A 55,673-nucleotide genomic window follows, 5' to 3' on the forward strand; every position below is an offset into this window, starting at 1 on the left:
GCCGTGAAGGTGACCTTGCCGGTCTTCTTCGGGGTGTACGTGCCGCTCAGGTCGTTGACCTTGATGGGGGTGTTCGGGGGGATCGCCGACTGGTTGGGCAGGCCGGTCACCGTCATGGTGCCGCCGTCGGCACCCCCCAGCGCGATGGTGGCGCTCGGGTTCATCGCGCCCTTGCCCAGTTCCACCGGGCTGGAGGAGACGCCCTTCTGCCAGGACATGGTGATCTTGTAGCCGGTGCCGCTCCTGACGCCCTTGATGTCGATGGGCGACACGGCGGTCTTGACGCCGATCGGCGTCTGGCACCGGTAGTTGACGTCGACGACGTCGGCGCGGGCCGTGGGCGCGGCCAGCAGCACCGCCGAGCCGGCCAGAGCCGCGGCGGACGCGAGGGCGGCGGTTCGCTTGTGGTACGACACGGTCCCCTCATTCCTGACGGCACATCAGATGGGCCGTCAAGGTACGCCCGGGGTCGTGCGGAGGGAAGACACAGCGCAGGCCGGATCTGTGGTGATTCGGCGCGCAGTCGGTGAGCGGTGAGTGGGGGTGTCCGCGCCGCGAACGAGAAGCCCGTACGGGGAGCGCGGCCTCGCGGGCGGCTCCGCCGTGCGGCCGGGCGGGATCAGGCGGGGGCGCCCAGCTCCGCCCACACGGTCTTGCCCGACACGCCGGGCACGCGCACGACTCCCCAGTCCAGACACAGCCGCTGCACGATGAACATCCCGTGTCCGCCGGGGCGCCCGGCGCGATGCGGGGTGCGCGGGGCGGGCTGGCCCGCGCCACGGTCGGCGACCTCGATGCGCAGCACCTTGTTGTCACAGGCGATCCGCAGCTCCTGCGGACCCTCCGCGTGCAGGCAGGCGTTGGTGACGAGTTCGGAGACGACGAGCAGTACGTCTTCGGCGGCGGCCCGGTGGTCGGCGGTGGCGGCGGGCAGCCAGCCCCATGCGTACAGCGCCTGGCGGGTGAAGTCGCGGGCGAGCGGGACGACACCGCTCTGGTCCTCGAAGCCCAGCCTGCGGAACTGCCGGCCGCGGGCGGGCGCAGCCCCCTCGCCGGAGCCGCCGGACGAGGCGCCCTCGGCGGGCGGCCCCGGCGCAGGCGTTCCGGAAGCGCCGCTGGGCTCGGGGCCGCGGTCGCCCGGCGAGTAGGGCCGGGTGGTGCTCATCAGCGCTTCACCTCACCGATTCACCAGTTCACGATTTAAGAGTCATTACGGGGATGGGCGGCATTTTCGCCGGCTGCTGCTTGGGCTTTTCGCGGGGGCTCTTCTCTCCTGCGGCTCCCGGCCGGGGGCCACCGACGTTCAGCATGTCTCCTGCCCGACCGGACCGATGGAACACCCACGGATTCGGCCGGAACCTGTGACACCCGTAACGCGCCGGTCACAGAGGGGCACCCCAGGGTGCGGGTCCGCCCACCGCACTACTGCTCCAGGGCGGCGTCCAGAGTGTCATGCACCGTGAAGACGGCGTCCGCCCCGGTGATCTCGAACACACGGGCCACCACCGGCTGCATCCCGGCAAGATGGATCCCGCCACCTGCGGCCTCGGCCTTGAGCCGGGCGGCGAGCAGCACATTCAGCCCGGTGGAGTCACAGAACTCCAACCGCGAGCAGTCCACGACCAGGCGCGCGAACCCCTTCTCGAGGCAGTCCTCGAGCGGTTCACGCAACAAATCGGCGGTGTGGTGATCAAGCTCACCCGCCGGGGTCACGACGGCACTCGTGCCCTCTTGCCGCACCTCGACCAGAAGTCGGCCCGACTGTGCGCTGCCGACCGTCCCGCGGTCCATGCCGTCTCTCTCCCGACGTCGTGTCTGTTGGTGGACGCCCTGGAACACTACGCCTTCCTCACGTTTCCCGACACCCGAACAACCCCACTAAAACGGACATTTCGCCACATGATGCACTTGCGGCGGCCCGACGAAAGCAGGTAGGGCTAGTAGGGACACCCGTACGACACGGCCGGCTTTGGAGGCGCCGCACACCGCAGTGCACGTATTGGCATCGGCTGCCATATGCCGAAAACGATGGAGGACATCATGTCACCCCGGCTCGACGCATCCCGGACCCAGAGGGCGACGTCGACACCCTCTCCGGTACGACCGGACGCATACCCCACAGCCGGCCCCGCACACCCGGGCGGCGTCCCCGCGCCGCGCGGTCCGGTCGATCTCCCGGAGATCCCTCCGTACGACGAGGTGGGCGCCGTCGACGCACGGGCCCTGTCCAAGACGCTCTTCGAACGGCTGGAGTCGCTCGAGGAGGGCACGCACGAATACGCGTACGTCCGCAACACCCTCGTCGAGCTCAACCTGGCGCTGGTCAAGTTCGCCGCCTCCCGCTTCCGCTCGCGCAGCGAGCCGATGGAGGACATCATCCAGGTCGGCACGATCGGCCTGATCAAGGCCATCGACCGCTTCGAGCTCAGCCGGGGCGTGGAGTTCCCCACCTTCGCCATGCCGACGATCGTCGGCGAGATCAAGCGTTTCTTCCGTGACACGTCATGGTCCGTGCGCGTCCCGCGACGGCTCCAGGAACTCCGCCTCGACCTGGCGAGGGCCGGCGACGAACTCGCCCAGAAGCTCGACCGCGCACCCACCCCGACGGAACTCGCGGAGCGCCTCGGCCTCTCGCGGGACGAGGTCGTCGAGGGCATGGCGGCGTCGAACGCCTATACGGCGAGCTCTCTCGACGCACAGCCGGAGGAGGACGACTCCGAGAGCGCGCTCGCGGACCGCATCGGATACGAGGACCACGGCCTCGAAGGCATCGAGTACATCGAGTCGTTGAAGCCGCTGATCGCCGAACTGCCGCCCCGGGACCGGAAGATCCTCTCGCTGCGGTTCGTGGCCAACATGACGCAGTCGGAGATCGGCGAGGAACTGGGCATCTCGCAGATGCACGTCTCTCGCCTGCTGTCCCGGACGCTGGTACGGCTGCGCAAGGCACTCACGGTCGAGGAGTGAGCCGGCACGCTGTGCGGCAACCCACCCCGTACGGCGGGGGGTTGCCGTAACGGCATCCGCCGGCACGCCATCGGTTACCCACGGAAACCTCTTTCCTCGGGAGTCCTCTTCCACCACTATGGTCACCCACCAAACCGGCTGGTCGTCAGGGGCCTGACGCATGGCCGCGGGGGCGCGAGGAGGCAGGTGGATGGCCCGGGCCGACGGGACCGACAACGACGTCGAGGCCACCGGCGGGGTGCACGCGGACGCGTCCGACGTGCGTCTCACCGAGTTGCTGCGGGCTGATACGCCCGACGTATATCCGGCGCTCCAGGAGCTGCGCGCGCGGCACCGGCCGTCCGTGCTCGAGTACGCCCGTGTGTGCACGACGGGCGAGTCGGCGGCACGGCAGCTCGCGGCGCAGGCGTTCACCCTCGCGGCCAGAGAGGCGGCACGCGGCAGCGACCCCGATGTCCCGCTGCGGCACCACCTTCTGCTGCTGACCGTGCAGCTGGCCTCCTCCTGGGCCCGCGACGAACGGGCGGGCGGCCTCGACCCCGGTCTGCTGCTGGTGCTGAGCCCGGCGGGAGCGGGCGGTCCCCTCCCGCCGATGCTCTCCGCGTTCCGGTCCCTGCCCTCCCGCACCCAGGGCCTCATCTGGTACGGGATCCTGGAGGGGGAACCCGAGGACCGCACGGCGGTCTTCCTCGGACTGAGCCCCGAAGACGTCAGGTACCGCACCCAGCGGGCGCTGGCGGCCCTCGGCCAGGCATCCCTCAGAGCCCGGCTCGCCGCCTCCGACGACCCGCGCTGCGGGGACTTCCGCCGGCTGATCGAGGAGTCCGTACGGCCGGACCATCCCCGCCACAGCGCCGATCTGCATGCCCACATGGCGCACTGTCCGCACTGCACGGCCGCGTCCGAGGAGCTGTCCGCGCTGCGCGACCAGCCGCGCACGGCGCTCGCGGAGGGGCTGCTGCCATGGCGCGGTACGGCCTATGTCACACGCCGCGCGGCCGAGCCCCTGGCCGGAAGCGGTGCCGCGACGGGCGCCTGGTCGCACTCCCGCCGGCTGGCCGTGGCCTCGGCGGCCCTCGGCGTGGCCCTCGTCCCCCTGCTGCTCTTCCTCGTGTCCTCGGGCGGCTCACCGGACCGGGACTCCGCTCCGGCCGCCGCGACACCCCTGATCCCGCCGCCGGTGACGGTGACGGCGACGCTCTCGGCACCCGCGCCGACGCCGACGCCCTCCCCGACCTCCGCGTCCCCCTCCCCCTCTCCGTCCCGGTCCTCGACCCCGAGTCTTACGCCGTCGCGGACGGCGCGCCCGAAGCCGACCCCGGAGCCCGCCCCGCCCCACGCACCGAACGGCACCTTCGCCCAGGTGGTGAACGCCGCTTCGGGCCTGTGCCTGGAGGTCGGCGGGGACTTCTACGACGGCACGGACGTGGTCATGGTGCCCTGCACGTCCTCCCCCAGCCAGCGCTGGCGCGTGGACTCCCGGCGCAACGTCCTCCAGTCGTCCGCGGACCCCGACTTCTGTCTGGACAGCCGCGGCTCGGTCGACCGAGGCGTCGGGATCTGGGAGTGCTCCTCGGTCTACGGCCGCAACGGCCGGAACCTCATGTTCAACGTGGACGACGACGGTGTCATCCGCCCGGTCATCGCCATCGAGACCGGGCTCACCGCGAACGACGACGACAGCCTGTCGCTGTCGCCGCTGACCGGGGGCGCGGAGCAGCGGTGGCGGGCGGGAGCGACCTGACGGTCAGACCACCCGCACGCCTCGCCGCCACTCTCAGACCACCCGCACGCCTCGCCGCCACACTCCGGTGACGAGCGGCACGCCAGGCCGGTAGGCCAGGTGGACATGGCTCGGGGCGTCGAGGAGGGCCAGGTCCGCGTACGCGCCCGGGGTGAGGCGGCCGATGTCCGTGCGGCGCAGGGCCTCGGCGCCGCCCGCCGTGGCCGACCAGACGGCCTCGTCCGGGGTCATCCCCATGTCCCGTACGGCCAGCGCGACGCAGAACGGGACCGAGGACGTGAAGGACGAACCCGGGTTGCAGTCGGTGGACAGGGCCACCGTGACGCCCGCGTCGAGCAGCCGGCGGGCGTCGGGCCACTGAGCGCGGGTGGAGAACTCGGCGCCCGGCAGAAGCGTGGCGACCGTACGGCTGTTGGCCAGCGCGTCGACGTCGGCGTCCGTCAGGTGGGTGCAGTGGTCCGCGCTGGCCGCGTCGAGTTCGACGGCGAGCTGCACACCGGGGCCGTACGACAGCTGGTTGGCGTGGATGCGCGGGTGCAGGCCCTTCGCCCTGCCCGCGGTGAGGATCGCGCGGGCCTGGTCGCCGTCGAAGGCGCCCTTCTCGCAGAAGACGTCGATCCACCGGGCGTACGGGGCACAGGCGTCGAGCATCTCACCGGTGACCAGGGCCACGTACGCGGCGGGGTCCCCGGCGAAGTCCGGGGAGACGATGTGGGCGCCGAGGTAGGTGACCTCGTCCGTGTGCTGGGACGCGATGCGCAGGGACCGTGCCTCGTCCTCGACGGTGAGGCCGTAGCCGGACTTCGTCTCGAAGGTGGTGGTGCCCTGGCGGAGGGCCTCGGTGAGGTAGCGCACCAGGCCGGCCTCCAGCTCCGCGTCCGATGCGGCCCGAGTCGCCGCCACCGTCGTGCGGATGCCGCCCGCCGAGTAGCCGCGGCCCGACATACGGGCGTTGAACTCCTCGGTGCGGTCGCCCGCGAAGACCAGGTGCGAGTGGGAGTCCACGAAGCCCGGGATCACCGCCCGGGCGCCGGCGTCGACCCGGTTGTCGGTGGCGGGTGCTTTGCTTGACTCACCGATCCACGCGACCCGGTCGCCGTCGATGACGACGGCCGCGTCCCGGATCAGTCCGAGTGGGGAGTGGTCGCCGAGGGAGGGGTCGTTGGTGACCAGGCTGGCGATGTTGGTGATGACCGTGCTGCTGCTCATGGGTTCCTCGTGGGTGGCCGGGCCGGTGGTGGGCGTCAGGCGCGCAGGGCTTCGACGGCGTCCGCCAGCGCCCGCGGCACATCCGGTACGCGTGTGTGCGCCCCGTCGCGCACGACGTGCCGTCCGCCCACGACCGTATGGCGCACATCCGCCGCCGTCGCGGCGAATACGGCCGTCTCGGCGCCCAGCCGCGGCAGCGGGCCCGCGGTCCTGACCGAGTCGAGCGCGATCGTCGTGAAGTCGGCGGGCGCGCCGGCCTCCAGGACCCCCGCTCCCTCCCAGCCGAGTGCGGCGTGCCCGTCGGCGGAGGCGGCCCGCAGCAGCGCCGCCGCCGTCCAGTGGCCGCGTGTACGGGTGCGCAGCCGCTCGTTCAGCTCCATGGCGCGTGCCTCCTCGAACAGGTCGATGACGGCATGGCTGTCGGAGCCCAGCGAGAGCGGGGAGCCGGCCGCCTGGAGGGACTTGGCCGGGCCGATGCCGTCCGCGAGGTCCCGCTCGGTGGTCGGGCACATACAGGTTCCGGTGGAGGTGGAGCCGATCAGCCGGATGTCCTCGTCCGTGAGGTGGGTGTTGTGGACGCCGGTGGTGCGCGGCCCGAGGACACCGTGGTCGGCGAGGAGCTGCGTCGGGGTGCGGCCGTGGGCCTCCAGGCAGGCGTTGTTCTCCGCCGTCTGCTCGGACAGGTGGACATGCAGCGGGGCCCGCCGCTCCTCGGCCCAGCGCGCCACCGTCGCCAACTGCGCGGCGGGCACGGCGCGTACGGAGTGGACGGCGGCACCGATCCGTGCGTGATCCCGTTCCTTGAGAAGTGAACAGCGTTCGGCCCAGGCCTCGGCGGTGCCGTCGGAGAAGCGGAGCTGATGGGCGTTGGGCGGCTGTCCGAAGCCGGAGGAGAGATAGGCGGTGTCGAGGAGGGTGATGCGGATGCCGGCCTCGGCGGCGGCGTCGACTAGGGCCTCGCCCATGGCGTTGGGGTCGGCGTACGGGGTGCCGTCCGGGGCGTGGTGGACGTAGTGGAACTCGCCGACCGCCGTGACACCGGCGAGCGCCATCTCCGCGTACACGGCGCGGGCGAGCGCGTGGTACGTCTGGGGAGTCAGCCGGTCGGCGAACGAGTACATGACCTCCCGCCAGGTCCAGAAGGTGCCGGAGCCGACCTGGACCGTGGAGCGCAGGGCGCGGTGGAAGGCGTGCGAGTGGGCGTTGGCGAGCCCGGGCAGGGTGAGCCCGCGCAGGATCTCGGCGCCGGGCGGCGGGGTGTCGGCGCCCCTGCGGAGCGAGGTGATGCGGCCGTCGGCGACCTCCAGGGCGACGCCCGGCTCGACGGCGGGGTCGAGCCAGGCGTGTTCCAGCCAGTACGTCTGCGTCACCTGCGGACCAGCCCTTCCAGTACGTCGGCGAGTGCGGTCACCCCGGCCAGGCAGTCGTCCTCGGCGGCGTACTCGGCCGGGGAGTGGGAGACGCCTGTGGGGTTGCGCACGAACAGCATGGCGCTCGGGATGCTCCCGGAGAGGATTCCGGCGTCGTGTCCGGCGCCGGTACCCAGGACGGGGACGGTCAGCCCCGGATCCCGGTCCTTGCCGAGGATGCGGGCGAGTTCGTCGCGCAGGGCGTGGTCGAACTCGACGACGGGCGTGAAGGACTCACGGACGACGTCGAGGTCGACGCCATGGGCCTCCGCGTACTCACGGGCGGCCTTCTCGACACCGCCGACCACGGCGTCCAGGCTCGTCTGGTCGGCGGCCCGGGAGTCGAGCCAGCCGCGCACGAGGGAGGGGATGGCGTTGACGCCGTTCGGCTCCACGGCGATCTTGCCGAAGGTGGCGACGGCACCGGCGAGTTCGGCTTCCCGGCGGGCGGCGAGGACGGTTTCGGCGTACGACAGCATGGGGTCGCGGCGGTCGGCGAGCCGGGTCGTCCCCGCGTGGTTGGCCTCGCCGCGGAAGTCGAACCGCCACCGCCCGTGCGGCCAGATCGCGCTGGCGATGCCCACGGGGTCACCGCTCAGGTCCAGGGCCCGCCCCTGCTCGACATGCAGTTCGACGAACGCTCCGATACGGCCGAGCCGTTCGGGGTCGGGCCCGATGGCGTCGGGGTCGTATCCGGCGGCCTCCATGGCCCGCGGCAGCGTGATCCCGTCGCCGTCGGTGAGCCGGTGGGCCTGCTCGACGGTGAGCTGCCCGGCGGTCAGCCGCGATCCGACACAGGCGAGACCGAACCGGGCGCCCTCCTCGTCCCCGAAGTTGACGATGGCGAAGGGCTTGCCGAACTCGACACCCCGTGCCCGCAGTTCGTCCAGGGCGGCGAAGGAGGACACGACCCCGAGGGGCCCGTCGAAGGCGCCGCCGTCGGGCACGGAGTCCAGATGCGACCCGGTCACCACGGCGTCCCCGGCGGTGGGGTCCCCGAGCCAGGCCCACTGGTTGCCGTTCCGGTCCACCTCGTGGACGAGCCCCCGGGTCCGGGCCTGCTCCTCGAACCAGGCACGGCACTCGGCGTCGGCACCGGTCCAGGCGAAGCGGCGGTAACCGCCGGAGCCGGGGTGCCGGCCGATGGGTGCCAGCTCCCGCCACATCTCGTGGAAGGAGCTGCCGGGCAGGGGCCGGGGGGCGCCGCCCCCGTCCCGTCCGCGTTCTGCGTGCGTCACGCGTCGTCACCTTCACGCATCGGAACCCGCACGCCCCGCTCGCCGGCCACCGACTCCGCGATGTCGTACCCGGCGTCGACATGCCGGATGACGCCCATGCCGGGGTCGTTCGTGAGCACACGGCGGATCTTCTCGCCGGCGAGCTGCGTGCCGTCGGCCACCGTCACCTGCCCGGCGTGGATGGACCGGCCCATGCCGACCCCGCCGCCGTGGTGGATGGACACCCACGACGCACCGGAGGCCACGTTGACCATGGCGTTGAGCAGCGGCCAGTCCGCGATCGCGTCGGAGCCGTCGAGCATCGCCTCGGTCTCGCGGTACGGCGAGGCGACGGAACCGCAGTCGAGGTGGTCGCGTCCGATGACGATCGGCGCGGCCAGCTCCCCGCTCGCCACCATGTCGTTGAACCGCTCACCGGCCTTGTCCCGCTCGCCGTAGCCGAGCCAGCAGATACGGGCGGGCAGGCCCTGGAAGTGGACGCGCTCGCCGGCCATCTTGATCCAGCGCGCGAGGGACTCGTTCTCGGGGAACAGATCGAGGATGGCCCGGTCGGTCTTCGCGATGTCGGCCGGGTCACCGGACAGCGCCGCCCAGCGGAAGGGGCCCTTGCCCTCGCAGAACAGCGGGCGGATATAGGCGGGCACAAAGCCGGGGAAGGCGAACGCGCGCTCGTATCCGGCCAGTTGCGCCTCGCCGCGGATGGAGTTGCCGTAGTCGAAGACCTCCGCGCCGGCGTCCATGAAACCGACCATCGCCTCGACGTGCTTGGCCATCGACTCACGGGCGCGGGTGGTGAAGCCGGCCGGGTCCTTGGCGGCGTAGGAGGCCATGTCCTCGATGGCGACGCCGACCGGCAGGTAGGACAGCGGGTCGTGGGCCGAGGTCTGGTCGGTGACGATGTCGATGGGAGCGCCCATGGCGAGCAGCTGGGGGACGAGTTCGGCGGCGTTGCCGAGGACGCCGATGGACAGCGGCTTGCGCTGGTCGCGCGCCTCGACGGCGAGCTGGAGGGCATGCTCCAGGGAGTCGGCCCGCACATCCAGGTACCGGTGCTCGATACGGCGCTCGATGGCACGCGGGTCGCAGTCGATGCAGAGGGCGACGCCGTCGTTCATCGTCACGGCGAGCGGCTGGGCGCCGCCCATGCCGCCGAGCCCGGCCGTGAGGGTGATGGTTCCGGCCAGCGAACCGCCGAACTTCTTGGCGGCGACGGCGGCGAAGGTCTCGTAGGTGCCCTGGAGGATGCCCTGGGTGCCGATGTAGATCCACGAGCCGGCGGTCATCTGCCCGTACATGGTCAGCCCGAGGGCCTCCAGGCGGCGGAACTCCTCCCAGTTGGCCCAGTCGCCGACGAGGTTGGAGTTGGCGATGAGGACGCGGGGCGCCCACTCGTGGGTCTGCATGACGCCGACCGGACGGCCGGACTGGACGAGCATCGTCTCGTCCTGCTTGAGGGTCTTCAGCGTGCGGACCATGGCGTCGAAGGAGCGCCAGTCGCGCGCGGCCTTGCCGGTGCCACCGTAGACGACCAGCTTGTCGGGGTGCTCGGCGACCTCGGGGTCGAGGTTGTTCTGCAGCATCCGCAGGGCGGCCTCCTGCTGCCATCCCAGGGCGCTCGGTTCCGTGCCGCGGGGCGCTCGGACGGGGCGGGGTCCTGACATGGTCTGCCTCCTGGTGGACGACCGCACGCGGCCGGGTGGGGGGCGCGCGGGGACTGTTGCAGTGGTTATTCATATCCTCGCGTCATGAATAGAGCTAGTCAATACGTTCGTGCGCCAGCGCGGCGGCCGCGGGGGTGTTTGGCTGGAGACAGGGCCGCGCAGAGCGGTACGGGGGAACGGGGGGCGCGGTGAACATGAGGCGCGCCGGGACGGGGGACGCGGTGGACATGAGGCACAGCGGGACGGAACACGAGAACCACCGGAACGGGGACGGGCGCCCCGACGACGTGAACCGGGTGGCCCGCCGGGACGAGGCCGTGCGCAGCGCCGTCGAGCAGGGGCTTCTGGGACCGGACGCGCCCCTCGTCGGCCTGCTGGACGTCGTCGGCATCCGGGAGTCGGCGGCCGCGCTGCGGGCGGCCTTCGACGCGGTGGTCGCGCCCGGCACCCCGGTGCTGCACGCCTTCGCGGTGAAGGCGACCCCGCTGGTCCCGGTGCTGCGGCTGCTGCGGGAGGCGGGCATCGGCGCGGAGGTGGCGAGCCCCGGAGAGCTGGCGCTGGCCCGCGCGGCCGGAGTGGAGCCGGGGCGGACGGTGCTGGACTCGCCCGCCAAGACGACGCCGGAGCTGCGCGAGGCGCTGGCGTTGGGCGTCGCCGTGAACGCGGACAACCCCCAGGAGCTGGACCGCATCGACGCCCTCATGCGGGAGACCAAGACGTCCTCCCCGCTCGGGATGCGGGTGAACCCGCAGGTCGGGGCCGGTGCGATCGACGCGCTGTCCACGGCGACCGCGACCTCCAAGTTCGGGGTTGCGCTGCGTGACGAGGGGGCGCGCGAGTGGCTGATCCGCGCCTATGCCGACCGGCCCTGGCTGACCCGGCTGCACGCGCACTCCGGCTCCCAGGGGGTGCCGCTGTCGCTGATGGCGCGGGGCATCGCGGAGTGCTACGCGCTCGCCGAGGAGATCAACCGGCGGATCGGCCGCCGCCGGATCGACACGATCGACATCGGCGGCGGGCTGCCGGTCAACTTCACGTCGGACACGACGACACCGACGTTCGCGCAGTACGCGCGGCTGCTGGCGGAGGCGGTTCCGGGGCTGTTCGGCGGGCGGTACGGACTGGTCACGGAGTTCGGGCGGTCGCTGCTGGCCAAGCACGGGACCGTGGTGGCGCGAGTGGAGTACACCAAGCGCGCGGGCGGCCGGGCCGTGGCGGTCACGCACGCGGGCGTGCAGGTCGCGACCCGCACGGTGTACGCGCCGGGGTCCTGGCCGCTGCGGATCGCGGCGTACGACGCCAAGGGGCACCCGAAGCAGGGGCCCGCCGTGGTGCAGGACGTGGCCGGGCCGGCGTGCTTCGCGGGCGACCTGCTGGCCCAGGCGCATGCGCTGCCGCTGCTGGAGCCGGGCGACCACGCGGCGGCCCTGGACACCGGGGCGTACTACTTCGCGCATCACTACGCGTACAACTCCCTGGCCCGCCCGGGGGTGTACGGCTACGCGCCGGACGAGGGCGGAGGCATCCGGTTCGCGGTCGTACGGGAGCCGCAGACCGTCGAGGAGATCGTGGCCGAGTCGGGCGGTGGGCGCGTAAGCGCGCTGACGGAACTCTGAGGGGCCCGGGCGCCGCCCGGGACCGGCGGCCCCCTCCAGGCGCATCGCCCGCATACCCGCAGGTCGGCACCGGGGCGCCTCGTCCGCCCCAACCGCCCCGTGAACAAGGTCAGTTGACCCACCTTAGTGTTTCCGCGCATGTTCCACTGGAAAATGCCAGAAGACTCACCCCTCGCGCATACGTTGCGTAGCCTCAGGGTCACTCATCCGTACCAGAGGCGGGAGGGAAGCCAGGGTGCCCGGAATCGACGAGTGCCTGTTGGAAGCCATGCGACTGCCCGGTGCCCGGGGCGCCGCGGTGGTCGACTGGACCAGCGGGCTCGCGCTGGGCACGGTCGGGGACGCGCCCGGCGGTGACCACGAGACGACCGCGGCGGAGGCCGCGGAGCTGGCCCGGCTGGCCGCCGAACACCGCGCGTTCTCCCCGGAGGGCGACGCCGACTGGTCCGACGACGCATGCCCGGTCGAGGACCTGATCATCGCCAACCGGGACAGCTACCACCTGCTGCGGTTCGTCCCGACGACGTTCGACAGCAGCGTCTTCCTGCACCTGTGGCTGGCCCGCACGGAAGGCAACCTCGCCCTCGCCCGCATCCGGCTCGGCGAGATGGCCGGGCGGCTGGTGCTGGGATGACGATGGTCGCGACTCCTCCGCTGCCCATGCGGCAGCGCACGCAGATCCCGAGCGGCGGCCTGTCCCCCATGCTCAGCAGGCTCGCCGCCGAACGGGCCACCGGGGTGCTGATGCGCGAGGGCGGTCTGCTCCATCTGGTCGACGGCCAGGTGGTGTACGCCGAGAGCCCCGCGACACCGGGCCTCGACGCCCTGCTCATCGCGCGCGGCGCGCTCGACGAGGACGGCTGGCGCGAGGCCGTCGCCGAGGCGGGGACACGCCACCGGGTGGGACGGTTCCTGGTCGACAACCGCCTCATCAGTGAAGGCGCCCTGGAACTGTGCCATCTGGGGGCGCTGTACGACGCGGCGTACTTCGTCCTGGGCCCGAGCAGCGCCCCCGCCCGCTTCCGGTACGGCGACGCACACTGGCTGGGCCCCGTGCGCCCGGTCCCGGTGGCCGGGGTGGAGCGCGAGACGCTGCGCCGCCGTGAGCTGCTGCACCGCATCTGGCCCGACCCGGCCACGGACGAGGCCCCTCTCCTGCGCACCGGCCACCCGGCGGGCACAGCGGTCCCGCACCGCCAGGGGGAGGTGCTCGACCGGATCGACGGAGTGCGCACTGCGGCGGACATCTCCCGGGCCCTGGGCCGCCCGGCGTTCCACACGCTGGTCGACGTACGGCGTCTGGCGGCGGCAGGCGCCGTCACGGCCCGCCCGGCGCCGGTCCCGAGCCCGTTCCCTCCCTTCAGCGCGGCCCCGAGCGCCGGCCCGGACGCGGACCCGGGCCCGGTGCCGGGGGTCCTGTCCCCCCCGCACGAGACCCCAAGGCCCGCACCCACCGATCTGTCACCGCCTTTCGCCGACCCCCACATCACGTTGCTGAAGAGGCTGAGGGATGCGCTGGAGGCCCTTTGACCGGCTCGAACGCCAACGCCCCGCCGAGAGGAGACCCCTGATGGACGCGGAGCCCGAGGTCCTCGACGAACTCCGCCGCCTGAGGACCCGCATCCCCCAGCTGACCGGCGCCCTCGCCGCCAGCGTCGACGGACTCGTCCTCGCCCAGGACACCGCCGGCGTCGAGCCGGAGGGTGTCGCCGCGCTCACCGCCGCCGCGCTGGGCGTCGCCATACGGCTGGCGGACGCGACGGGGCAGGGCGACTTCCGCGAACTGCTCGTCCGCGGCGTCCACGGTTACGTCGCCACGTACGCAGCAGGCCGCGGCGCCGTCCTCACCCTGCTCGCCGAGGACCGTGTCAACGTCGGCCGGCTGCATCTGGAGGGCCGCCGCTCCAGCAGCCGTATCGGCGAGCTGATCGACGAGGCCGCCCCGCGGGCCGCACCGCCGCGGGCCCGTACCGCCAGGACCCCAACCGATACCACCGCCAGGTCCGCCCCCTTGCGGACCCGTACCGCGCGCACCCCCGCGAGCCCACGTTCGGCCGCGAACGCGCACACCACCACGGAAAGTTGAAAGGACACACTCACACATGGCCAACACCGAAACCGCGCTGAAAGAGGCGCTCGCCTCCATCGAGGGCGCGACCGGAGTCGCTCTCGTCGACTACACCACCGGTATGGCGCTGGGCACGATGGGCGGCAGCAAGAGCTTCGACCTCACGGTCGCGGCCGCCGGCAACACCGATGTCGTACGGGCCAAGCTGCGCACCATGGAGCACCTCGGGCTCAAGGGCCAGATCGAGGACATCCTGATCACGCTGTCCGACCAGTACCACCTGATCCGGCTGATCACCGGCCGCGGCGGCAACGGTCTGTTCCTGTATCTGGTCCTCGACGCCAAGCGCGCCAACCTGGCGATGGCCCGCCACCAGCTGAGGAAGATCGAGGAGGACCTGGAGGTCTGACCTCCCGGCCCGACCGCTCCCGGCCCGGCTACACCAGCTCCGCGGTACGGCGGCGCGCCCCGCCCGGGGCCGCGTCGCCGGCCGCGATGCCGGTGCTGCGGTAGCCCTTGACCGGTTTGCCGGCGGGGGCGCCGCCGCGGCCGAGCCAGTCGACGCGCACCCACAGCAGTGCGTCGTCGGCGCGCTCGCGGCGGCCGAGCCAGGCGGCCTTCAGCCGCAGCCCGGCGCCCGTTCCGGCAAGCAGCATCCCGCCGGCGGCGGGCACCGCGAAGGAGCCGGCGAGCGCGGCGGCGAAGGCGGCGAGCAGCCACCAGCGGTGGCCGCGCCGCCAGGTCCGGACGGTGACCGCGCGGTCCTGGAGCACGTCGTACTTTCCGGCGCGGGCGGCGCCACGAGCCAGAGCGGTGTACCGCTTGCGGCGCGCGTACACGACCACGGCCGCGGCGATGACGAACAGCCCCGCCCCGGCCATGACGCCGATCCGGCGCCCCGTCACTCCGGGTACCAGAACCCCGATACCGGCCGCGAGCACCCCGAACCACCACAGCGGTGCGGCTCCGGCCCGTACGACGACGGCCACCCGTGCAAGTCCCTGACCTCCGCGCGCCACCTCAGCCTCCTGTCTCACCCGGTTCAGCGCCTTGGTGCGCGCAGGCTAACGGGCCAATGTGAGACGAGTCTGAAAAAGCCGGCCTACTCGACGAACAGCCCCCGGGACGCCGCCCGCACGTCGAATTCCTCGAGGCGCGCCTGGGCGTCCGGCAGGTCGTCGCACATCGCCTCGAGCAGGACCCGGCCGAGCAGCATCGGCGCGCAGGCCGTGTCGAAGGCGAGCCCCGTGCCCACGGCGGCCGGCAGCAGCAGGTCCGAGACCTTGGCCACCGGCGCGAAGGCCGAGTCGGCGACCGTGACCACCGTCAGACCCGCCTGCCGGGCGTACCCGAGGGCGTCCACGACCTCGCGCGGATGCCGGGGCAGCGCGAAGCACAGCAGGGCGCTCGCACCGGCCCGTACGGCCGCGTCGATGCGGTCGTTCAGCATCGTGCCGCCCTCGTGGAGCAGCCGTACGTCCGGGTGGACCTTGGCGGCGAAGTACGTGAAGCCGTACGCCTGGGAGGCCGCGGCCCGCAGGCCGAGCACGGGCAGCGGGCGGGACGCGGCGAGGATCCGTCCGGCCTTCTGCACGGGCTGGGGGTCGGCCAGCAGCTCGGCCAGGTGCTTCAGGTTCTCGATCTCGGCCTCGACGGCCTGCTGGTACGCGTTGTACACACGCGGGTCCGAAGTCTGTTCCGCGGGCGCGACCTCGCGCAGGTGCTTGCGCAGCGCCGGGTAGCCGTCGAAGCCGAGGGCGACCGCGAACCGGGTGACCGACGGCTGGCTGACCCCGGCGAGTTCGGCCAGCTCCACGCTGGACAGGAAGGGCACGTCGGCGGCGCGCCGCACCATGCTGTGCGCGATCCGCCGCTGGGTCGGCGTGAGCCGGTGTCCCTCGAAGAGCGCCTGCAACCGTGCCGCAGGACTGTCGGTCACGCTCATTACGTGCTCCCCCTCAAGATGTTCGCGTGCGGCGTTGCGCGTCCGGGGCCCCTGTTCCCGGGTCATGTCCACCTATTCAAACACCAAGAAATCTGCATGGCGATATGCAAGCGGGGGGCATCCGCCGTCGCACGGCGCGCACTCCGGGGCATGAGGACGGATGCTCCGGCTGATGATCAAGCCGCGGTATCGGAGCGGCGATGATCCGACGACGAATCAACCAAGCGCCATCAAACCGGCACTCACAGTGACCACGCGCATGCGTACGGTGCACCTGCGCCGCGTTCAACGCCCCCGGTGAGCGCGGCGCTCCTCCTCGTCCGAGGACCGTACGCCCCTGAGCAAGCGTCATGGTCTTGGAGCGCGGGGCCCTTCCGACGGCCGCGGCCGTGGGCGCACTGTCCGGCGCCCCCGCCGCGCCGCCCGCTCGCGACGCGGCTCCTCACCCGCCGGTCACCGCCCCGGACGCGCTCGCCGAACTGCTGACGGGCAACCGCAGATAAGCCTCCGGCCGGCCCCGCCACCCGCACGAGGAACATGCCCGGCGGCGCGCCCTGGCCGCCGGGCGGCGTCCCTTCGCGGCGGTTCTCGGCTGCATCGACTCCCGGGTGCCGCCCGAGCTGGTCTTCGACCAGGGGCTCGGGGACCTGCTGTGCGTCAGGACGGCCGGCCAGGTCCTCGAGGAGGCGGTGCTCGGCTCCCTCCAGTACGGGGTCGAGGAGCTGCGCATCCCGCTGGTACTCGTGCTCGGCCACGAGCGGTGCGGAGCGGTGGCGGCGACGCTCGACCTCCTCCGCTCGGGTGCGCCGGTGCCCGGCCATCTGCGGCTGCTGGTGACGAGATCGCTCCCGCCGCCCACCGGACCCGGGTGCTGCCAGGCGACTGGCTGGACCACACGGTCCGGGCGCACGCCTCCTGGGTACGCAACGCGATCCGCGCGGACCCGGCCTTCGGGCCGGCGCGGGTGGCGGCGGCACGTTCGATCCCGACACGGGAATGATCTCCCTGCTGCTTGGGGCGGCCCGGCGGCCCGGACGGGAGCCCCGCGGGGTGCTGCCGGCGGACCTCACCCCCAAGAGGGGGGCTTTCCCCAGTGCCGCGGGCGTTCCGGATCCCTAACGTGGTGCGCATGACGGGAATGGATGCGCGGGGCGCCGACCTCGAGAAGGAACTCGACGCCACCCTGCGGGCCCGCAGGGAACTGGGCGAGGAGTACGAGCCGGCGCTGGTCGAGTCGTTCCTCGAGAAGGTCGACCGGCGCATCGACGGCGCGGTCGACCGCCGCCTGCGCAGACACCTGGCCGAGCAGCAGATGGTGGCGGCGCGCGACGCGCGGTCCCCGCAGGCGACGGACTCCTGGGGCGAGCGCTTCGGCTTCGGCATCGTCTCGCTGGTGCTGGCGATACCTCTCTCGGCGATCGGCGGCAGCCTGGGCCATCTGCCGGGCCTGCTGGTCGCCTGGGTGGGCATCGTCGGGGTCAACGCCGTCCAGGCCGCCCGCACCACTCCCGGTCTGTTCCGCCGCCACCGGTCCCCGGGAGCCGACGGCTGGGACGACTGACGGCGGAGGGGACGACTGACGACGGGGGCGGCCGGAAAAGAGATGCGCGGGGACCGCCGCACCCCCGTTGCCGGGGGGCGGGACGACGGCGGTCCCCGCGAGGGACGCGGGCCGGGTCAGGCCGGGCTTGCGCGTCCTTGGCGTCCATGGAGGTCCGGGAGCCGCTCCGGAGGTCCTTGGCGCCGTTTCGGTTGCCGGTCCGGGCGGGGAGCCGCTCCCGCCCTGCCGACACCCACCAATGTGCCGGATGCGTGTTAAGCGGGTGCTGCGCGGACATGACGCGCTCGTACCACTTCCGGAAAGCCCCGCCCCCGGGCGTCACCGCACGTTCGCCGCCGACACGCCCGGTTCACCGGACGTTCTCTACTGCTTTCCGCCCTTGGCCAGGAACGCCAGCAGGTCCTGACGGCTGACCACACCGGTCGGCTTGCCCTCGACGAGGACGATCGCCGCGTCGGCCGTACCCAGCACGGACATCAGATCCTCGACCGGCTCGCCGGAGCCGACCTGCGGCAGCGGCGCCGACATGTGCTTCTCCAGCGGGTCGTCCAGGGAGGCCCGCTTGGTGAACAGCGCGTCCAGCAGCTCGCGCTCCACGACGGAGCCCACGACCTCCGCCGCCATGACGTCGGGGTGACCGGCGCCCGGCTTCACGATCGGCATCTGCGAGACGCCGTACTCGCGCAGCACCTCGATGGCCTGGCCGACCGTCTCGTCGGGGTGCATGTGGACGAGGGAGGGGATGCCGCCCTCCTTGTCGCTCAGCACATCCGCGACGCGGGCGCTCGGGCCGGCGTCCTCCAGGAAACCGTAGTCGGCCATCCACTCGTCGTTGAAGATCTTGCTGAGGTAGCCACGGCCACTGTCCGGCAGCAGCACGACCACGACATCGTCCGGCCCCAGCCGCTCGGCGACCTCCAGCGCGGCCACGACGGCCATGCCGCAGGAGCCGCCGACCAGCAGGCCCTCCTCCTTCGCCAGCCGCCGGGTCATCTGGAAGGAGTCCTTGTCGGACACGGCGACGATCTCGTCGGCGACGGTCCGGTCGTACGCGGACGGCCAGAAGTCCTCACCGACGCCCTCGACGAGATACGGCCGCCCGGAGCCGCCCGAGTACACCGAGCCCTCGGGGTCGGCGCCGATGACCTCCACCCGGCCGTCGCTGACGTCCTTCAGGTAGCGACCGGTACCGGAAATGGTGCCGCCCGTGCCGACGCCCGCGACGAAATGGGTGATCTTCCCCTCCGTCTGCTCCCACAGCTCGGGGCCGGTCGAGTGATAGTGCGAAAGGGGGTTGTTGGGGTTGGAGTACTGGTCCGGCTTCCACGCCCCGGGGATCTCCCGGACGAGCCGGTCGGAGACGTTGTAGTACGAGTCCGGGTGCTCCGGGGCCACCGCCGTCGGGCACACCACCACTTCGGCGCCGTACGCACGCAGAACGTTGATCTTGTCCGTGGAGACCTTGTCGGGGCACACGAAGATGCACTTGTAGCCCTTCTGCTGGGCCACGATCGCGAGTCCGACGCCCGTGTTGCCGCTGGTCGGCTCGACGATCGTGCCGCCGGGCTTGAGCTCGCCGCTCTGCTCGGCCGCCTCGATCATGCGCAGGGCGATGCGGTCCTTCACGGAACCGCCGGGGTTGAAGTACTCGACCTTCGCGAGGACGGTCGCCTGGATCCCGGCGGCCACCCGGTTGAGCCTGACCAGCGGGGTGTTGCCGACCAGGCTGATCATCGAGTCGTGGAATTGCACCGTTGTCTCCGGTTGCTTGCAAAAAAAGTGGTCGTGATGGTCCCGCCAGCGTAAGCGCTCCCGCGCCAGGACGGTCCGCCGTGGACGTCGTGCCAGTTCACGCGCCGTTGAGATTGGACGACGGTGTGTACGGGGCAAGCAGTGGATGTATGGCTTCGAGGAGGTGGCGGCGACGGATGTCGAGCATGTCGAGGGCGAGGGTGGCCCGGCGCATCGCGGCGGGCGCGGCGTACGGCGGCGGCGGAATCGGCCTGGTCGGGGCGGCCGCCGTCGGGCTGCTGCTCGCGGAGGTGCAGCTGGCCAAGCGCCAGGTGGGCAACGGGCACAGCCCCCGGCCGCCGAGCGCGGACGGACTGTACGGACGGGGCTACGCCGGTGTGGACGGACCGCCGCTGAGGCTGATGATGCTCGGTGACTCCACGGCCGCGGGACAGGGCGTGCGCCGCTTTCGCCAGACACCGGGAGCACTGCTGGCCTCGGGACTCGCGGCGGTGGCGGAACGCCCGGTGGAGCTGCGGGTGGTGGCTCTTCCCGGGGCGCAGTCGGACGACCTCGACCGTCAGGTGACGTCGGCGCTGGAGGGCCCGGACCCGGTCCCCGACATCTGCGTGATCATGGTCGGCGCGAACGATGTGACACACCGCATGCCGCCCACGCGCTCGGTGCGCCATCTGTCGGCCGCCGTGCGCCGGCTGCGCACGGCGGGCGCGGAGGTCGTGGTGGGCACCTGCCCCGACCTCGGGACCATCGAGCCCGTCCAGCAGCCGCTGCGCTGGCTGGCCCGCCGGGCCTGCCGTCAGCTGGCCGCGGCGCAGACGATCGGCGTCGTCGAGCAGGGCGGCCGCACGGTGTCGCTGGGCGACCTGCTGGGCCCGGAGTTCGAGGCGAACCCGCGTGAACTCTTCGGCCCCGACAACTACCACCCCTCGGCGGAGGGCTATGCCACGGCGGCGATGGCGGTCCTGCCGACGGTCTGCGCGGCCCTGGGCCTGTGGCCGGCGGAGGAGGAACGCCCCGACGCGTCCCGCCGGGAGGGCTTCCTGCCGGTGGCCCGTGCGGCGGCGGAGGCGGCCTCGGAGGCGGGCACCGAGGTCGCGGCCGCCCTGCCGACGGGCCCCCGGGGCCCCTGGGCCCTCCTCAAGCGGCGTCGCCGCCGGCGTCTGCCGACCCCGGACGCGACCCCGGCCCCGGAGCCGGAACCAACGGCCTGACGGGCCACCGCACCCTCCCGGGGCCCGGCTCGACTGTCCCGGCCCCGGAACGCAGGCTTCCGTGAGGGACCGTCTGCGCCCCCGGCCCCGCGCCCTCTCGAGCGCCCGCGGCCGGAGAAAAGCAAGCGCTTAGAAAAGTGCGGCCGGAGTCACACCCCAACGCCCGTGACCTCCACCCTACGTAGGGGTAACTTCCCCCACAGCCCTGCCTCCCCTCGTGCAATGGAGCCGTGATGCCCGAAGCCGTCATCGTCTCGACCGCCCGCTCTCCCATCGGCCGCGCCTTCAAGGGCTCTCTGAAGGACCTCCGCCCGGACGACCTGACCGCGACGATCATCCAGGCGGCCCTGGACAAGGTCCCCTCGCTGGACCCCAGGGACATCGACGACCTGATGCTCGGCTGCGGCCTCCCGGGCGGCGAGCAGGGGCACAACCTCGGCCGCATCGTCGCCGTGCAGATGGGCATGGACCACCTCCCGGGCTGCACCATCACCCGGTACTGCTCCTCCTCCCTCCAGACCTCCCGCATGGCCCTGCACGCCATCAAGGCCGGCGAGGGCGACGTCTTCATCTCCGCGGGCGTCGAGACGGTCAGCCGCAGCGCCAACGGCACCTCGGACATCCCGGGCACCCACAACCCCCTCTTCGCCGAGGCCGAGGCACGCACCGTCGCCGTCGCCGAGTCCGAGGGCACCGACTGGCACGACCCGCGCGAGGACGGCCTGCTGCCCGACCCGTACATCGCGATGGGCCAGACCGCCGAGAACCTCGCCCGGCTGAAGGGCGTCACCCGCGAGGAGATGGACGAGTTCGGCGTCCGCTCGCAGAACCTCGCCGAGCAGGCCATCGCCAAGGGCTTCTGGGAGCGCGAGATCACCCCGGTGACGCTCCCCGACGGGACGGTCGTCAGCAAGGACGACGGTCCGCGCCCCGGCGTGACCCTGGAGGGCGTGGCCGGCCTGAAGCCCGTCTTCCGCCCCGACGGCCGCGTCACCGCCGGCAACTGCTGCCCGCTGAACGACGGCGCCGCGGCCGTGATCATCATGAGCGACACCAAGGCCCGTGAGCTGGGGCTCACGCCGCTCGCCCGGATCGTCTCCACCGGTGTCTCCGGGCTCTCCCCCGAGATCATGGGCTACGGCCCCGTCGAGGCCAGCAACCAGGCACTGCGGCGGGCCGGCCTCACCATCGACGACATCGACCTCGTCGAGATCAACGAGGCCTTCGCCGCCCAGGTGATCCCTTCCTACCGCGACCTCGGCATCCCGCTGGACAAGCTGAACGTCAACGGCGGTGCCATCGCCATCGGACACCCCTTCGGCATGACCGGCGCCCGTATCACCGGCACGCTGATCAACTCGCTCCAGTGGCACGACAAGCAGTTCGGCCTGGAGACGATGTGCGTCGGCGGCGGCCAGGGCATGGCCATGGTCATCGAGCGCCTGAGCTGACCGCGCCGCACCCCAGCGCCACGGCCCGGAGCCCCTGTTCCCTCAGGGCTCCGGGCCGTTTTGTGATCCAATCTCCCCCAGGATGTGACCTATCTCCCTCCGGAAGAGGTCTATGCAGGTCAGAGCCGCTTCCGGGGGAGGTCTCGACACTCGGTTCTTGTCCGTTTCGTGACGTTACGCACTGACAGCTGGTTAGTCCACCCTTCAAGCTGATGTTAGGAAGTCGGGGGCCGACCTTGAACCGGGAGTACGTCAGTGAGCGCCATGCCGATTGCTCTGCTGCTCACCACGACCGCCACCGCGGGCGTGGGCGTCGCCGTCCTGTGCAGCGTGCGGGCGCTGCGCCGACAGGTCGTGGCCCTGCGCAGCGAGCTCACCGAGAGCCGCGCCGCGCAGGCGCACGGCCTGGTGCCGGCCGCCCGCTCCGCCGCGGACGCGGAGGAGATACGCGCCGCCGTGGCGGAGGCTCTCGCCGAGGAGCGGGAGCGCGAACTGGCCGAGGCGCGTGCCTTCTGGGCCGCCCAGGAGGCCCGGGACATCGCCGACGCCCCCTCCCTGTTCGGCCTGCCCGACAGCGAGCTGTTCCTGCCCCGTCAGTCGGACTTCGCGGGCCTGGAGCACGAAAGCCTGGAGCCGGTGGCAGAACCCTCCCTCGAGGAGAACGAGTTCGTCCGTGGCGCCTCCACGGACGACGGCTTCGCGGGCGACTCACCGGAACTGGCCGCCGCCCGTCGCCGGCACCCCTCGCACCCCGACTTCGTCCCGGCCTCCTCCCCCGTCGTGGGCGACCACGAGCGCACGGTCGCCCGGCTGGAGGAACTGGCCGCCGCCCGTACCGAACTCGCCGACGTGCGCCCGGGCCCGCTGGGGACCCTCGACGTCTACGTCTTCGCGGACGGCACGACGCTGTGCATGACCCCGGGGCACCGCGAGACCGCCGAGCGCCTGGCCGCGGCCGTGACGGCCGGCCATGCCCCGGTCCTGCTCGGCGGCTCGGGCATCTCGGGGGCGTACGCGCTGACGTTCGAGTGCGGCGACGAGAGCGTCTACATCCTGGCGGACCGCGTCATCGCGTCCCTGTGACCACCGCGCCGGGAGTCCACGCCTCAGACTCCGGCGCGTTGCTGGGCCTCCTGCACGAGCGCCACGGCCTGGGCCAGTTCCTCCTCGTCGCCAAGGACGACTGCGAGATCGTGTGCGGCGACCGTGATCTGGTCGGCGGCGGCGAACATGCCCGCGTCCGGCATCTCGCGGGGCTCGGCCGAGGGGTCCTCCAGGAGCTGGGCGCGGCGCGCCAACTCCCTTGCCAGGCCGAGCGCCTCGGCCGCGGCTCCCCGTTGAAGCCGGCTCTGGGGAGCGGCCCGCAGCCGGTCGGCGAAGTGATCCACTGCCCGGGTCAAAGGCGTCGTATCAAGCACGCCGCGAGACTACGCGTCGCCGCGGCACTGTTGCCAACAGGCGAACACTCAGGCACGGTGACCTGAAGGACCGGCTTCATCGAATGCGTCCGGAGGCGCCGATGTCCCAAGTCTTCTCCGAGGAGACCCATCGCAATCTGCTCGCCCGCATCCCCCACTGCACCGGTCGTGAAGTGTCCGACTGGCTTCGCACTGTCGCCGAAGGCCCTGCTCTCTGCTTCGAGGAGAAGGTCAGCTGGCTCCGGCACGAGCACAATCTCGCGTACGGCCACGCCAAAGCGATCATTCACGAGTACGACCTGAGGAGGGCCGCGCGCAAACTCGCCTGAGCGCGCACCACCGAACCGGACACCACACGGCGAAGGGCCCGCGAACCGTGGCTCGCGGGCCCTTCGGCACATCCGGGACGCTCGGGATCCGGCGCCCCGGGCGTGACTAGTCGTTACTGCTGAAGATCGCGACCAGCCGCAGCATCTCCACGTAGATCCACACGAGGGTCATGGTCAGGCCGAACGCGGCCAGCCAGGCCTCCTCGCGCGGCGCACCGTAGGCGATGCCGTCCTCGATCTGCTTGAAGTCGAGGGTCAGGAAGAACGCGCCGAGCAGGATGGCGATGATGCCGACGAGCGCGCCCAGCGGGCCCATGCTGCGCAGCCCGCCGTCGGGGGCGGCGCCGAAGGCGACCAGCAGCAGGTTGACCGCCATCACCAGGACGAACGCGATGGCGATGGCCATGCCGATGCGGGCGTACCGCGCGGTGACACGGATCCAGCCCGCCTTGTAGACGAGCAGGGTGGCGCCGGAGACCGCCATGGTGCCGAGCACCGCCTGGAAGGGCGCGCCGGACCACTGCGAGTTGTACATCTCGCTGATGACACCGAGGAAGACGCCCTCGAAGGCGGCGTATCCCAGGATGAGCGCGGGCGAGGGGGTGCGCTTGAAGGACTGCACCATCGCCAGCACGAACGCGATCAGGGCGGAGCCGATCGCGAGGCCGTAGCTGGTGGACGAGACCGGCAGCAGCACCCAGGCGAGGATCGCGCCGACGGCGACCGTGCCGAGCGTCATCGCCGAGCGCATGACGACGTCGTCCATCGTCATACGGCCGGTGGTGGCCGGGGCCTGCGGCGGGGCGCCGTACTGGGTCTGCTGGGCGTAAGGGTTCTGCGCGTAGGGGTTGCCGCCCGCATACGGGTTCTGCGCGTACGGGTTGCCCTGCGTGCCCACGGGGGCTCCCCCGGCCTGCGGCGCGGTGTTGAAGCCCGCGTAGCCGTTGTCGCGGCTGAACCCCCGTCGCGAGAAGACCGGGTTGCTGCTCCTCATTTCACTCCTCCATGGCCACCCTGCGTGGCCTTGGCTCAAGAGTAATAGGTAGGCAAAGGAATGACCCTAGTGCTTGAGGAGGATCTTTCCCTCGCCCTTGCGCGCAACACGCTACGCACCTCTGTGATTCCCCGCACGGAACCGTCCCATCCATGACCGAGCCGGAACAGAGTCGAGACCGGCCGCTGATCAACCCAGGGACCCTCCATCACCCCGACGGGCGACGCGGGAGTGGGGCGTCCGGGTGACGCCCGAACGGCCGCGACCGCCGTGTGATCGGGGGCACACCGAGACGGTGGCGGCGATGGCCGGCGAGCAGTGCGTACCTGCCATCGGCGGCTTTGGGCGCACTTCGGCGACACGCCCAACCTGTTCGATCACGAGTACGGCACAATCTCGCCGCATCTTGTCGGTCGCGCTCAGGCTTCGCGGGTGTCCCAGCGGCGGAGTCGTGGTACGACGGCGGTGGCTTCGCCACCTCTCGGACGCCAGGCGACGGCGGAATCGGTGCATCCCGGTCTTCCGCCATGGCGCCGTACAAGACACAGGGCCGAACCGGCGACCTGCAGTTCGCTCTCTCCTACGGCGACACGCTGACCTGGATGACGCGCGCTCAGCCGAACACAGCGATGCAGGACGCCAAACCGGCCAGTACCTGTGGAGCGCTTCGACCGGGTGGTGGCCGCGGGCCGTGCCCAGCACCTGGAGATCCTGGCGGCGCTCTCTTACATCCCGCAGTGGGCCGGCGACCCGTCCTGCGCCCGAAACCAGACCTCTCCGCCCGCCGACAGAGCATGATCGGCGGACCGATCGCCCCTGGTGCCGATCGGTCACGCTCCACAGGACCCAGCGAGACGGCGCAGAGTCATCGTCATGCCTGTGGATCCCGGCTGCGCTCATGTCACGGTGGGCTTGCGGGCCAGTATCTGGATCCCCGTGGATTCATGCCCGTTCATGGTGGCCACCGTGATGGTCCGGCTGTCGACGGTTTCGAACCCGGTCAGCAGGGTGGAGAGCCACTCTCGGGAGTGATGGCGGCAGACGGCGCCGTCGCCGGTTTCGAACACGCCATAGGTGCCGTAGTGGTGGGCATAGCGGCTGTAGCGGCTGCGGTTGCGTTCGTCGTCCTGCAACAGGAGGTCGCTCATGTAGAGGACCCCGCCCGGCTTGAGGATGCGGTTCAGCTCGGCGATCAACCGGCGCTGGGCTTCATCACCGGGGACGCAGGTCAGCACGGCGAAGAGCAGGGCCGCGTCGAAGCCGGCGGCCGGGTAGGGCGAGAGCGGTGGTGCATCCAGGACTGCAAAGCGCATGGTGGGATGCAGGTGGCGTGCCCGTTTGATCATTCCTGGCGAGATATCGGCGCCCGTGAGGTTGTCGAAGCCGTGCTGTTCGAGCTCCTCCATGACGCGGCCGTAGCCGCATCCGTAGTCGAGGATCGCGGCGTGCCTGCTGATGCCGTCGAGCCAGGACGGATGGAGCGGGTGGGTGAACGTCTTCGTGGCCACGGCGGCATCCCAGTAGCGAACCTGGCTGTCGAGGTCGGACATGGCGGACGCCTCCCCGGGGACGTGGCTGAAGCCGATCATGCTGCCACGGCGGTGGGACGCTCGACGAGCCGGTCGCGGACTTCGGCCGTTTTACGAACCCGGCACCGCCGCTCGCGGGTGGCGGGGAACACCTCGGCCAGGGCCGTCCAGAAGCCGAGGGCGCCGTCACCGACCGCCGGGACGGGGGCGCGCATGTCCCGGCGGGCGCGGTCCTGCATCAAGTCGCCCCACCGGTCGGCCGATTCGCGGTAGCCGTCGGCGAGGGCGACCAGTTCCCTGGAACCGTCGGCGCGGCCATGCCAGGCACAAGCCGATGCGGGAGGCCGTGAACCAGGTCGGCGGTGCCCTGCGGGAAGGGCAACAGCAACCAGAAGTGCGACCAGCGGGCCACTGTCGAATCGCTCCGACTGTGGCCCGCGCCTTACATCACAAGCGAAGAGGTGCCCGGAACCGGACTTGAACCGGTACGCCCGCGAGGGGCAGCGAGGTTTAAGCTCGCCGTGTCTGCATTCCACCATCCGGGCAGGCCATGGGCTCCGCATCAAGCGTTCCGAGCCTATCGGGGCGCATCCCCCGAACAGCGGGGCTGCGAAGCGAAGTTGTCTTATTTTATTGAGGTCTGAGGGTGCATCAGCGCCGGGTACAGGCCTCCCGCACTTGCCAATAGCCTTTCGGGCGGCCGTGGGCCGCGTATACGGAATGACGGAATTTCACCGCCCTGAAGGAGGGCGTCGCGAGCGGCCGCGTATGGGCTGACCAACCGCTTTTCGCTCGGGGCGGACTCAGGGGCGGGTGTCATCCCCAGGTATGACACCGGCAGTGACGGTCCGACTGGAGGCTGCCCCGGGAACCGGAACAGCGGCTGACGCCACGCCGCCGACGGGCCGCCAGGATGGGACACATCCCCTTGACCGTCGTCGTCCCGACAGGAGCACCCACCCGTGACCAGCACCCCTCTCGCCGACCGGACCACCGCGGTGGCCGCCCGCGCCACAGATCTGTCGAAGGTCTACGGACAGGGCGAAACCCAGGTGGTGGCCCTGGACCGGGTGACCGTCGACTTCCGGCAGGCCCAGTTCACGGCCATCATGGGGCCGTCGGGCTCCGGCAAGTCGACGCTCATGCACTGCGTCGCCGGCCTCGACTCCTTCTCGTCCGGTTCCGTCCGCATCGGCGACGTCGAACTGGGCTCGCTGAAGGACAAGCAGCTCACCAGGCTGCGCCGGGACAAGATCGGCTTCATCTTCCAGGCGTTCAACCTGCTGCCGACGCTGACCGCGCTGGAGAACATCACCCTGCCGATGGACATCGCGGGCCGCAAGCCGGACAAGGCGTGGCTGGACACCGTGATACAGATGGTCGGCCTCTCGGGGCGGCTGAGCCACCGGCCCGCGCAGCTGTCCGGCGGCCAGCAGCAGCGTGTCGCGGTGGCGCGGGCGCTCGCGTCCAAGCCGGACATCATCTTCGGCGACGAGCCCACCGGAAACCTGGACTCGCGGTCGGGCGCCGAGGTGCTGGGCTTCCTGCGCAACTCCGTGCGGGAGCTGGGGCAGACCGTGGTGATGGTCACGCACGACCCGGTGGCGGCGGCCTACGCGGACCGGGTGATCTTCCTCGCCGACGGCCGGATCGTGGACGAGCTGTACGAGCCGAGCGCGGACGCGGTGCTCGACCGCATGAAGCAGTTCGACGCGAAGGGCCGCACGAGCTGAGGGCCGTGCGGCCCACCTCTGTGCGCCCCGCCCCTGCGCACCTCGCCCCTCTGTACCCCGCCCCCGTGCGCCCCGCCCCCGGACCCTCATCGGCCTGACCGGCCTCGCCCGACTCCCGCCTCCCAGTACTGGAAGAGAAATGTTCCGTACCGCCCTGCGCAATGTGCTCGCGCACAAGGCCAGGCTGCTCATGACCGTCCTCGCCGTGATGCTCGGCGTGGCCTTCGTGTCGGGCACCCTGGTCTTCACCAACACCATCTCGGACGCCTACCAGAAGAGTTCCGCCAAGGGCTTCGACCAGGTCGACGTGGCCATCCGGCCCGAGGGCCGCCAGGACACCGGCGACACCATCGGCAAGGAGCCGAGGCTCACGGGGGCCCTTCTCGACAAGGCCGCCAAGGTGCAGGGCGCCAAGACGGCCATCGGCGTCGTCAGCGGCTTCACCGCCATCGCCGACAAGAACGGCAAGCTCGTCGGCGACGGCTTCCAGTCCCAGGGCGGGAACTACTGGCGGACCGAGGACCCCCGGTATCCGATCGTCAGCGGTCACGCCCCGCAGGGGGCGGCCCAGGTCCTCATCGACTCCAAGACCGCCGAGCGCGCCGGATACAAGGTGGGCGACACGGTGCGGCTGTCGATCGACGGCCCCGTGCTGACCCCGAAGATCACCGGCATCTTCACCACCGACGACGGCAACGTCGCGGCCGGCGGCAGCCTCGCCCTCTTCGACACGGCCACCGCCCAGCGCCTGTTCCACAAGGACGGCTCCTATGACGAGATCGACGTGAAGGCCGCCTCCGGCACCCGCCAGATCGCGCTGCGCAACGCCCTCGACGAGATCCTGCCCAAGGACGCCGCCTCCACCATCACCGGCAAGCAGCTCGCCGACGACCAGGCCCGGCAGATCGCCGACGCGACCAGCAGCATGCGCACCGCCCTGCTGGTCTTCGCGGGCATCGCGCTGTTCGTCGGCACGTTCATCATCGCCAACACCTTCACCATGCTGGTCGCCCAGCGCACCAGGGAGCTGGCGCTGCTGCGTGCGGTCGGCGCCTCCCGCCGGCAGGTCACCCGGTCCGTGCTCATCGAGGCGTTCGCGGTCGGCGCGGTCGCGGCCGTCACCGGTCTGGTGGCCGGCATCGGCGTCGGTGCCGGGCTGCGCTCGCTGATGGGCAGCCTGGGCGGGACGGTTCCGGACGGGCCTCTGGTCATCACCCCGGGCACCGTCGTCACCGCCCTCGCCGTCGGCGTCCTGATCACGATGCTGGCCGCCTGGCTGCCCGGCCGGCGCGCCGCGAAGATCCCGCCGGTCGCAGCGATGAGCAGCGTCCACGCGAAGGCCACCACCAAGTCCCTGGTGGTGCGGAACACGATCGGCGCCCTGTTCGCCGCGGCCGGCATCGCCACCGTGCTGTACGCCACCACGCTCAACAGCTCGGACGGCCAGGCCCCGATGGGTCTCGGCGCGGTCCTTCTCGTCATCGGTGTCTTCGTGCTCACCCCTCTGCTGTCCCGCCCGCTGATAGCGGCCGCCGCGCCCCTGATGAGGGTCTTCGGGATCGCCGGGAAGCTGGCCCGGCAGAACTCGGTGCGCAACCCGCGCCGCACCGCGGCCACCGCCTCGGCCCTGATGATCGGCCTGACCCTGATCACCGGTCTGACGGTGATGGCCGGCAGCCTCCAGAACGCGATCGACAAGATGGCGTCCTCCGCCATCAAGGCGGACTACGTGGTGTCCATGGCGAACCGCAGCGAGCTGTCGCCCGAAGTCGAGAAGACGCTCCGGACGACCGACGGCGTCACCGCGATCAGCCCGCTGCGCAACGCGCCCGCCCGCATCGAGGACGAGACCGAGTACGTGACCGGCGTCAACGGCGCCGCCATCGGCAAGCTGACGGACCTGACGGTCGACGACGGCACGTTCAAGGTCGGCGGCAGCCAGGTCGTCGTGGACGACGAGACCGCCAAGCACCACCACTGGAAGGCGGGTTCGCGGTTCACGGCGGCCTACGAGGACGGCCGGAAGCAGCAGCTGACGGTCACCGGTGTCTACCAGAGCACCGAGATGATGCGCGGCATCATGCTGGACAACGCCGCGCTCACCCCGCACCTGAGCGACCCGGGCGACATGCAGGTCATGGTGAAGATGTCGGACGGCGCCACCGCCTCGGCCAAGAACGCCCTGGAGAAGGCGCTCGGCGACAACCCCGCCATCCAGGTCCAGGACAAGCAGGACATCTCCAACAGCATCGCGCAGATCTTCACCCTGATGCTGAACATGCTCTACGGCCTGCTGGCCATGGCGGTGATCGTCGCCGTCCTCGGGGTCATCAACACCCTGGCCATGTCGGTCTTCGAACGCTCGCAGGAGATCGGAATGCTCCGGGCGATCGGCCTGGACCGCAAGGGCATCAAGCGGATGGTCCGGCTGGAGTCCCTGGTCATCTCGCTGTTCGGCGGGGTCCTCGGCATCGGCCTGGGAGTGTTCTTCGGCTGGGCGGCCGGTGAGCTGCTCGGCACCAAGATGGCGACGTACGAGCTGGTCCTGCCCTGGGGCCGGATGGCCGTCTTCCTCGCCCTGGCGGCGGTGGTCGGCGTCCTGGCCGCCCTGTGGCCGGCCCGGCGGGCGGCCCGCCTGAACATGCTGACGGCGATCAAGTCGGAGTAGCGGCAGGCAGCCACCCCTCACCCAAGGGGTCCCGTTCCTGGGCGGAACGGGACCCCTTCGTCGTACCCTCGGGCGTCTCGCAGGGTCGCGTCCGAACGCGGGTCGGGCGTCAGGCGTCCCAGGTGCGGGGGCGCAGCGGCAGCCCGGACGTGCCCGTGTCCGGCGTCCGTACGGCGATGACCTGGTTGACACCGATGCGGTTGCGTTCGAAGGCGAGGGCGCAGGCGGCCATGTAGAGGCGCCACACACGGGCCCGTCCGGGGCCGGCCAGGGCCTGCGCACGCCCCCACTGCGCCTCCAGGTTGGCGACCCAGCCGCGCAGGGTGAGGGCGTAGTGCTCGCGCAGGGACTCCACGTCGCGGACCTCGAATCCGGCGCGCTCCAGCTGGGTCACGGTGGTGCCGAGCGGGGCGAGTTCGCCGTCCGGGAAGACGTAGGCGTCGATGAACGCGTCGACGGCGTACGAGGACTCGTCCTGCCGGGGGCGCCGGGCGATCTGGTGGTTGAGCAGCCGTCCGCCGGGCTTCAGCAGGCCGTACAGATCCCGGGCGTACGCCAGATACCGTTCGGCGCCGACGTGCTCGGCCATGCCGATGGAGGAGATCGCGTCGTAGGGGCCGTCGGCGACGTCACGGTAGTCCTGCACCCTGATCTCGACGCGGTCGGTGAGGCCCTCGTCGGCGATCCGCTTGCGGGCGTACACGGCCTGCTCGTGGGAGAGGGTGACGCCGACGACGTTCACGCCGTGCTCGCGGGCCGCGTGGATCGCCATGGAGCCCCAGCCGCAGCCGACGTCGAGGAGCCGCTGACCGGGCTTCAGTCCGAGTTTGCGGCAGACGAGTTCGAGTTTGTCGCGCTGGGCGTTCTCCAGGGTCCCGTCCGGCGCCTCCCAGTAGGCGCACGAGTACACCATGGACGGGCCCAGCACGATCTCGTAGAAGTCGTTCCCGACGTCGTAGTGGTGGCTGATGGCGCGTTTGTCGCTGCGCCGGGTGTGGAGATGGCCCCGCCCTCTGCGCACCTCCTCGCGGGGCGGCGGGGGCGGCGGGAAAGGTCCGGCCAGCCGGGCGAGTCCGCGGACGGCGGCCCGGACATCCGGGTCGCGGAGCGCCTGGACGAGGGTGCGGGCGTCCTCCTCACGCTCCCAGATCAGGCCGGCCATCAGGTCGAGGGCGCTGTAGAGATCGCCGTCGATGCCCAGGTCCCCGGCGACCCAGGCACGGACGAGGCCCAACTCCCCGGGCTTCCACAGCAGACGGCGCAGGGCGCGGCGGTTGCGTACGACGAGCGCGGGGGCGCCGGGTGGTCCGGCCTCCGAACCGTCCCAGGCGCGGATGCGCACCGGGAGCGGTACCCCGAGCAACTGTTCGATGAGGCTTTTCAGCCGCGGTGCGGCGTCGGCCATGGCGCACACCTCCGATGGGGTTTCCCCTGCTCGAACCGGACGGAGAGCCGGGAAGAGCCTTCCCGGACCTCCCACACCACGTAAACACCTGCGGGGCCGGACCGCAGTCCCCCGTTGGCGTTACGGCTGGGCAAAATGCCTGTGTCCGGAAGAGGCCGTGCACGCGGCCTTGCGAGGTCAGGCGCCCGGAAGCGCCGCCGCATGCCGAAGGGCCCCCCGCACCACGGATGGCGGGAGGCCCTTCGGCTGGACCGGTGACCTCGAGGTCAGGAGGCCTTGGCGCGCTCCTCGGTCTTCGCCGCGGCGGCCACGGGGGCCGGCTTGGCGGCCTCGTAGAACTCCTCGCGCGGAGACTCGATCGCGCCGAGCGAGACGACCTCGCGCTTGAGGAACATACCGAGCGTCCAGTCCGCGAAGATCCGGATCTTGCGGTTCCAGGTCGGCATGGCCATACCGTGGTAGCCACGGTGCATGTACCAGGCGAGGCGGCCCTTGAGCTTGATCTTCATCTTGCCCATGACGATCATCGCGACGCCCTTGTGCAGGCCGAGACCCGCGACCGCGCCCTTGTTGGCGTGGCTGTACTCCTTCTGCGGGAAGCCCCGCATGCCGGAGAGGACGTTGTCGCCGAGGACCTTGGCCTGTCGCAGAGCGTGCTGCGCGTTCGGCGGGCACCAGGCGTTCTCGTTGCCCGCCTTGCGGCCGACCATGTCGGGCACCTGGGCGTTGTCACCCGCGGCCCAGATGTAGTCGGTGCCCTGGACCTGGAGGGTGGCGGCGGTGTCCACGTGACCTCGCGGGCCGAGCGGGAGACCGAAGCGGGCGAGCGCCGGGTTCGGCTTGACGCCCGCCGTCCACACGATCGTGTTGGAGTCGACCTCGAGGCCGTTCTTCAGCACCACGTGGCCGTCGACGCAGGACTCCATGGAGGTGGACAGGTAGACCTCGACACCGCGGCCCTCGAGGTGCTGCTTGCCGTACTGGCCGAGCTTGGGACCGACCTCGGGGAGGATCTTGTCGGCGGCGTCGACGAGGATGAAGCGCATGTCCTCGCGGGACACGTTCTTGTAGTACTTGGCCGCGTCCCGGGCCATGTCCTCGACCTCGCCGATGGTCTCCGCACCGGCGAAGCCACCGCCGATGAAGACGAAGGTGAGCGCCTTGCGGCGGATGTCCTCGTCGGTCGTGGAGTCGGCCTTGTCGAGCTGCTCGAGAACGTGGTTGCGCAGGCCGATGGACTCCTCGATGCCCTTCATGCCGATGCCCTGCTCGGCGAGGCCGGGGATCGGGAAGGTGCGGGAGACCGCGCCGAGCGCGATGACCAGGTAGTCGAAGGGCAGCTCGTACGCCTCGCCGACCAGCGGGGCGATCGTGGCGACCTTGCGGTCCTGGTCGATGGTGGTGACCCGGCCGGTGAGGACCTCCGCCTTCGGCAGCACGCGTCGCAGCGGGACGACGACATGCCGGGGGGAGATGCTGCCGGCGGCGGCTTCGGGGAGGAAGGGCTGATAGGTCATGTACGAGCGCGGGTCGACGACCGTGACGGTCGCCTCGCCGTAGCGCATCTTCTTCAGGATGCGTCGAGCTGCGTACAGGCCTACGTACCCACCGCCTACTACGAGGATCCTGGGACGCTCCGTGGTGCTCATGCCATCGAGTATCCACCCGCCCCTGGGGGGTCGCTCGTGCGCCCCTTCACAAGCTCGGGTATGGCATCTGCTACACTTCGCGGCCCGCGTGATGGAGATCATGACTCCACCGGGGAACCGCGGCGGCGGGCGAAGCGTCGTCAAGGCCGCGTGAGCTGCCCCTCCAGCCCTTCACCGGGTCCTTACCGGGCCTTGACCGGACACCCGCACCAGAGCCCGGAAACGCTCGCGTGAGCACCCCGGAAGGGCCGTTGAGCCCCCCGTACGGCCCAATGGGCCCATGGCACCGCTCAGCAGGGCCGATTTCCTTGTGAAGAACTTCACGAACTTTCTCGGCGGCACACCCCCGACGGGCCTCGGAGGCTCCCTCGGACGCGCTCATACGTTATCGAACAGGCTCAGGAGAGGCTACCGGTGAGTAGCAAAAGTCACGCCGAGCCTCTCCAGACGGTCCGCCAGAACACCGGGCGGCGGCGGTCGCCGGCGACCGCTGAGCGATGGACCACGCGATGCCGTCGAGCATCGCTCACATGCGCGACGGCCCAGAACCATGTACGTGTACACGGAACTGCGTACACAGGCTGCATGACCGCGAACACGGTGACCCTACGGGAAGCCCGCGCGCATCTCGCGGACCACATCAACCGGGCCGAGGAAGGCATTCCGAAGGTCATCACGCGCAACGGCGCTCCGGTGGCAGCCGTAGTTCCGATCGCGGACTTCGAAGCGCTGGTGGAAGCGGCCGACGTGATGCTGGCGCGCGAAGCGGAAGCGGTCCTGGCCGAGGGCGGCCCCACGGTGACGATGGCGGAACTGCTGGCAGACCTGTTCACCGATCAGGACGGCAATGCGGCGTGAAGTACGCCTTCCGGTTCACCACGGCGGCGCAACGGCAGCTCCGGGCCATCAGCCGCCCCGACGCCATGCGCATCCTGACCGCGCTGACCGCGCTCGGTGAAGACCCGTACCGCGAGGACGCCGACGTCAAGAAGCTCAGCGGCCCGTCCGGGCTCTACCGGCTCAGCGTCGGAAGCTACAGGGTCGCCTACCAGATCAACGATGGTGAGCTCGTCATTCTCGTCGTCAAGGTGGGCGACCGGCGGGACGTGCACCGCAACCCGTAGGCGGTCAGGCCAAAGACCATCCGATGCCGTCGAGGATGTCGTGCTCGCTCACCACGACCTCGACGGCCCCGATCCGCTCCATGATCGCGAGCAGTACGAGGGCGCCCGCGCCGATGACGTCCACACGTCCCGGATGCATGGAGGGGATGGCCGCCCGCTCGGCGTGGGTGGACCTGAGGAGCCACTCGGTGATCTCCCGGACGCGGTCCAGGGAGATCCGGGAGTGGTGGATCCGTGCGGAGTCGTACTCGGGGAGGTCCTGGGCGATCGCCGAGACGGTGGTGACCGAGCCGGCGAGGCCGACCAGGGTGTGCGCCTCGCGCAGCGGCACCGTCCGCTCCACCTCGTCCAGTGCGGCCTCGATGTCGGACCGTATGGCGGCGATCTGCTCCTCGGTGGGCGGGTCGCCGACCACCCCATTGCGCACAAGGTGACGTTCCGTCATGCGCACGCAGCCGATGTCGACGGACCGGGCGGCGCGCACGTGATCCTCGCCTACGACGAACTCCGTGGAACCGCCGCCGATGTCCACGACCAGATAGGGCCTGGCGAGATGCTCCCGGCCCATCAGTTCCCTGGTCGCGCCGGTGAAGGAGAACTCCGCCTCCTGGTCGCCCGAGATGACCTCGGGCTCGACGCCGAGGATGTCCAGCACCCCGCGGACGAACTCGTCCCTGTTCTCGGCGTCCCGGGAGGCGGACGTCGCCACGAAACGCAGCCGCTCTGCGCCGTAGCCCTTGACGATCTCCGCGTACTCACGGCAGGCGGCGAACGTGCGCTCGAGCGCCTCCGGGGCGAGGCGCCCGGTCCGGTCCACCCCCTGCCCGAGCCGGACGATCGTCATCCGCCGGTCCAGCTCGACGAGTTCGCCGGTGCGGGGGTCGGCGTCCGCCACCAGGAGCCGGATGGAGTTCGTACCGCAGTCGACGGCGGCGACGCGTGTCACTGGCCCTTCTCCTTCTCCTCGGCCCGCTTCTCCTCGGCCCGCTTCTCCTCGGCCTGCTTCTCCCCGGTCTGCTTCTCCCCGGAGCCGGCGAGGCGGACGGGATTGACCGCCAACCAGCCGCTGTCGGACGTCTCCACCACCTCCCACGCGTCGCCGGACGGCGGTCCCGCGGGCGTCACACACGAGCCCTTGCGCCACCACTCCGGCAGCATCGCGATCGCCTCGTCGCCGAGCGGGTTGACGCCCGGGCCGGCCGCCAGCGAGTGGGCCACGAGCACATGCAGGCACTTGACCCGGTCCGGCATGCCGCCCGCGCTCGGGAAGCCCTCCAGGACCTCGATGGCGTCGCGGCGGGCGATGTAGTCCTCGTGCGCCGCACGATAGGCGGCGGCCAGCTCCGGGTCGGTCCCCAGGCGCTCCGTCATCTCCTTCATGACGCCGTTGGCCTCCAGCGTGCCGATCGCGGAGGCGGCGCGCGGGCAGGTCAGGTAGTACGTCGTCGGGAACGGGGTGCCGTCGGGGAGCCTCGGAGCCGTCTCCACGACGTCCGGCTGCCCACACGGGCAGCGGTGCGCGATCGCGCACAGCCCGCGCGGGGTTCGGCCGAGCTGCTGCTGGATGGCCTCGACATCCGCGTCCGTGGGCTCGGTGCGCGGGGTGGGCGGCGGGGGCGTTTCCATGCGGTACGAAGTCTCTCTTGTGTCTCTGTCAGGCACTGTCGGGCACTGTCGGGCTCTGGGCCGGGCTCACCGGTCGGACGCGTCGGCCTTGTCCACCCCGTCCCAGACGCCCGCGTACCAGGGGCGCGCGAGGGCCGTCCGGTGCACACGGGACTGCCTGGCCGGGTCCGGGTCGACCACGGTGTACCCGGTCTCCCCCGGCATCACATAGTGCAGCCGCTTCCGGATCTGCTGCTGCGCGTACGCGTCGTCCTGCCAGCGCGCCTTGAGGTCGCGCAGTTGCTCGACCCGGTTGCGGGCCTCCTGCCGCTGCCGCTCCATGTCGGCGATCTCGGCGCGCTGGGAGACGTACTGCCGTATCGGGTACGCGAGCGCCACGACCAGCGAGCACAGGACGAGCGCGAGCAGGGCGGCCCGGCCCGTGAGCCGGGAGCGGCGGGCCTGGCGTCTGGTCTGGGAGCGGTACACCCGGGCCGCCGTCTGCTCTCCGAGCAGCCGCAGCCTGGTCGCGGTGGAGAACCGGTCACGGTCCTTCACGGCCATGTCTCCCGCCTCCCCTTCACACGTGCGTACGTCCCCGCACACGGTACGGGACCGCGTACGGGGACGTACGGACGACTGGCTCGGGCGCGGCCCTGGCCGCTCAGCCCTTGAAGCGCGGGAAGGCGCTGCGGCCGGCGTACACCGCGGCGTCGTCCAGGATCTCCTCGATGCGCAGCAGCTGGTTGTACTTGGCGACGCGCTCGGAGCGGGCCGGGGCTCCGGTCTTGATCTGGCCGCAGTTGGTGGCGACGGCCAGGTCGGCGATGGTGACGTCCTCGGTCTCGCCGGAGCGGTGGGACATCATGCACTTGAAGCCGTTGCGCTGGGCCAGCTCGACGGCGTCCAGGGTCTCGGTCAGCGAGCCGATCTGGTTGACCTTGACCAGCAGGGCGTTGGCGGCGCCCTCCTCGATGCCGCGGGCGAGGCGCTCGGGGTTGGTGACGAACAGGTCGTCGCCGACCAGCTGGACCTTGTCGCCGAGCTTGTCGGTGATGACCTTCCAGCCGGCCCAGTCGTCCTCGAACAGCGGGTCCTCGATGGAGACGAGCGGGTAGGCCGCGACGAGCTCCTCGTAGTACTCCGTCATCTCGGCGGCGGAGCGCTCCTTGCCCTCGAAGAGGTACTTGCCGTCCTTGTAGAACTCGGAGGCGGCGACGTCGAGCGCGAGGGCGATCTGCTCGCCGGGGACGTACCCGGCCTGCTTGATCGCCTCGAGGATGAGGTCGAGGGCCTCACGGTTGGAACCGAGGTTCGGGGCGAAGCCGCCCTCGTCGCCGAGGCCGGTGGACAGGCCCTTGCCCTTCAGCACCTTCTTCAGCGTGTGGTAGACCTCGGTGCCCCAGCGCAGGGCCTCGGAGAAGGACTCCGCGCCGATCGGGGCGATCATGAACTCCTGGATGTCCACATTGGAGTCGGCGTGCGAGCCGCCGTTCAGGATGTTCATCATCGGCACCGGCAGCAGGTGCGCGTTCGGGCCGCCCAGGTAGCGGAAGAGCGGGAGGTCGCTGGCCTCGGAGGCGGCGTGGGCGACGGCGAGGGAGACGCCCAGGATGGCGTTGGCGCCGAGGGAGCCCTTGTTGTCGGTCGCGTCCAGGTCGAACATGGCCTGGTCGATCAGGCGCTGCTCGGTGGCGTCGTAGCCGACCAGCTCCGGGCCGATCTGCTCGATGACCGCGAGGACGGCCTTCTCGACACCCTTGCCCTGGTAGCGGTTCGGGTCTCCGTCACGGAGCTCGATGGCCTCGAAGGCGCCGGTGGAGGCGCCGGAGGGAACGGCGGCACGACCCGTGCTGCCGTCGTCGAGGCCGACCTCGACCTCGACCGTGGGGTTGCCTCGGGAGTCCAGGATTTCCCGGGCTACGACGACGTCGATGGACGGCACGAGCATCTCCTTCGTGGATGTGACGCTGTTGGTGCGGGGCTGGTGTGCCTTGCGCCTAGAGCCTAACCGCCCCGGGGCGGCGGCCAGCCGACCGACCGTCCCGTGGACAGGGTGACGGTACCCATTGTTCCAGTACGGAACAAAGGCGGGGGGCCAAGAGGGGGCGCGGAAGCAAAAAGCCCCGCTCCGGCGCGTACGGGGGAACACGCACCGGAGCGGGGAGCCCGTGGGAACGGGGGCGGTCCTCACGCGGCCCCCGCTCCGGGGGCCGCGCTGGTGAAGGCACTGGGGGCCGGCCGACGGACAGCCGTCAGGGACCGGCCGGCTGTCACTTCAGGTGCAGCTGCTGGCCCGGGTAGATGATGTCGGCATCCTCGATGATGTCCTTGTTCAGCTGGAACAGCTTCTCCCAGCCGCCCTGGACGTGGTGCCGCTCGGCGATCGAGCTGAGGGTGTCGCCCTTGACGACCTTGTACTCGCCGTCGCCCTTCTCGACCTTCTTGCCGGTCGGGGTGGTGACGGTCTTACGAGGGGCCGGGCGCTGCGCGGAGCGGTTGGCTGTCTGGTGCTCGGTGGAGCGGGTGGTGGTGCTCTTCGCGGAGCTGCCGGCGCCGCTCGAGTTGCCGGTGGAGGCCGCGGCACCGCTGTAGGGGGTGCTGGACAGACCCGTGCCGCAGACCGGCCAGGCGCCCTTGCCCTGGCCCGCGAGGACCTTCTCGGCGACGGCGATCTGCTGTCCCTCGGAGGCCAGGTCTGCCCGCGGGGCGTAGGCGGTGCCGCCGTACGCGGCCCAGGTCGAGTTGGTGAACTGCAGACCGCCGTAGAAGCCGTTGCCGGTGTTGATGGACCAGTTGCCGCCGGACTCGCACCGGGCGACGGCGTCCCACTGGGAGGCGGTTGCGGCGGAGGCGTTGCCGGCCGCCATCAGCGGGGCGGCGACGGCGGCGCCGGTGACACCGGCGAGTGCAATGGCGCGGACGGCCTTGGACGGGCGGCGGTGCTTACCCTTACCGGAACACAGCATGGTTCGATCCCCTCACCGACGCCTGCGAGGTGAGCTGTCGGGTTCGGGCCGGTTGAGTTGCCCGGCCGCGCACCTCTCGGCGCGCGGCTCCACCCCTAGCCGCCCGGTCAACTCCCGGGTGCGGCACCTACCTTGGGTCCCCCGCTCCTGCCTACGGCGCTTGACGCGACGACTGTTCCCGTACGGCCGCTGGCAGGATTCGGCGTTGCGACCGTCGGGGCCCGCTGTGGCGAGCGATCACGACCGTAAGCATTCGATCGCCCCAATTTCAAAGACGATCAGGGCTTATGAGACTCATGTCTCACTCTCGCCAAACCGGACATTCAGCGCGAAGCAGGGCGCGAAGTGCCGCCGGTCAGAGGCGAGTTCAGGAATCGTCCCCGGACGACTCGTCCGCGAGCGCAAGGCTCTGACCGGGAACGATGAGGTCGGGATCGGCGCCGACCGTCTTCTTGTTCGCGTCATAGAGGGCGGCCCATCCACCTTTGACGTCAAGGGAGTCGGCGATCGCCGACAGATTGTCCCCGGGGCGCACGGTGTACGAGTCGTCGACGGTGTCCCGCGCGGCGGTGGCACCACGGGAGGCGTGACGGCCGGCCGTGTCGCCGGTACGGCCGTCCGCGGCGCTCTCGTCGGCACTGTCACCCCGGTGACGGCCGGCACCCGAGGCCTCGTCCGCATCCGAAGGCGCGCCGCTCTGCCCGGGCTTGTCCGCACCGTCGCGCTTCGTCGTGGCCGTGAGCGCGCCGAGCAGACTCCCCGATCCGCCATCGGTGCCGCTCTCGGTGGGGTCGGTGGCCGATGTCGAGGGCGAGGACGAGGAGGAGGACCAGGGAGAGGAGGGAGACGAGGAGGACGGTGTGGAGGACGGGGATGAGGGCGACGACGGGGACGCGGAGGAGGAAGACGGCGAAGAGGGCGACGACGGAGCCGAGGCGGACGGCCCGGAGGACTTCGATGAATGGGACTGCTGGGACCAGTTGGATGACTGGGACAGTCCGTCACCCATGCCGGAGTACGAGGACGAGAAGGAGCCGCCGCCGGAGGAGTCGCCGGCCAGGCCCGTGTCGACGTCCGCGGCAGCCGAGTCCTTGCTCAGGCCGGAGACCAGTCCGCAGGTGCTCCAGATGGAGACACCCCGGTCTTCGAGGATCTTCTCGGCGACGGCGATCTGCTGCGAGCGGCTGGCCTGGTCGGGGCGCTGGGCGTAGTCGAGACCGCCGTACCTGTCCCAGTCCTCCTGTGTCAACTGGAGTCCGCCGTAGCGGCCGTTGCCGGTGTCGGCGCTCCAGGTCCCGCCGCTCTCGCATTCCGCGACCCGGTCCCAGGTCGTGCCGCTGGCCGCACTCGCACCGGTGGCGCCGAGGAGCGGGATGGCGATCGCTGATCCGGTCACCCCCGCCGCGACGAGGAGTGCAGGAGCCTGGCGAGGGCGACGGTGACGACCGTTCCCGGAGAGCATGCGGTTGCCTTTCACACGACAGCAGTGACCAACGCGGCGGCCGTGGCGTACCGCCGTGCTGCTGCGTGAACGTATAACCAGACGATCACTTGTCACAAGTTAATGCAGCGCAGATCACGTGAAGATCACGGAGTTGAGAAAATGTCACCTTCCTGTGACCGTCGGCGTGTCCGCCACCTCACTTCGCCCCGCGGGCGCTATGTCGGTGATCTTTCTCCGGAACTGGTGTGAACTCCACAGGAAGCGTGCGCAATCCGCGCATGATGAGCCCTCCGCGCCAGCGCAGATCGGCAGAATCCACCGCGAGTCGCAGGTCGGGGAGACGGGTGAGGAGTGTGGCGAGGGCGGTCTGTCCCTCCAGCCGGGCGAGGGGGGCGCCGAGGCAGTAGTGGATGCCGTGGCCGTAACCGAGGTGCTGGTTGTCGCGGCGGGCGAGGTCGAGGACCCCGGGGTCGGCGAACCGCTCCGGATCCCGGTCCGCGGAGGCGAGCACCACGAGCACGGGGTCGCCGGGGGCGATGTCCTGCCCGCCGATGGTGAGCGGCCGGGTGGCGAACCGCCAGGTGGCCAGCTCCACCGGGCCGTCGTAGCGCAGGAGTTCCTCGACGCCGGTGGCGAGGAGATCCCTCTCGCCGCGGGCGAGCGAGGTCTGGAGGCGGGCCCGCTGCCCGGGGTGGGTGAGAAGGGCGTACGTACCGTTGCCGATGAGGTTGACGGTGGTCTCGAACCCGGCGAAGAGCAGGATGAAGGCCATGGCGGCGGCCTCGTTCTCGGTGAGGTGCTCACCGTGGTCGGAGGCGCGGATGAGGCCGGAGATGAGGTCCTCGCCGGGTCCGGGGGCGTCGGGCAGAGCCTCGCGCTTGCGGTGGATGAGGTCGGCGAGGTACCCGCGCATCTTCTTCACGGACCGTGCGACCCCGCCCCGGGGGCCTCCCTGGTGCCGGATCATCATGCCCGCCCAGTCCCGGAAGTCGTCCTGGTCCTCACGGGGGACTCCGAGCATGTCGCAGATCGCGTAGATGGGGAGCGGGAAGGCGAACTCGTGAATGAGATCGGCACAGCCGCGGTCCGCGAACCGGTCGATGAGCTGATCGGCCAGCTCCTGCACGCGAGGCGCGAACTCGGCGACGCGGCGCGGAGTGAACGCCTTGGAGACCAGCCGGCGCAGCCGGGTGTGGTCCGGCGGGTCGATGTTGAGCAGGTGCGTCATCAGCTCGGCCTTGCGCTCGCCGGGGATGCCGGTCTTCCCCTTGGCGTGCGCGGGCTCGTCGTGATGCGCCGGATTCTTGCTGAGCCGCTGGTCGGCGAGGGCCTCCTTGGCGTCGGCGTACCGGGTGACCAGCCAGGCCTCCACACCGCTCGGCAGCCGCGTCCGGTGCACGGGGGCGTGCTCGCGGAGCCAGGCGTAAGCGGGGTAGGGATCGGCGGCGAACTCCCAGGTGAAGAGTTCGGGAGCGGAGGTGGAAGAGGGGCAGGCGGGCTGGTGCTGGTCGGTCACTCCTCGACGGTATCCACGCCCGCCCCGTCCCGCCCCGCCAGGTCCCGGAGCAGCTGCCTCAGTCCGTCCCGAGCCCCTCGGCGTGGGTCCCGAGTCCCTCGGCGTCCGTCCCGGGCTCCCCGCTCACCGGGCCGAGCCCCTCGGCGGCCCGTACCGCGTCGCGGTAGGCGCGGGCGGCGGCTCTCAGGGCCGCCTCCGGGTCCACACCCTCCGCCTCCGCGTGCGCGGCCAGCGCCAGCAGTTCGTAGCCGATGCCCTCGCCCTGCGGCAGCGGCACCTCGAGGCCGGCCGAGCGCACACGGGACGACAGCTTCGCCGCCAGAGCCAGGCCCGGCTGCCCCAGGGGGACGCCCTCCGTCACCGACGTGCGCTGCTTCTCGATCGCCTTGGTGCGCAGCCAGTGCTCCTTGACCTCCTCCGGCGTCGTCGCGGTCTCGTCGCCGAAGACGTGCGGGTGGCGGTGGATCAGCTTGGCGACGATGCCGCCCGCCACGTCGTCGATGGAGAAGGGGGCCTCCGGGTCCTCCTCGGCGATCCGGGCGTGGAAGACGACCTGGAGCAGGACGTCGCCCAGCTCCTCGCGCAGTTCCTCCCGGTCGCCCGCCTCGATCGCCTCGACCAGCTCGTACGCCTCCTCGATGCCGTACTTGGCGAGGCCCTGGTGGGTCTGCCGCGAGGACCAGGGGCACTCGGCGCGGATACGGTCCATGACCTGCACCAGGTCGAGGAGGCGGGAGCCCGGAAGGTCGTACGACGCGGGGAGCAGCTCCAGCTCCGGCATCCGCACCCGCCCCGAGCCCGCCAGGCGGGCCAGGCCGTCGGTGAGGTGCGGCTCGCCCTCGCCGGTCGCGACGACCACCACCGTGCGGCCGCCGGCACACGCGTCGACCAGCTGCTGCGCGGTCGGGGCGCCCTCCTCGACGGTGATGCCCGCCTCGCGCAGATACGGCAGCTGCGGGTGCGCGCCGTCCGCGCACAGGACCCGGTCGGCGTCGCGCAGCGCCTGCCACGCGGGCCAGGACAGCAGGCCGGGCGCGACCCGGTGGCTGGTGGTGAGCAGGACGACCCGGCCGGGGCCGGCGGATGTCTCCGCGTCCCGGCCCTGGTCGGGGGCGCCTTCGAAGCTGGTTGCGTTCACCCTTCGAACGTAACCCACGGCGCCCACGCGCCCGGAAGTCTTCCACAGGCGGGTGGACGGCCCTCCCGAACGCCGGTGCCGCGCCCCTGCTACGCCGCCTGCCGCTCCCCGGCCGTCGTGACCTCCTTGACCCAGGGTGTCTTCGTGTCCGCCCGGCTGCTCTTCTGCACGTCCCAGGTGCCGTAGCGCGGGTTCAGGTCGATGTTCAGTTCCTCGGACGCCTGCGCCATCGCCTTCCAGAACGTGGCCTTGCCGTCGGCCGTGTTCATGTCGGCGCCGAGCGCGGCGGCCAGCTTCTGCGCCTCGACCTCCGTGCGGAGGTTGTCGTCGATGCGCCGGGGAGCCACCCCGTACTGGTCCAGCCACACCGCCTTCAGCGCCGTCGCGCCGCCCGCCTGCTGCTCGAGGCCGGCCCGCAGCCGGCCGACGTCCCGGCGGGTGACGGACACGCCCGCGTCCTCGGCCGCGCGGTCCAGGACCCGGTCGAGGACCATGCTGTGGAGCGTGTCGCGGGTGAGGCTGCTGGTCCGGGCGAGCGTCTGCTGGTACCGGGTGTCGTCCGGGGTGGCCGAGCGCTGGGCCGTGCGCACCTCCTTCACCCGGCCCTCCAGCTGGGCGACCGTTATCCGGTCCCCGCCGACGACGGCGGCGGTACCCGGGTGCTCGGTGCCACCGCACGCGGTGAGGACAGGGGCCGCGACAAGGGCGGCGCTGACGGCGATCGCGGTGCGACGGCGGTGCAAGGGGGCCTCCCGAGGAGATTGTGCGACGGTGCACAAGGTCTTGCGGTGATCGATGGTAGGCAGTGGCCCGGCTCCGGCCAACCCGTACGACCAACGATTCACGGAGACTTCGGGCACCGTCGCACGCCCGCGCCGCTCGTCAGCCGGTGATGGCGACCGGTGCGTCCCAGGCGTCGCGGTCCACGGTGAGCGTGTAACCGCCGCGGGTCTCCTTGCTGTTGACCATGTACTGATGGCCCCGGCTGTGGTTGGTGTACTGCGTGGAGCCCCACGGCCAGTCCGTGGTGGTGGTGTACTTCTTGTCCCACAGGGCGTACCAGAGGTTGCCCGGCAGGTCGGTCCTGTCCTTCGCGGTGGCGATGGCCTTGGCGCTGGAGCTGGTGAAGCCGTAGAAGCCGGCGCGGTACGTCTTGACGCGCAGCTGCTTGTCGAAGGCGCGCACATACGTCAACACGGCGTTGTTGCACGACGTGTTGGTGGTGTCGTACGGCTCCATGTCGAGGTAGATCGGGCTGCCGGCCTTGATGCCGAGCGCCGACGCCTTGGCCACCGCGTCCGAGGCGTCGCTCGTCCCGAGGGAGGCGGCGTTGGAGGCGGTGAGCTTCTCGGGGTTGGAGCTGGTCTGGCAGGGCGGCTGGGCGCCGACGTAGATCGGGATGAGCTTCCAGCCGACGGAGCTGACCGACTTCACCCAGGAGGCGGTCAGGTTCGGCTGGTTGCAGCCGCGGTTCTTGCCGCCGACGTACACGGCTGCGGCACCGTAGAAGCCGTCGTGCCAGGCCTTCATCGCGGACAGCGACGGCGCGGTGCAGGTGTCGAAGGCGTGTCCGGTGAACGTCTTCTGCGCGGGCCAGGTCGTCGCGGCCATCGAGGTCTGTGCCGCGATCCCGGCGCCCGCGACCACGGCGGCACCGCCCACCGCCCACGAGATGTACCTGAACTTCTTGGACTGCCGATGACCGGCCATCCCCACCCCTGATTCACTACAGGCGGCACGCGCGGGCGTCCGCCGGAAGAGAGTTCCGAAGCCTCGGTGGCGGCGCGTGTCCGGCGCAGCCCGGTCCGTGACGGCGTGGCGCACGGAACTCCGAGGATGGCTGAAACCTACACCTAAGCGCGGAGCTTCGGCACCCGGGGCGGGCCCTTCCCCACGAACCGCCGGACCCCCGCGCGCCGGCCTGCCGGAGTTCCGCGGCATATGCCGGGTGTGCGCCAGACCAGCCGAGGCGCGCGCCAGGACCGCCCGATGCGCGTCAGCCCCGCCGGGTGCGCCGCAGGATCCGTACGGCGGGCCAGGCCAGCAGGGCGGCGACGCCCCACAGGAAGGCCGTGATGGCCACCCACTCACCGGTGCTGGTCTCCGGATCGCCGGCGCCGAACACCGTGAACAGCAGGGCGAGGAACGCGAAGAAGCCGCCGAGGATGCCGAAGACGACGACCGCGGCCGTCTGCCGCCCGGTGCGCCGGGCGGGGGCGGGCCGGCCGGACGTCCCGGCGCCGGCCTCGGGATCTCCCCCGGGCGCCGCGGCCGCCCGCGGTGCCGGCCGCTGCTGCCGGGGCGGCAGCCACACCACAGCGTGGTGCGGTACGGCCGCGTCGACGGCCGCCATGGTGTGCGCGTCCACGCCGTACAGTCCCGGCTCCACCTCGATGACCAGACCGTCGGTGCCGACGAGCCGGCGGCCGCCGTCGGGCCAGCTCAGCATCGCGGCGCAGGCACGGTAGAGCACGGTCGCCGCACTCTCGGTCCCGTCCTTCTCCCGGGCCGTGACACTGATGCCGTCGTCACCCACGACGAGCGCCGTCCCGTCACCGCGCACCGAGGGGAACCGGCGCCCGGTCACCGTGTACGACGAGCTGGTGGGGGCCTCCGTGTACCCGGCCCAGTCCGCACTGTGTCCCGCGGGCACCTGCATCAGGGCCGTCCCGGCCGCCTCCAGGGCCACCGCGTGCAGATGTCCCGGCGTCACGGCCCACAACTCGGACCTGAGCTCGTCGAGGCCGCGCACCGGCCGGCCGGCGAGCAGGTCCTCCGCCGCCCCGGGCAGCCGTCGTACGGCCGCGTCGGGCGCGGTCAGCCCCCCGTCGGCCCGGGTGCGCACCGCCTCCAGGTCGGCCTGGCCGATCCGGCCCACCTGAAGTCCGGCGAGGACGTCGACGAAGCCGCCGAGCACCGCGTCCTGCTTGGCGGGCAGGGCGTCCGCGAAGGCGGTCACCAGGGCGAGGCCGTCGCGGCGGGAGGCGTAGTCGGTGGCCGCCGTGTAGGAGTAGCCGCCCTCCTGGCGCAGCGCGCGGGAGAGTTCGCGTTCCAGGACGCCCGCGTACAGCCGGGCGGCGGTGGTGTCCGTGACGACGGCGTCCAGCAGGACGCCGCCCGTGCCGTCGGAGAAGTAGGCGGGGCCGCCGGGCAGCGCCGAGGTGACGGCGGGCATGGGGCGGCGCGCACCGGCGGGCAGCTTGAGGGACAGCCCGGCCGGCAGGCGCTCCCCGGCGACCCACAGCACGGCGTTGCCCCGGGTGAACCAGGTCGCCGCCCACGCCCGTACGTCGTCCGGACCGAGGTTCCTGACGCCCCACTCCGGATAGCTGACCAGGCCGTATCCCTGGGCCCCGTAGCGCCAGAGCGGAAGCCGGCCGACGTCGCGCCGGGACTCCTCGGTGCGCAGGATCTCCTTCTCGGTCTCCAGGCGCTCCATGGGCAGGTCGGTCAGGGAGGCGCAGACCCCCTGGAGGTAGGCGACGACCTCGTGCTCGGCGCCCTCCACGTGGAAGTGGGTGAAGGCGGCCTTGGTCGCGCCGTTGAAGTGGTAGTCGGCCAGGCCCTGGCGGTGCAGGGCGAGGTGCTCGACGAGGTGGGTGATTCCGGCCCGGCCGAGCGTCTCGTCGGCGACCCCGGCGCGGAAGACGAGTCCGGCGCGCACGGGCCCCGTGGCGTACGCGAAGAGGGTGGGTATGCCGTCGACCTCGGTGGGGTGGATGGCGGCCTGAGGGTTCATCTTCGGCCTCTGTTCGGCGTGTTCGTCGTCATGGCGGTCATCCCCGGGCGAGGGCGGCATCGCGGTGTTTGACGTAGGCCGCGGCGGCGTCGCCGCCCAGGTCGGCCCACGGGTACTCGGAGGCGAGGTTGCCGAGCGCGCGGAAGCAGGCGGCGGCCCGTGCCAGGTCTCCCGTGAGGGAGAACAACGCGGCGAAATAGCCCTGGACGGTGACCCAGCCGTAGTCGCGGCGGAAGCCGGGGTGGAGCGCGGACCGCTCGGCGGCTTCGACGAGTTCGGCCCGCACATGGCCCTGGCGCAGGTACTCCTCGCGCTCGCGACCGCGCAGGGCGAGCCGGTGTTCCATGTGCACCTCGGCCACCAGTCCGCCGCTCAGGGCGCCTTCGGGGGAGCCCAGCAGACACTCCCGGGCGAAGGCGTGGGCCGCCTCCCAGCTGCCGCCCCACTTGGGGCACAGCTGCTGGAGCAGCCGGCCCTGCGCGCTGAAGTGGTGCGGGTGGTGCGCGGCCAGCCGGTCGTACCGGCGCCGCGCCTCGTTCTGCCCGAGTTGCAGCCCCATGGCCGTGGTGAGGCGCTCGGCCCAGGCCGCTTCGGACGACGGGTCGAGCGCGGTGGCCCGGATCAGCAGTTGCTCGGCCTGCCGCAGGTGCGCGTGCAGTCCCGCGAACTGCTCCCGGCTGACCTGCTTGGCGGGCGCCGCGGTCCGGATCTCCCAGCCGATGCGCACCTCGCGGCTGCCGAGGACGGTGAGGGCGAGCACGTCGTCGGGGGCGGCGGCGAGTATCTCGCGCATCCACCCCTCCACCCCGTCCACCTCGGCCAGCACACCGACGGCGAAGCTGCGATTCGTCTCCCTCGGCAGCCCGTCGAGGTACTGCCGTACGGACGCCCAGTCCCGCGCGGTGGCCGCCTGACGCAGCCAGGTGACCTCGGGAAAGGCCGAGGCGATCTCGAAATCGGGAGGCGGCGGGGAAGAGGCGGGAGCGAGCGACATGCGGCGGATCCTAGGCGAGGCCCCCGCCTGCACGACCCGCCGGGGGAAGCCCGGCCCCGGGCAGGGAGAATCACAACCTCACCTTGACCCCCAACCTACTATTCGTTCATCTTTCATTAACCATTCATCCATAACGTCCCGCCGTCTCGATCACCCGTCGTGATCCGCGCGCCGCTCAAGTCGGTCCCGCTCGCCGATGTCCCGCGGCACGCTCTCGAAGGCGCCCTGGCAGCCCGCGCGGCCCCACGGCTCCTCTCACCTCCAGGAGTCCTCATGGCCCTCAACGCCCGCCGCGCCAGGCAGCTTCGGGAAGCCGCCGCCCCCTTGCTGCTCCAAAACGAGCAGATACAGATGACGACCCTCGCGGGCGTCGGCTCGGTCTCCGTGCGCCAGCAGGCGCTCACCGCGGCCGTGGTCGGCGTGCTCAGCGCGGGCACGGTGATGGCCACGGTCACACCCCGCCCGCTGTATCTGGTCCTGACCGACCAGCGCGTGCTCTTCTTCGACGGCAACCGCGGCGGCAAGCCCGGCAAGCTCGTTCTCAACCTGCCGCGCCCGTACGTCTCCGCGGGGGGTTCGAAGAAGGCATTCCTGGGCCTTCAGTACGTCACCCACCTGTCGGTGGCCGGTCAGGAGAAGGGTCTCAAGGTCACCTTCCCGGTCCAGCACCGCGGCGACGGACCGCGGTTCGTGTCGGCGCTGCCGGTCACGCGCTGAGGGATCCGGACGCCTCAGCCGCGGACCTGTCCCAGCCACTGGAGGGTCCGCCGGATGTCCACGGCCAGCGGATGGCCCGGGCCGCGCATGCGGTCGACGTCGTGCAGCAGCCGTACGAGGGTGTCGTGGGCGGCGGCGCGATCGCCGAGGGCGAGCAGCAGGTGCCCGATGCGGCGGCGGACGTCATGGGCGAGTTCCGGGTCGCCCGCCACGTACTGGTTCTCGTAGTACGGCAGCAGCGCCCGGTACTCGGCGAGCGCGGCCGCCGGTTCGCCGAGTTGCTCCAGGCACTGCGCGACCTCGTAGCGGAAGCGCAGTGCCTGGGGGTCGGCCTGGCCGGCCTCTGCCGCGCGTTCGTCGGCGAGACGGCGCAGTTCGGGCAGCGCGCGCCGGTACTGGCCGTCGTCCATGAGGGTCGCCGCGTACTGCTTGCGCAGGGTGCGGACGACCGTCGAGTGCTCGCCGTGCCGGGCGGCCGCGGCCGGGAGGATCGCGCCGAGGATGTCCACCGCCTGGGTGATGCGGCCCTCGCCGAGCAGGCGTTTGACCTCGTCCACGGCGCCCGCGACATCGGGTTTCTCGACCGCCGGCGCGGCCTGCGGCTGGGACGCCGGGGTCCGCGCCCGGTCCGGCCACGGGGCATGCGGGCGCAGAAAGGGGCGCGTGGGGTCGAGAGGGGCTCCCGAGGGCATGCCGCGTGCGGGAAGGAGCGGGAGCAGCTGCTCGTACGTCTCCTGCGCCGAGGCCGGGCGGTGCTGCGGGTCCTTGGCGAGCAGACGCAGCACGAGCGCCTCCAGGGCCTCGGGCACTTCGGGACGCAGTCGGCGCACCGGCAGCGGGGGCTCGTAGAGGTGGCGGTGCAGCACGCCGAGCGCGGTCGAGCCCGCGAACGGTACGTCACCGCTGAGGAGCTCGTGCATGAGCACACCGAGCGCGTAGAGATCGGTGTACGGGCCGACCGCGCCGCCCATCGCCTGCTCGGGCGCCATATAGGCGGGCGAGCCGATCGGGGAGCCGGTGTGGGTGAGCCGGGTCGTGTCCGTGTCCATCACGGATGCCACACCGAGGTCGAGGACGGTGACCGTGCCGTCCTGTTTGACCATGACGTTGCGCGGCTTGAGATCACGGTGGACGATCGGCACCGCGTGCACGGCGGACAGCACGGCGCACAGTTGCGCGGCGACGGCCACCACCCACGGCCAGGGGTACGGATCGTGCTCGGCGAGATGGTCGGCGAGGTCGGCCCCGTCGACGTACTGCATCACGAGATACAGATCCTCGCCCTCGCTGCCCGCGTCGTGGACGGTGACCAGACCGGGGTGGTCGACCTGCGCGGTGACACGGCACTCGCGCAGGAACCGGCGGCGCAGTTCGTCGGCCTCCTGGCCCGCGACCTTGTCCGGCCGCAGCAGTTTGACGGCCACACGCCTGTCCAGACGCTGGTCGTACGCCGTCCAGACCTGGCCCATGCCGCCCTGGCCGATGAGCGTGGACAACTCGTAGCGGTCCGCGACGATGCGTCCGGTCGTCGCGCTCATCTGCCGTCCTCGTGCTTGCGGAGGTAGTCGCTCAGCTCGTCGAGCTCGGCCCGGACCTGGTCGATGCGGGCGGGCGCGGGCCGCTGCGGCTGCGGCTGCGGCTGCGGCTGCGGCGGCTGCGGCTGCTGCGGCGCCGGGGTGTACGGGGGCGGCGGGGTCTGCGCCGACGGGGTGGCGGGGTAGGGCTGGGCGGCGGGGTAGCCGTAGCCCGGCGGCACATAGGCGTGGGGTCCCGGGTGCGTCGGGCCGGTGGGCGGCAGGCCACGGTGGTGACGTATGTCGAAGACCACGAAGTACGCCCCGCTGACGGCGCCGAGGAGGAGCACGGTGGCGAGCGCGACGTCGGACCGGTGGTCGCCTTCCGGGACGGAGCCGACGACCGCGAGGCAGCCGATGGACAGGGGGATGCTGGTCCAGGCCAGGAGCCAGTCCACCCATCTGCCCCGCAGCAGCGCGACCCGGAACAGCGGGAGGCACGCGAGCAGTCCGCAGCTGAGGAAGCCGGCGATGGGGAACAGCACCCGCAGGGTGATGACCATGCCCCTACTGCGGGTGGGCGGCGCCGCGCCGTGGCCGTACATGACTGCTCCCGGGACCGGATGAGGACGGACGTACGAGTGTCGGGGTCCGAGCGTATAGCCCGATCCCGACAGACGGTTTCGGGATGTGCAGAACCGTTGCCGTACCGGCCGGTGCCGTCAGTCCGGTGCGACCGTGCCGTCCGTCAGTCCGTCGTACAGGCCGCGGACGAGTCGTTCGCCGAGGCGGCCGGCGAGACGCAGGGCGTCCTCGAACCCGGCGAGCGCCCGGAAGCGCTCACCGTAGTGGCGCTGCTGCTCCAGCGGGAGCCGGGGCAGTTGGAGACGGCGTACGTCGAGCCGGGTCGCGGTGGAGGCATAGCTGCTGGCCTGACGGTTGTTGGCGGTGCCACGCAGGAAGCCGGCGAGGAACCAGGGGTCGAGCGCCGCCGGGTCCGGGCGCAGCAGCACCAGACTGCGTCCGAGCGCGGCTCCCGCGGTCGCCGCGTCGATCACGCGCGCGACGGCGCCGCCGCCCAGGACGGGCACGACCACATCGCCCTCGGCGACGAGGACCGGCTCCTCCCCGGTCCCGGGCAGGGTTCCGGTGGGTGCGGTGCCGGCGAGCACGTCGTGATCGGTGAGCACGCGCGCGTGGGGGCCGTTTCCGCCGGTACGCATCATCAGGACGCCGCTCCGGGCGAGTTCACCGACGGTGGTGAGCGGCCAGCGGGTCTGGCCGGCGGTGTCGTGCGCGGACGGGTTGAGGTCGACGGTGAGCCGGAGGGTCTCGTCCAGACGTGCGCGCAGGGCCGTGAGCTCCTGGGCCCCCCCGCCGACCGCGGGCGGCGGGAGATGGCGGGCGGGGGCGAGGTCGACGTCGTCGTCGAGGAGTTCGATGACCGGTACGGACCGGCTCACCCCCGGCACCTCCGGCGCGGCGCCGGTCCGGGCGAACAGGCGCCAGGCGCCGAGAACGGCGTCGCGCACGGCCGCCCAGTCCGAGACGCCGCGGCCCTCGGGGACGGACGCGCCGGCGTCCGTGAGCAGCAACTCGGGCTGCGCGGGCGCCTTGTCGGGGCGGCGCAGCACCCACAGGTGCAGCGGAATGTTGTACGGGGGTGCCGCACCCACCGGCAGGGCGATCACGGCGCGCAGGGCGCCGCGGCGCAGCAGATCGGCGCGGATGCGGCGGCCCGAGCGCCGGGATGCGGCGGCGGGCGGCATCAGCAGCACGGCGGTGCCGCCGTCTCTGAGGCGGGCCAGCGCGTGCTGCACCCAGGCGAGTTCGGACTCCGTTCGAGCCGGGAAGCCGTACTCCCAGCGGGGATCGTAGGCGAGTTCGTCGTGGCCCCAGTTGCGCTCGTTGAACGGCGGATGGCACAGCACGGCGTCCGCCCCGAGGGCGTCGAACGCGTCGGCCCTGAGGCTGTCACCCGCGGCCGTGCGGACGACGCCCTTCGTGTGCAGCGCGAGGCGCAGGCCGGTGAGCGCGGCGAGCCCGGGGTCGCTGTCCTGGCCGTGCAGCTCCTGGCCGGGCGTGGCGGCGACGGCACGCAGCAGGGCGCCGGTGCCGCAGGCCGGGTCGAGGACGCTGCGGGCGGGGCCCGCGAGGTCGGCCATCAGCGCGGCCAGGTCGGCCGGGGTGAGCGTGTACTGGCGGGGATTGGCGTCGAGGTGCCGGCCGAGCAGGAACTCGTACGCCTGCTGGGGACCCAGTTCCTCGGCGAGATCGGCGGCGCCCCGCAACAGCGGGGCCGACGGGAGGAGTTCCGTCGGCGTCGGGAAGGGCACGGCGGTCCCCCGGAGCATGCCGAGGCGGGGGGTGAGCACCTGCTCCAGGGCGGTGGGCAGCAGCTCGGCCAGGCGGGCGTCGGAGCCCTCGCTCGCCTCCTGCCAGATCACGGGCCGGTCGTGGACGAGCACGAGGGCGCAGCCCGCGTGGACGAGGGCCGTGACGGGTCCCTCCGGGTGGCCGGCGACCTGCTGCCACACGCGCTCCCGCAGGGGCACCTCGGCGAGCTTGCCCTGCCGGCGCAGCCAGTCCTCGATCTCGGTGAGCGCGAAGGAGGGGCTGGTCTCCGTGCCCCCCACCGGCTTGGGGAAGTCGGCATGGCGCCGGCGCCAGTTGCTGACGGCGGCCCGGCCGACCCCCGCGAGCCGGGCGATTCCGGCGGCGGTCACCTCTGTCCCGTTGTCCTGCACCCGCCCGGCTCCCCTCTGCCCTGTCGGCCTGTGGCCTAGAGCATACCGAGATGCGCAAGATCCACCCCTTCACGTCCGTGTATCGCTCCATTCAGCATGCTCATGTTGACTCGGTTCACAGGCTCTGCTTTATTGAACGCCGAACGAGCCTTCGCCGTAACGGCGAACGCCTCGACCAGGGGAGGGAACAGCCGTGGCCATGAAGGGCAGGCTCACGTTCGGGGCCGTCGTCGGCCTCGTCGTCATCGGCACTGTCTCGGCCAACGCGGACAGAGCGCACAGCGGAGCGGAACGGGAACGCCACGGCGGGACCCCGTCCGTGTCCGCCGGACAGCACCCGGGAGCCACGTCCGGCCGCACGGGCGGGGACGGCAGCGCGCTGCGGACGCCCCGGGCGAAAGCGACCCGCTGACCGCCCTCCTCCTCACCGCACGTCACCCCACCGCACGTCACCGCACGTCATCTCACCTCAAGGAACTCTCATGCGTCGCACCGCACTTGCCGCTCTCTGCCTCGCCGCCGCGGCCACCGCGGGACTCACCGGCTGCCTGCCCGGCCAGAACTCGGCGGACGACAAGCCCAAGGGCCCGTTCGCCGGACTCACCGGCGGCGAGATCGCCGACCGGTCCATGAAGGCCACCACCGGCGCCACCTCGCTGCGCATGCAGGGGGACATCCCCGACGACGAGAGCAACGGCACCATCCGGATCGACATGGCCCTGAACAAGAAGGGCGACTGCGCCGGCACCATGAGCGTGGGCTCGCAGGGCAAGGCCGACCTCATCAAGACCGGCGACACCGTCTACATGAAGTACGACGAGGCGTTCCTGCGTGCGCAGGGCAAGGGCGACCCCAAGGCGGACACCGACGCGGTCGTGGACATGATGGCCGGCAAGTGGACCAAGATGTCGGCGAAGGGCAAGGACGCCAAGGACATCGCCGGCTTCTGCGACCTGGACTCGGTGCTGGGCGGACCCGAGGAGGGGAACTCCGATGCGAAGCGGGGCGCGACGACCACGATCGACGGCACCCCGGCCATCGTTCTGCACGAGAAGGACGGCAAGGACCGTTACACGCTCTACGTCGCCACGCAGGGCAAGCCGTACCTCCTGAAGGTCACCAGCACCTCCAAGAACGAGCCCGGCTCGATCGTCTTCACCGACTTCGAGAAGCGGGTCCCGGCCGACGCGCCCAAGGGCAAGGTTCTGGACCTGGACAAGCTGGGCGGCTGACCCGCGCCGGCGACGGACCCTCGGGCGAGCGGGTCAACCGCCGCACTGCTCCAGCATCATCCGCTTGTCGGACGCCGTCACGGGAAGCCCGTACTTCAGTGACACCTGGGCGAAGCGCACGGCGTAGGAGCAGCGGATCCGCTTGTCCGGGGGCAGCCAGGTCGCCGGACCGGCATCCCCCTTGGCCCCGTTGGTCGGTCCGTCCACCGGGATCAGATTGAGCGGATCGTTGGCGATGTCCTCCCGCTTTCCCTTCGTCCAGCGGGAGGCGCCCATCTGCCAGTCGTAGGACAGCGGCATGACATGGTCGATCTGGACCGTGGCGGCACGGGACTTGGTCCACTCGATCGTCTTCGCGGTGTACGGGTCGTGCAGCGTCATGGAGACCACGACGCAGTCCGAACCGGACCGGAAGCGGACGTTCTGCCCATCGCGTTTGAGGAGATCGTTCCGCGAGTCGCACCCGTTGTGGGAGAACGGGATGCCGCCGGGGGCCGAGTCCATCCACGCGTACCCGAACTCGTCCCGGTCATAGCCCGTCTTCGGGCCGCGTCCCTTCGTCGCGACCTTCCCGATCAACGCCCGCGCCCTCGCGCGGCCGGCGTCCGAGGTGACGGCCGCCAGTCCGGGCTTGGTGCCGTCCGGGTTGTCCAGCGGGCTGACGGCACGACCGTCGCCGGGTGCCGACGCGGAGGATCCGGAGGGCGAGCCGCCCGCGGGCACATCGACCCCCTGACAGCCCGTCACGGTGACCACGGCCAGGGCGGCGGCGACGATCCCACCCCTCATATGCAGCACGCGAAGCCCTCCCCTTGCCCACACCGCTCGTCCGGACAGCTCCCGCACCATGGGCGCGGTCTGCCCTGTCTCACGGTAGCCGCCGGTACGTCACGCTCCTACGACTGCCCCCTGACAACCGATGCACGCCCGGCGTGGGACCGGTGGTGAGCCGGTTCGTCCGCCTGCCTACGACCCCAGGATCGACGTCAGAAACTCCCCGACCCAGCCCAGCAGTTCCCGTCCGACCAACGGCTTCCCGCCGACCTTCGCGGTCTTGGGGCGGGGCACCAGGACCTGATGCAGCGCCGGCTTGAGGACGCTTCCCGGGTACAGGCGCTTGAGCCGCAGCTCCTGGGACTCCCTCAACTCCACCGAGGCGAAGCGGATGTTGTTGCCCTGCAAAACGATCTCGCCGACGCCGCACGCACGGGCGAACATGCGCAGGGCCGCCACCAGGAGGAGGTTCTCGACCGGCTCCGGGAGTTTGCCGTAGCGGTCGACCAGTTCCTCGCGCACGGACTTGATGTCCTCCTCCGAGTTCACGGAGGCGATCGCGCGGTAGGCCTGGAGACGCAGCCGCTCGCTGGGCGCGTAGTC

The 55,673-nt window shown here is 71.5% G+C and carries 53 protein-coding genes, 1 tRNA gene, 1 pseudogene and 1 riboswitch (2 of these 56 only partly in view); of the genes and pseudogenes, 21 read left to right on the top strand and 34 right to left on the bottom strand.

The window, feature by feature from the left end:
• The 3 genes from ABZ876_RS09985 to ABZ876_RS09995 form a co-directional block, all read right to left on the bottom strand.
• Positions 1–416 carry the 5' portion of an LPXTG cell wall anchor domain-containing protein gene (locus ABZ876_RS09985; RefSeq protein WP_361777171.1) on the bottom strand. 313 nt of this gene lie to the left of the window's left edge, so the window shows 416 of its 729 coding nt (coding positions 1–416); the start codon lies at positions 414–416; its stop codon lies beyond the left edge, outside the window.
• Positions 417–619: 203 nt separating this feature from the next.
• The gene (locus tag ABZ876_RS09990; RefSeq protein ID WP_361777174.1) at positions 620–1,165 is read right to left on the bottom strand and encodes an ATP-binding protein; all 546 of its coding nucleotides are present in this window, start codon (positions 1,163–1,165) and stop codon (positions 620–622) included.
• A gap of 257 nt (positions 1,166–1,422) precedes the next feature.
• Positions 1,423–1,791, bottom strand: coding sequence for an STAS domain-containing protein (locus ABZ876_RS09995; protein WP_361777177.1), 369 nt, complete (start codon positions 1,789–1,791; stop codon positions 1,423–1,425).
• A gap of 249 nt (positions 1,792–2,040) precedes the next feature.
• Between ABZ876_RS09995 and ABZ876_RS10000 the strand changes: the two genes are divergently transcribed.
• Positions 2,041–2,967 (top strand): RNA polymerase sigma factor SigF, encoded by a 927-nt coding sequence (locus ABZ876_RS10000; protein WP_361777180.1) that lies wholly within the window; start codon positions 2,041–2,043, stop codon positions 2,965–2,967.
• A 190-nt stretch (positions 2,968–3,157) separates the two neighbouring features.
• Complete coding sequence (locus tag ABZ876_RS10005; protein ID WP_361777183.1) at positions 3,158–4,711, top strand: ricin-type beta-trefoil lectin domain protein; 1,554 nt, start codon at positions 3,158–3,160, stop codon at positions 4,709–4,711.
• 33 nt (positions 4,712–4,744) lie between these two features.
• Here ABZ876_RS10005 and hutI read toward each other — a convergent pair whose 3' ends face one another.
• The 4 genes from hutI to hutU form a co-directional block, all read right to left on the bottom strand.
• The gene (gene hutI, locus ABZ876_RS10010) at positions 4,745–5,920 is read right to left on the bottom strand and encodes an imidazolonepropionase (protein ID WP_361777186.1); all 1,176 of its coding nucleotides are present in this window, start codon (positions 5,918–5,920) and stop codon (positions 4,745–4,747) included.
• Positions 5,921–5,955: 35 nt separating this feature from the next.
• Entirely contained in the window at positions 5,956–7,290 is a 1,335-nt protein-coding gene (locus ABZ876_RS10015; protein ID WP_361777189.1) for a formimidoylglutamate deiminase, read from the bottom strand.
• On the bottom strand, positions 7,287–8,495 hold the full coding sequence (locus ABZ876_RS10020; RefSeq protein WP_361778097.1) for an allantoate amidohydrolase: 1,209 nt from the start codon (positions 8,493–8,495) through the stop codon (positions 7,287–7,289). The genes ABZ876_RS10015 and ABZ876_RS10020 overlap by 4 nt, the downstream gene beginning before the upstream one ends.
• Before the next feature lie 68 nt (positions 8,496–8,563).
• Positions 8,564–10,228 (bottom strand): urocanate hydratase, encoded by a 1,665-nt coding sequence (gene hutU, locus ABZ876_RS10025; RefSeq protein WP_361777192.1) that lies wholly within the window; start codon positions 10,226–10,228, stop codon positions 8,564–8,566.
• Positions 10,229–10,455: 227 nt separating this feature from the next.
• Between hutU and ABZ876_RS10030 the strand changes: the two genes are divergently transcribed.
• The 5 genes from ABZ876_RS10030 (at position 10,456) to ABZ876_RS10050 (ending at position 14,321) form a co-directional block, all read left to right on the top strand.
• Positions 10,456–11,844, top strand: coding sequence for a diaminopimelate decarboxylase (locus tag ABZ876_RS10030; RefSeq protein ID WP_361777195.1), 1,389 nt, complete (start codon positions 10,456–10,458; stop codon positions 11,842–11,844).
• 235 nt (positions 11,845–12,079) lie between these two features.
• Entirely contained in the window at positions 12,080–12,478 is a 399-nt protein-coding gene (locus ABZ876_RS10035; RefSeq protein WP_361777198.1) for a hypothetical protein, read from the top strand.
• Entirely contained in the window at positions 12,475–13,374 is a 900-nt protein-coding gene (locus ABZ876_RS10040) for a transcriptional regulator (protein WP_361777201.1), read from the top strand. The genes ABZ876_RS10035 and ABZ876_RS10040 overlap by 4 nt, the downstream gene beginning before the upstream one ends.
• A gap of 40 nt (positions 13,375–13,414) precedes the next feature.
• Positions 13,415–13,930, top strand: a complete 516-nt coding sequence (locus tag ABZ876_RS10045) for a roadblock/LC7 domain-containing protein (RefSeq protein ID WP_361777204.1) — start codon at positions 13,415–13,417, stop codon at positions 13,928–13,930.
• Between the two features lie 16 nt (positions 13,931–13,946).
• A complete protein-coding gene (locus tag ABZ876_RS10050) occupies positions 13,947–14,321 on the top strand; it encodes a hypothetical protein (protein WP_361777206.1) in 375 nt (124 codons plus the stop codon).
• A 28-nt stretch (positions 14,322–14,349) separates the two neighbouring features.
• Here ABZ876_RS10050 and ABZ876_RS10055 read toward each other — a convergent pair whose 3' ends face one another.
• Together ABZ876_RS10055 and ABZ876_RS10060 are read right to left on the bottom strand one after the other, a co-directional pair.
• Positions 14,350–14,931: a hypothetical protein gene (locus ABZ876_RS10055; RefSeq protein ID WP_361777209.1), complete on the bottom strand. Its 582-nt coding sequence runs from the start codon at positions 14,929–14,931 to the stop codon at positions 14,350–14,352.
• 83 nt (positions 14,932–15,014) lie between these two features.
• Positions 15,015–15,857 (bottom strand): MurR/RpiR family transcriptional regulator, encoded by an 843-nt coding sequence (locus ABZ876_RS10060; RefSeq protein WP_361777212.1) that lies wholly within the window; start codon positions 15,855–15,857, stop codon positions 15,015–15,017.
• A gap of 350 nt (positions 15,858–16,207) precedes the next feature.
• Between ABZ876_RS10060 and ABZ876_RS10065 the strand changes: the two genes are divergently transcribed.
• The 3 genes from ABZ876_RS10065 to ABZ876_RS10075 all read left to right on the top strand — a co-directional run bounded on the left by ABZ876_RS10065 (position 16,208) and on the right by ABZ876_RS10075 (position 17,418).
• Positions 16,208–16,360 carry a hypothetical protein gene (locus ABZ876_RS10065; protein WP_361777215.1) on the top strand — a complete coding sequence of 51 codons (153 nt, stop codon included), beginning with the start codon at positions 16,208–16,210 and terminating at the stop codon, positions 16,358–16,360.
• A 105-nt stretch (positions 16,361–16,465) separates the two neighbouring features.
• On the top strand, positions 16,466–16,990 hold the full coding sequence (locus ABZ876_RS10070) for a carbonic anhydrase (protein ID WP_361777218.1): 525 nt from the start codon (positions 16,466–16,468) through the stop codon (positions 16,988–16,990).
• A 5-nt stretch (positions 16,991–16,995) separates the two neighbouring features.
• Entirely contained in the window at positions 16,996–17,418 is a 423-nt protein-coding gene (locus ABZ876_RS10075) for a hypothetical protein (RefSeq protein WP_361778100.1), read from the top strand.
• 363 nt (positions 17,419–17,781) lie between these two features.
• On the opposite strand, the gene ABZ876_RS10080 is transcribed toward ABZ876_RS10075, so the two are convergent.
• Positions 17,782–19,170 carry a cystathionine beta-synthase gene (locus ABZ876_RS10080; RefSeq protein ID WP_361777220.1) on the bottom strand — a complete coding sequence of 463 codons (1,389 nt, stop codon included), beginning with the start codon at positions 19,168–19,170 and terminating at the stop codon, positions 17,782–17,784.
• Between the two features lie 176 nt (positions 19,171–19,346).
• On the opposite strand from ABZ876_RS10080, the gene ABZ876_RS10085 reads away from it, so the two are divergent.
• The 3 genes from ABZ876_RS10085 to ABZ876_RS10095 all read left to right on the top strand — a co-directional run bounded on the left by ABZ876_RS10085 (position 19,347) and on the right by ABZ876_RS10095 (position 22,915).
• Positions 19,347–20,381 (top strand): SGNH/GDSL hydrolase family protein, encoded by a 1,035-nt coding sequence (locus ABZ876_RS10085; protein WP_361777223.1) that lies wholly within the window; start codon positions 19,347–19,349, stop codon positions 20,379–20,381.
• A 233-nt stretch (positions 20,382–20,614) separates the two neighbouring features.
• Entirely contained in the window at positions 20,615–21,832 is a 1,218-nt protein-coding gene (locus ABZ876_RS10090; RefSeq protein WP_361777226.1) for an acetyl-CoA C-acetyltransferase, read from the top strand.
• Positions 21,833–22,096: 264 nt separating this feature from the next.
• Complete coding sequence (locus tag ABZ876_RS10095; protein ID WP_361777229.1) at positions 22,097–22,915, top strand: hypothetical protein; 819 nt, start codon at positions 22,097–22,099, stop codon at positions 22,913–22,915.
• Positions 22,916–22,938: 23 nt separating this feature from the next.
• Here the strand turns inward: ABZ876_RS10095 and ABZ876_RS10100 are convergent, their stop codons facing one another.
• Positions 22,939–23,250 (bottom strand): hypothetical protein, encoded by a 312-nt coding sequence (locus ABZ876_RS10100; protein ID WP_361777232.1) that lies wholly within the window; start codon positions 23,248–23,250, stop codon positions 22,939–22,941.
• A 101-nt stretch (positions 23,251–23,351) separates the two neighbouring features.
• Here ABZ876_RS10100 and ABZ876_RS10105 point away from each other — a divergent pair, with 101 nt between their 5' ends.
• Positions 23,352–23,579, top strand: coding sequence for a DUF4287 domain-containing protein (locus tag ABZ876_RS10105; protein WP_361777235.1), 228 nt, complete (start codon positions 23,352–23,354; stop codon positions 23,577–23,579).
• Positions 23,580–23,685: 106 nt separating this feature from the next.
• Here the strand turns inward: ABZ876_RS10105 and ABZ876_RS10110 are convergent, their stop codons facing one another.
• From ABZ876_RS10110 to ABZ876_RS10125, 4 genes and pseudogenes are all read right to left on the bottom strand, one after another.
• A complete protein-coding gene (locus tag ABZ876_RS10110; protein WP_361777238.1) occupies positions 23,686–24,573 on the bottom strand; it encodes a Bax inhibitor-1/YccA family protein in 888 nt (295 codons plus the stop codon).
• Positions 24,574–25,469: 896 nt separating this feature from the next.
• On the bottom strand, positions 25,470–26,123 hold the full coding sequence (locus ABZ876_RS10115; RefSeq protein ID WP_361777241.1) for a class I SAM-dependent methyltransferase: 654 nt from the start codon (positions 26,121–26,123) through the stop codon (positions 25,470–25,472).
• An 89-nt stretch (positions 26,124–26,212) separates the two neighbouring features.
• Positions 26,213–26,416, bottom strand: a pseudogene (locus ABZ876_RS10120) (transposase); the annotation flags it as partial.
• A 148-nt stretch (positions 26,417–26,564) separates the two neighbouring features.
• A tRNA-Leu gene (locus tag ABZ876_RS10125) sits at positions 26,565–26,647 on the bottom strand.
• A gap of 417 nt (positions 26,648–27,064) precedes the next feature.
• Here ABZ876_RS10125 and ABZ876_RS10130 point away from each other — a divergent pair.
• Both ABZ876_RS10130 and ABZ876_RS10135 read left to right on the top strand, forming a co-directional pair.
• The gene (locus ABZ876_RS10130) at positions 27,065–27,835 is read left to right on the top strand and encodes an ABC transporter ATP-binding protein (protein WP_361777244.1); all 771 of its coding nucleotides are present in this window, start codon (positions 27,065–27,067) and stop codon (positions 27,833–27,835) included.
• Positions 27,836–27,974: 139 nt separating this feature from the next.
• Positions 27,975–30,503 carry an FtsX-like permease family protein gene (locus ABZ876_RS10135; protein WP_361777247.1) on the top strand — a complete coding sequence of 843 codons (2,529 nt, stop codon included), beginning with the start codon at positions 27,975–27,977 and terminating at the stop codon, positions 30,501–30,503.
• A 109-nt stretch (positions 30,504–30,612) separates the two neighbouring features.
• Here ABZ876_RS10135 and ABZ876_RS10140 read toward each other — a convergent pair whose 3' ends face one another.
• Complete coding sequence (locus tag ABZ876_RS10140) at positions 30,613–31,908, bottom strand: class I SAM-dependent methyltransferase (protein WP_361777250.1); 1,296 nt, start codon at positions 31,906–31,908, stop codon at positions 30,613–30,615.
• Positions 31,909–32,174: 266 nt separating this feature from the next.
• Positions 32,175–33,557, bottom strand: a complete 1,383-nt coding sequence (locus ABZ876_RS10145) for an NAD(P)/FAD-dependent oxidoreductase (protein ID WP_361777253.1) — start codon at positions 33,555–33,557, stop codon at positions 32,175–32,177.
• A gap of 585 nt (positions 33,558–34,142) precedes the next feature.
• Between ABZ876_RS10145 and ABZ876_RS10150 the strand changes: the two genes are divergently transcribed.
• Together ABZ876_RS10150 and ABZ876_RS10155 are read left to right on the top strand one after the other, a co-directional pair.
• Positions 34,143–34,415 carry a type II toxin-antitoxin system Phd/YefM family antitoxin gene (locus ABZ876_RS10150; RefSeq protein ID WP_361777256.1) on the top strand — a complete coding sequence of 91 codons (273 nt, stop codon included), beginning with the start codon at positions 34,143–34,145 and terminating at the stop codon, positions 34,413–34,415.
• A complete protein-coding gene (locus ABZ876_RS10155; RefSeq protein WP_361777259.1) occupies positions 34,412–34,681 on the top strand; it encodes a type II toxin-antitoxin system RelE/ParE family toxin in 270 nt (89 codons plus the stop codon). The genes ABZ876_RS10150 and ABZ876_RS10155 overlap by 4 nt, the downstream gene beginning before the upstream one ends.
• A gap of 4 nt (positions 34,682–34,685) precedes the next feature.
• On the opposite strand, the gene ABZ876_RS10160 is transcribed toward ABZ876_RS10155, so the two are convergent.
• The 12 genes from ABZ876_RS10160 to ABZ876_RS10215 all read right to left on the bottom strand — a co-directional run bounded on the left by ABZ876_RS10160 (position 34,686) and on the right by ABZ876_RS10215 (position 48,086).
• Positions 34,686–35,627, bottom strand: coding sequence for a Ppx/GppA phosphatase family protein (locus ABZ876_RS10160; RefSeq protein ID WP_361777262.1), 942 nt, complete (start codon positions 35,625–35,627; stop codon positions 34,686–34,688).
• On the bottom strand, positions 35,624–36,307 hold the full coding sequence (locus ABZ876_RS10165) for a DUF501 domain-containing protein (RefSeq protein WP_361777265.1): 684 nt from the start codon (positions 36,305–36,307) through the stop codon (positions 35,624–35,626). The genes ABZ876_RS10160 and ABZ876_RS10165 overlap by 4 nt, the downstream gene beginning before the upstream one ends.
• Positions 36,308–36,373: 66 nt before the next feature.
• On the bottom strand, positions 36,374–36,850 hold the full coding sequence (locus ABZ876_RS10170) for a septum formation initiator family protein (protein ID WP_361777268.1): 477 nt from the start codon (positions 36,848–36,850) through the stop codon (positions 36,374–36,376).
• Positions 36,851–36,950: 100 nt separating this feature from the next.
• Positions 36,951–38,237, bottom strand: coding sequence for a phosphopyruvate hydratase (gene eno / locus ABZ876_RS10175; protein WP_361660136.1), 1,287 nt, complete (start codon positions 38,235–38,237; stop codon positions 36,951–36,953).
• A gap of 322 nt (positions 38,238–38,559) precedes the next feature.
• Positions 38,560–39,255 (bottom strand): transglycosylase family protein, encoded by a 696-nt coding sequence (locus ABZ876_RS10180; protein WP_361777271.1) that lies wholly within the window; start codon positions 39,253–39,255, stop codon positions 38,560–38,562.
• 4 nt (positions 39,256–39,259) lie between these two features.
• Positions 39,260–39,424: riboswitch (cyclic di-AMP (ydaO/yuaA leader) on the bottom strand.
• Positions 39,425–39,622: 198 nt separating this feature from the next.
• Positions 39,623–40,717, bottom strand: a complete 1,095-nt coding sequence (locus tag ABZ876_RS10185) for a transglycosylase family protein (RefSeq protein WP_361777274.1) — start codon at positions 40,715–40,717, stop codon at positions 39,623–39,625.
• 178 nt (positions 40,718–40,895) lie between these two features.
• On the bottom strand, positions 40,896–42,215 hold the full coding sequence (locus ABZ876_RS10190; protein WP_361777276.1) for a cytochrome P450: 1,320 nt from the start codon (positions 42,213–42,215) through the stop codon (positions 40,896–40,898).
• A gap of 58 nt (positions 42,216–42,273) precedes the next feature.
• Positions 42,274–43,353 (bottom strand): nucleoside triphosphate pyrophosphohydrolase, encoded by a 1,080-nt coding sequence (locus tag ABZ876_RS10195; RefSeq protein ID WP_361777279.1) that lies wholly within the window; start codon positions 43,351–43,353, stop codon positions 42,274–42,276.
• A gap of 89 nt (positions 43,354–43,442) precedes the next feature.
• Positions 43,443–44,096 (bottom strand): SurA N-terminal domain-containing protein, encoded by a 654-nt coding sequence (locus ABZ876_RS10200; protein ID WP_361777281.1) that lies wholly within the window; start codon positions 44,094–44,096, stop codon positions 43,443–43,445.
• Positions 44,097–44,235: 139 nt separating this feature from the next.
• A complete protein-coding gene (locus ABZ876_RS10205; RefSeq protein WP_361777284.1) occupies positions 44,236–45,063 on the bottom strand; it encodes a glycoside hydrolase domain-containing protein in 828 nt (275 codons plus the stop codon).
• A 286-nt stretch (positions 45,064–45,349) separates the two neighbouring features.
• Positions 45,350–47,092, bottom strand: a complete 1,743-nt coding sequence (locus ABZ876_RS10210) for an insulinase family protein (protein WP_361777287.1) — start codon at positions 47,090–47,092, stop codon at positions 45,350–45,352.
• A gap of 37 nt (positions 47,093–47,129) precedes the next feature.
• A complete protein-coding gene (locus ABZ876_RS10215) occupies positions 47,130–48,086 on the bottom strand; it encodes a hypothetical protein (RefSeq protein ID WP_361777290.1) in 957 nt (318 codons plus the stop codon).
• A 273-nt stretch (positions 48,087–48,359) separates the two neighbouring features.
• Here ABZ876_RS10215 and ABZ876_RS10220 point away from each other — a divergent pair, with 273 nt between their 5' ends.
• Positions 48,360–48,803 carry a hypothetical protein gene (locus ABZ876_RS10220; protein ID WP_361777293.1) on the top strand — a complete coding sequence of 148 codons (444 nt, stop codon included), beginning with the start codon at positions 48,360–48,362 and terminating at the stop codon, positions 48,801–48,803.
• A 14-nt stretch (positions 48,804–48,817) separates the two neighbouring features.
• Here the strand turns inward: ABZ876_RS10220 and ABZ876_RS10225 are convergent, their stop codons facing one another.
• From ABZ876_RS10225 to ABZ876_RS10235, 3 genes are all read right to left on the bottom strand, one after another.
• Entirely contained in the window at positions 48,818–50,341 is a 1,524-nt protein-coding gene (locus tag ABZ876_RS10225; protein WP_361777296.1) for a protein kinase, read from the bottom strand.
• Positions 50,338–50,922 carry a hypothetical protein gene (locus ABZ876_RS10230; RefSeq protein ID WP_361777299.1) on the bottom strand — a complete coding sequence of 195 codons (585 nt, stop codon included), beginning with the start codon at positions 50,920–50,922 and terminating at the stop codon, positions 50,338–50,340. Before ABZ876_RS10230 ends, ABZ876_RS10225 begins: the two co-directional genes overlap by 4 nt.
• A 117-nt stretch (positions 50,923–51,039) precedes the next feature.
• Positions 51,040–53,064, bottom strand: coding sequence for an N-6 DNA methylase (locus ABZ876_RS10235; RefSeq protein ID WP_361777302.1), 2,025 nt, complete (start codon positions 53,062–53,064; stop codon positions 51,040–51,042).
• Between the two features lie 199 nt (positions 53,065–53,263).
• Here ABZ876_RS10235 and ABZ876_RS10240 point away from each other — a divergent pair, with 199 nt between their 5' ends.
• Together ABZ876_RS10240 and ABZ876_RS10245 are read left to right on the top strand one after the other, a co-directional pair.
• The gene (locus tag ABZ876_RS10240) at positions 53,264–53,476 is read left to right on the top strand and encodes a hypothetical protein (protein ID WP_361777305.1); all 213 of its coding nucleotides are present in this window, start codon (positions 53,264–53,266) and stop codon (positions 53,474–53,476) included.
• Positions 53,477–53,546: 70 nt separating this feature from the next.
• Positions 53,547–54,296: a hypothetical protein gene (locus tag ABZ876_RS10245; protein ID WP_361777308.1), complete on the top strand. Its 750-nt coding sequence runs from the start codon at positions 53,547–53,549 to the stop codon at positions 54,294–54,296.
• A 33-nt stretch (positions 54,297–54,329) separates the two neighbouring features.
• Here the strand turns inward: ABZ876_RS10245 and ABZ876_RS10250 are convergent, their stop codons facing one another.
• Both ABZ876_RS10250 and mfd read right to left on the bottom strand, forming a co-directional pair.
• On the bottom strand, positions 54,330–55,085 hold the full coding sequence (locus tag ABZ876_RS10250) for an HNH endonuclease family protein (protein WP_361778103.1): 756 nt from the start codon (positions 55,083–55,085) through the stop codon (positions 54,330–54,332).
• Between the two features lie 177 nt (positions 55,086–55,262).
• Positions 55,263–55,673, bottom strand: the final stretch of a protein-coding gene (gene mfd / locus ABZ876_RS10255) for a transcription-repair coupling factor (protein WP_361777311.1). 3,132 nt of this gene lie beyond the right edge of the window; only the last 411 of its 3,543 coding nucleotides appear in the window; its start codon lies off the right edge, out of view; it ends in the stop codon at positions 55,263–55,265.

Origin of the sequence: Streptomyces sp. NPDC046931 (assembly GCF_040644655.1) — a bacterium.
In the GTDB taxonomy this organism is placed as follows: Bacteria; Actinomycetota; Actinomycetes; order Streptomycetales; family Streptomycetaceae; genus Streptomyces.

What these genes read in the sequence shown, in the direction of transcription:
- ABZ876_RS10250 (WP_361778103.1), bottom strand. Translation starts at nt 55,085, where the DNA reads ATGAGGGGTGGGATCGTCGCCGCCGCCCTGGCCGTGGTCACCGTGACG.
- ABZ876_RS10045 (WP_361777204.1), top strand. Translation starts at nt 13,415, where the DNA reads ATGGACGCGGAGCCCGAGGTCCTCGACGAACTCCGCCGCCTGAGGACC.
- ABZ876_RS10140 (WP_361777250.1), bottom strand. Translation starts at nt 31,908, where the DNA reads ATGGCCGACGCCGCACCGCGGCTGAAAAGCCTCATCGAACAGTTGCTC.
- ABZ876_RS10060 (WP_361777212.1), bottom strand. Translation starts at nt 15,857, where the DNA reads ATGAGCGTGACCGACAGTCCTGCGGCACGGTTGCAGGCGCTCTTCGAG.
- ABZ876_RS10040 (WP_361777201.1), top strand. Translation starts at nt 12,475, where the DNA reads ATGACGATGGTCGCGACTCCTCCGCTGCCCATGCGGCAGCGCACGCAG.
- ABZ876_RS10105 (WP_361777235.1), top strand. Translation starts at nt 23,352, where the DNA reads ATGTCCCAAGTCTTCTCCGAGGAGACCCATCGCAATCTGCTCGCCCGC.
- ABZ876_RS10145 (WP_361777253.1), bottom strand. Translation starts at nt 33,557, where the DNA reads ATGAGCACCACGGAGCGTCCCAGGATCCTCGTAGTAGGCGGTGGGTAC.
- ABZ876_RS10245 (WP_361777308.1), top strand. Translation starts at nt 53,547, where the DNA reads ATGCGTCGCACCGCACTTGCCGCTCTCTGCCTCGCCGCCGCGGCCACC.
- ABZ876_RS10065 (WP_361777215.1), top strand. Translation starts at nt 16,208, where the DNA reads ATGGTCTTGGAGCGCGGGGCCCTTCCGACGGCCGCGGCCGTGGGCGCA.
- hutI (WP_361777186.1), bottom strand. Translation starts at nt 5,920, where the DNA reads ATGAGCAGCAGCACGGTCATCACCAACATCGCCAGCCTGGTCACCAAC.
- ABZ876_RS10150 (WP_361777256.1), top strand. Translation starts at nt 34,143, where the DNA reads ATGACCGCGAACACGGTGACCCTACGGGAAGCCCGCGCGCATCTCGCG.
- ABZ876_RS10170 (WP_361777268.1), bottom strand. Translation starts at nt 36,850, where the DNA reads ATGGCCGTGAAGGACCGTGACCGGTTCTCCACCGCGACCAGGCTGCGG.
- ABZ876_RS10095 (WP_361777229.1), top strand. Translation starts at nt 22,097, where the DNA reads ATGCCGATTGCTCTGCTGCTCACCACGACCGCCACCGCGGGCGTGGGC.
- ABZ876_RS10115 (WP_361777241.1), bottom strand. Translation starts at nt 26,123, where the DNA reads ATGTCCGACCTCGACAGCCAGGTTCGCTACTGGGATGCCGCCGTGGCC.
- ABZ876_RS10220 (WP_361777293.1), top strand. Translation starts at nt 48,360, where the DNA reads ATGGCCCTCAACGCCCGCCGCGCCAGGCAGCTTCGGGAAGCCGCCGCC.
- ABZ876_RS10240 (WP_361777305.1), top strand. Translation starts at nt 53,264, where the DNA reads ATGAAGGGCAGGCTCACGTTCGGGGCCGTCGTCGGCCTCGTCGTCATC.
- ABZ876_RS10215 (WP_361777290.1), bottom strand. Translation starts at nt 48,086, where the DNA reads ATGTCGCTCGCTCCCGCCTCTTCCCCGCCGCCTCCCGATTTCGAGATC.
- ABZ876_RS09995 (WP_361777177.1), bottom strand. Translation starts at nt 1,791, where the DNA reads ATGGACCGCGGGACGGTCGGCAGCGCACAGTCGGGCCGACTTCTGGTC.
- ABZ876_RS10225 (WP_361777296.1), bottom strand. Translation starts at nt 50,341, where the DNA reads ATGAGCGCGACGACCGGACGCATCGTCGCGGACCGCTACGAGTTGTCC.
- ABZ876_RS10005 (WP_361777183.1), top strand. Translation starts at nt 3,158, where the DNA reads ATGGCCCGGGCCGACGGGACCGACAACGACGTCGAGGCCACCGGCGGG.
- ABZ876_RS09990 (WP_361777174.1), bottom strand. Translation starts at nt 1,165, where the DNA reads ATGAGCACCACCCGGCCCTACTCGCCGGGCGACCGCGGCCCCGAGCCC.
- ABZ876_RS10135 (WP_361777247.1), top strand. Translation starts at nt 27,975, where the DNA reads ATGTTCCGTACCGCCCTGCGCAATGTGCTCGCGCACAAGGCCAGGCTG.
- ABZ876_RS10110 (WP_361777238.1), bottom strand. Translation starts at nt 24,573, where the DNA reads ATGAGGAGCAGCAACCCGGTCTTCTCGCGACGGGGGTTCAGCCGCGAC.
- ABZ876_RS10180 (WP_361777271.1), bottom strand. Translation starts at nt 39,255, where the DNA reads ATGCTGTGTTCCGGTAAGGGTAAGCACCGCCGCCCGTCCAAGGCCGTC.
- ABZ876_RS10020 (WP_361778097.1), bottom strand. Translation starts at nt 8,495, where the DNA reads ATGTGGCGGGAGCTGGCACCCATCGGCCGGCACCCCGGCTCCGGCGGT.
- ABZ876_RS10050 (WP_361777206.1), top strand. Translation starts at nt 13,947, where the DNA reads ATGGCCAACACCGAAACCGCGCTGAAAGAGGCGCTCGCCTCCATCGAG.
- ABZ876_RS10210 (WP_361777287.1), bottom strand. Translation starts at nt 47,092, where the DNA reads ATGAACCCTCAGGCCGCCATCCACCCCACCGAGGTCGACGGCATACCC.
- ABZ876_RS10165 (WP_361777265.1), bottom strand. Translation starts at nt 36,307, where the DNA reads ATGGAAACGCCCCCGCCGCCCACCCCGCGCACCGAGCCCACGGACGCG.
- hutU (WP_361777192.1), bottom strand. Translation starts at nt 10,228, where the DNA reads ATGTCAGGACCCCGCCCCGTCCGAGCGCCCCGCGGCACGGAACCGAGC.
- ABZ876_RS10075 (WP_361778100.1), top strand. Translation starts at nt 16,996, where the DNA reads ATGGATGCGCGGGGCGCCGACCTCGAGAAGGAACTCGACGCCACCCTG.
- ABZ876_RS10085 (WP_361777223.1), top strand. Translation starts at nt 19,347, where the DNA reads ATGTCGAGCATGTCGAGGGCGAGGGTGGCCCGGCGCATCGCGGCGGGC.
- ABZ876_RS10030 (WP_361777195.1), top strand. Translation starts at nt 10,456, where the DNA reads ATGAGGCACAGCGGGACGGAACACGAGAACCACCGGAACGGGGACGGG.
- ABZ876_RS10230 (WP_361777299.1), bottom strand. Translation starts at nt 50,922, where the DNA reads ATGTACGGCCACGGCGCGGCGCCGCCCACCCGCAGTAGGGGCATGGTC.
- ABZ876_RS10185 (WP_361777274.1), bottom strand. Translation starts at nt 40,717, where the DNA reads ATGCTCTCCGGGAACGGTCGTCACCGTCGCCCTCGCCAGGCTCCTGCA.
- ABZ876_RS10000 (WP_361777180.1), top strand. Translation starts at nt 2,041, where the DNA reads ATGTCACCCCGGCTCGACGCATCCCGGACCCAGAGGGCGACGTCGACA.
- ABZ876_RS10205 (WP_361777284.1), bottom strand. Translation starts at nt 45,063, where the DNA reads ATGGCCGGTCATCGGCAGTCCAAGAAGTTCAGGTACATCTCGTGGGCG.
- eno (WP_361660136.1), bottom strand. Translation starts at nt 38,237, where the DNA reads ATGCTCGTGCCGTCCATCGACGTCGTCGTAGCCCGGGAAATCCTGGAC.
- ABZ876_RS10090 (WP_361777226.1), top strand. Translation starts at nt 20,615, where the DNA reads ATGCCCGAAGCCGTCATCGTCTCGACCGCCCGCTCTCCCATCGGCCGC.